This is a genomic window from Mesorhizobium sp. M8A.F.Ca.ET.207.01.1.1, assembly GCF_004794715.1.
GTDB lineage: Bacteria > Pseudomonadota > Alphaproteobacteria > Rhizobiales > Rhizobiaceae > Mesorhizobium.
The window spans coordinates 129,136-176,823 of sequence record NZ_SRUS01000012.1 but is presented as its reverse complement, the minus strand read 5'-3'; the positions used below and the strand labels follow the sequence as shown (position 1 = coordinate 176,823).

The window sequence follows — 47,688 nt, the reverse complement described above, 5'->3', positions numbered from 1 at the left end:
CCATTCCTCGCGGAACCAAGAAACGCGCGCCTGCGCCATCCTCCGCTTTGCTGCGGTCGCAAGCGATGCGGCTGCGGCCGCCTTCGGCCCCGCGATCGCCATCGAGGTCGCATGGTGCGGGCTCGGAAACGAGAAGACGGAGACTGAAAATGGCTACCATCGGCACTTTCAAGAAGACCAATGCGAACGAGTTCACCGGCGAGATCGTCACCCTCAGCGTCCATGCCAAGGGCGTGCGCATCGTTCCCGACACAAGGGCCAGCGGCGAGAACGCTCCAAGCCACCGCGTCGTGGTCGGCAAGGCCGAAATCGGCGCCGCCTGGTCCAAGCGCTCCAACGAGGGTCGCGACTATCTCGGCCTCAAGCTCGACGATCCGAGCTTCACCGCTCCGATCTACGCCAACCTCTTCTCTGACGAAGAAGGCGAGGGCCACAGCCTCATCTGGTCCCGCCCCAACCGCCGCAACGGTGAGTGAACTGGCCAACGCCTCGCCCGGTATCGGGCGAGGCGTCTCCTGCCGGAGTTCGCGGAAGTTTGCCTATGAATAATCGGAACGGCGGGAGAGGCGCACGCCCACACCGCCACCATTCTCTGGGATAAACTGAATACCTGCGGATTCGAATGCGCGTCGTAACGCGTCAATAGTGACTCTGTTTGCTCTTATCGGGCCGGCCTGAGGCTCTAGTCGCTTGATTGTCGCGAGGGAAACCTTCGACTGTTCCGCAAGCGTTTTTTGATCCCATTGAAGCAAAGCGCGTGCGGCTCGCATTTGTCCGCTTGTAAGTTCATCTATACCAAAAGTATCATTTGATGCCATGGGGCTTGATTTTTTGTCCGCGTTCATCTAAATCACCACTGTTACCGACGCATGTGGCCCGGGAGGGGTGACCTCCAAGGTCTGCAATGCTGCGGCGAAACGGTCGAGCAGAGTGCAGGAACACCCGTGCCCGACCTGACCAAAACCAAGCTGTGTAGAGCTCGGATCATGGCTGATTCCGACATTACCACGACTTTGCCTTCCGTCACGCGTGGACGGAAATCGCGCAGTTCGTTGACCGCAGGGCATCCTAAGCCTTTGGCTGGCCATGGAGCCGAAAATCAGCCGTCAGCCGATCCCGCCCTCGTTCTGTCCCTTGCCTGGATTGATGCGCACGTTGCGATGCTGGCTTCTTGTGTCCGGCAGCAGCAGGCGGACGAGGGGCTCTTAAGGCGCGGCGCGATCTTGTCTTCCGACGAAGTCATTGGGCGCGAGGAGGGGGCTGACGCCGACTGTGGCGGTCTCGATGCCCGGACGACGGAGCAGGATGACGCTGAAAAGGCAGACGCCTTGCTGGCTGAGATTGTGGCGACGCCAGCGCAGTCCTTGGCGGGCGTGGTCGCCAAGCTCGCGGTCATCCTTCGGGAGGCGACTGACAACACCGACCTTTGCGAATTTCCGCTGCCGCACATCCGCTCGGCCTTGGCCGATCTGCGGCGCCTCACGCATGAAACGATAAGCGACGAGCCTACCGGCTGGCCCGCAGGCGATCAGTCTATCGGCGTGCTGTTCGAGCAGCCTGCATCATCTTTCGCCGCCTGGCGCGCCTTCAGCGCTTGGAGCCAGGGCGATGATGACGCGTATCGCGCCTGGACGGACACTTTCAAGACACTGCAAGGCGCGAGCCAGTAGGCACCGCAAGTCTAGGCCTGACTGCTCGGCGCCGAGATCGCTCTTTGTTCATTCGTCAATGACGGAATCCAAGGATTTCGCTCAACGCCGCGTCCCCCTATCAAATCCTTGAGAAGGGAAGGATACGGATGAAGCCGGATACATCGCAGTGGCGTGACCCACAGGCATATGCGTTCGTTAAAGGGGCCGCCGCCGATGCGATTGCATGGGAGTTCCTGCGACGCAATCCCCAGTATCAGCAGGACTTCGCGGTCTCCCGCTCGGCCAAGGCGATGCGCGCATTGCGCAAGCGCTGGGGTTTGCAGTTTCGCCGCCAGGCCTGACCAATCCGCAGTCGAGCAGCCCGTATATTGGGCGCCTCAGATCGATCCTGGGGTCGTGAACCTAGTCGAAGTTCCGCCGGATCTGCGAGCGCGGGAGGTCCTCGACGTTCCGCTGGCCACGGGTCAGCGTGATGAAATCGGCCTTCACGTGCGCTCTACGTCAGGCGCTACGCAACTGGCGCTTCTCGGCGATGCGCAGGCAGGCGAACCGTTGGCCGCCATAATTCCACTCGATGACATGGCGCACGAAAGGCTTCAGGCGATCGAGCGGTTCATCCGCTCGATCCATAGGCAGCACCTTCCCGATGCCCGCTTGACCGGGGCACAGCGCCGGCGTCTTGGCCTGATGCTGCGATGCCTTGACGGCCGTGAGGAGCAGGCATCTCATTTCGACGTCGCAACCGCCTTGTTTGGCCGTCGGCTAGTCAGCGTCGCCGACTGGCACGACTCGGCCTTTCGCTATCAGACGCAACGCCTTGTGCGGGACGGCCTGAAAATGGTCGAGCGCGGCTATCGCCAGTTGCTGCGCGTTCGACGGCGCCTTTCCTGAAGAGGCTCCGTCCGGCGCCTGGTCCACTTATTGCGCTATCGGCAGGCGTACGATCCTGGAGTGAACGGCTGCTCAGCGCCAATCTCGGTCACTCCTTCCGATTTGACCACCCGCCGAATGCAGACGGGTGGTTAGCGATGCTGGCGCTGGGATCGCCGTTTGTGTTGGCCGTGAGATCAGTCTCGCGGTTTACTAAAGCCAGCATTGTCGGAATTTGGTGGGTGGGTCTTTCCGCCGAAGAATGAGGGGGCGCCAGTGCGGGGTAGTGCCGCTGTCTGTAAATACGAATCATTTCGGTGAAATTAATCCGCTGTAATGCGCAAGGCGTTCAGTGTCTCCGGCGTAATGGTGCCTGTTACCTTGAGATTGTAATCCGACTGCATTTTCAGGAGCCCAGATCGCATCGCAGGGCTCATCTTTCCATCCAACTCGCCATTGTAATAGCCGAACGATAGCATCGCGAACTGAACCTGGAGGACGATCTCCTTGAATTTGGCAGCGGTCCCTGGAAGCACGACCAGCGGCGACGCCGCAGCCGGCGGAGCGGCGGTCGGCGCCTGGTAGGTCGGCGCGGGCGCCTGATAGACTGGCGCCGGAGCTTGATAGACAGGCGCTGGAGATTGATAGACCGGGGCACGCGGCAAATAGGTGCCGCCCGTCGATGATCGATGGCTGCTGTGAGAGCTGTGACTGCTGTGGCTGGAGTGAGATCTGTGACCGGCCAAGGTGAATTTGTGGTCAAGCTTGAAAATGTCGAACAATGATTTCGACTTGCCTCCGTCAATGAACGGAGCAATCGGCATTGCGATACTTTCAATCGGCATGAAGCCGGCAGCGAGCAACGACGGGATCGTAAAGAGCCGTTTTTTCACGCGAGACCGAACCTTTCGTACCCATGCGTTTTCGGGTGCCATTCGAAGAAACCGCCGCAGTCGTCACGCAGTACGCAGCCAGCGCATTCCGAGAGGTAAGTTCGCTTCCAATCTGAAATCGTCGACGGGGCCAGCGTCCGATAGTTGGGCGGAAGCGTGCACAGCGGAAAATTGTACAGTATGGCGTCAATTCCGCGGCTGATGGCGAGATCGAGGGCCTTGCCAACCACCTCGAAACCTGTGGAGCTGTCGAAGAACAACGAGTGCCAGTTCTGCCTGCCGTAGCCGATGTTCTCGAGCTGCATGATCGCCCATTTGTCGATGAAGGGCAGCGATGTCGTCACAAACTTGGCCAAATCCGCCAGACCGAGGGCGTTCGGCTTCATAAGCACCGTACGCAATTCGATTTTTGCGCCGGCCTGGCAAAGGATTGACAGGCCTTCTCTAACTTTATCGAACGCACCTGGCTTTGCCACGATCCGGTCATGAACCTCGGGGTCGCTCGAGTAGACGGGAACACCCCAAAGGACACGATTTAAATTCAGCTCGCCGAGCTTAGCCAGATCAACGCGGTCAAAGTGTTGCGCATTGGTCAGAACGTGGAAATCAATGTCGGGCCGCGCTGCCAGCATTCGCCCCAGGAACTCGAGCAGTTCCGATTTGAAGAGCGTCGGCTCTCCGCCAGATAGACCGATCGTTGCGTTTTCTGGCGAGAGAAGGACTGCCGTCTCAAAAAACGGAAACATGTCTACGTGGTGCGCTTTCGGCGGCTGCGAACACATCAGACAAAGCTGGTCGCATCGTTCGGTAACCAGCAGCGTGTTGTGACGGGAATTTGCCCGGATAAGACGGTGTGCAGTCCCCCGTCGAGGCACAACAAACAGCACGTCGCCATTCACGTCACTGGGGTCGATTCCGTAGACACGGAGCGTTCCCTCTCCGCCCGAAAAGTCTGCACTTTCGCCGGATGCGTTACCCAGCACCGCATCGAACGAGCTGAGCGTTGGCATGTCGTGGGCAACGCCCTCGAAGGACCGGAGTCGAACCACATATGGATCGATCGCGTTAGTCTCAATTTTGAGGCGAAGCGGGATCATGCGTGGACCGGGACCATGTGATCTCCCCAGGAGGGAACTCCGGCCCATTTGGCGACGGATTGCCGAGCTGCGTCGTCGCAACGCGTCATCACCTCTACGACTTTGTCGAATAGAGAAATATGCCGTCTGCAGAACCACGTCTCACTGCGAATGAGATCGATATGGCCGTCGCGAGACAGATCGTCGACGACGTCCGTGCCGCAAAAAGGCTGATAAACACAGTGGATGCAATCGGCATCGAAGTTGTTCATCGATGCTTGATCGAGTAGCTGCACCTTTTGCTGATTGATGCCGTCGGCCACTGTTCCAATCGAGAGATCGACACGTCCGATCCGCGACAGCATCCTGGCTTCGTCCGTCGGGTATAACTGCCCATCGTGATCGACAACGATGTAGTCGGACGCGAAGAAATTCGGATTGCGAAGATCGACATGATCATCGGTGCCTGATCTCAAGAATCGCCGCAGGCACTGGCTGAAATAGTACTCTTCAACGTATCGGCCGGTGCGGTGATTACGTTCGATGAGATAATCGATGAAACCTGAATGGAGCGCATTCCATCGAGCGATCGCATTGGCATCGCTCTTGCGCCGGCGCGCAAAGCCTTGGTGGTTTATCGGACGGAGATATATCGACTGTATGCCATGCCGCTCGAAGTTACCGATGAGATCCTCAAAATTCGGCGGACGCTCAACGGCGATGGTTGGCAGGGCGGAAACCTTGCCGGGGCCGAGACGCCTGACAGCTTCAGCCAAATTTCCGAGGAATGTATCGGTCGCCAGACTGTCGCCAGTCCGCTGCCGGGTGTGTGTCTCGTGGTTCCCATCCAGTGACGTGCTGACGAACGTGTCCGGCTGATCAAGAAAAGCCCACTCCACCTCACCCATGCGCTGGAGGTTGGTGCAAACGACAAACTGGCTGCGCGGAAATCTTGTGCGGGTGAAAGCTCTGATCTGCTCGAGCAGATCAACGCGAAGCAAAGGCTCCCCGCCCTGAAACTCGATCTTGATATCAGGACCATTCAAATTGCCGATGAAGTCGAGCGCCGCGTTCAATGTTTCGTTGGACCAGTCGAAGCCCCGTGCGGCCTCAGGGGCCCGGGAAACCTGGCAATAGCTGCAAGTCAGATTGCAACGCAAAGTCGGAACGAGAATGAGATACGACAGCTCTTGCTGCTTCGACTGCCTGCCCGCCCAACGATAGGCAAACGATGTCCAATCAGGATCGCCTTCGCGTTCAAACGTATGTCCATTGCCACGAAGAAATCTCTGGTCGTCGGCCGAGAGCGCATCGCGTGCGTATCTCCCTAGAAACTCGTCGCTACCGAGAAAGAACCCACCGGCATCGTCGCTAAACAGAAGCTTTCCGTCCGGGCGATCTCTGAATTTGAGCGGCCATACGGTCATGTGGCGGTGACCGCCCCGATCAACGCTTGTCGCAGCGAAAGCGTTTCCGAGTAGATCTTCTCACGATAGATGGCGTGAAGGACATTCTTTCGCAAATCGTCCAGCCTCTCCGGCGGAATCTCTTCTACAGCTACGCCGTGACCCGAGGCCGAAAACCGCAGCGACGGATACTGGACTTGTAGTCGAATTAATGCGCCTTCCACAAAACACTGAAAGTTCTGCGGAATCTCGATTGTAGCCTGTCCTAGAAAGCGCGACGCCCCCACGTACCAAGTCCTCCCTCCCAACAAAATATACCCAAAACTGGAATATGGGAATTAGTGCAGTTCAACTTCGATTTTCAGTGACCACCGAAATCACTGATGGTTGGGCTTGTTGCTGAACGGACGGCAGTTTTGCGCCTATTTTCGGTCATTCAGGTTCGCTTGACGATTACCTAAACCTGTCATTCGGGGCCGATGTCCGCTCAGGTCCCTAAAGCTGGTTCCGCCATGGTCCGGGATCGGGCCACCTATTGTAGGCGGGTACAGTCCTTCTACCTGATCAGATGCAGGTGTGAATCTCGACTTCAATAAGCTTGGTGGCCGCCCACGTCGCGAAGCTTGCTCCTCCGACACCGATGAGACCAACTACCACGAAAACCACGCGGTGCCAGAAGGCACGATTCGTCAGCTGCTCGAACGCCGTGTTGAAGTCACCCCTTACCTCGGCAAAATCCTTGACCAGCCGATCTTGTTGGCGCCCGAACTCAAACGCTATGGCCTTGAGAGTCAGCCATTGGTTCACGATGCTCGCGAGAAGGAACAGGACGAATATCCAGGCGCCGGCTATCACCGCGATGTTCGTCCATACCTCAACTCCACAAGCCTTTGCGACCTTGAGTTGCGAAGCGACGACGATCGTGGCGATAGGGATGCCGAGTATCTGACCTTGAAGGTCCACGAAAGTCTTGTGGATGCGGGTGATGAATTCGGCCTGCGCGGTTTCGACCTCTCGCCGGATCTTGGAATAGGTGAAGCTGGAGGCGAATAGCCGGTAGCCTGCGGCCACCTTTTCGACGATCTCCCCGACCCCACGCATGACATGGCGGAACCTCTGTCCGGTCGGCAGACCTGCGACTAGGTCTATGACGGCCTCCGACAGGATCGTGAGCTTCTGCTCGAGATGCACTGGATCCGCGAACAGTCCGACGAGTTTTGCGACTTGGTCAGCCTTGAGGCTGGTCAGGTCCTTCTCATCGTAGTCTACCGGGATTGCTATGCGGCCATCGCGAAAGAAGACGAGTTCCTGCTGAACTCCATCGAGGAAGGCGGCAGCCCGCGCCAGCAATGCCACCAGCGAAAGAACTGATCGGTATCTCAGTTGTAGGTCCGACGGTGGTTGAGAGTGCCGGGTCAACCTGCCGTCCACGACGAAGTAATTGGCCGGCTCTTCCACACGGGCTTTCGGTCCAGCAATCAGGTTGGCGAAGGACAATGCGAACCTGCCGAGCGACGTCCGCGGCGCATTGAACTGGACATGCGCTTGCTTGCCCAGCTCGAGCTGATCTCTTTCGGTGAGCAACGCCATGCCGGCATCGGCGGCTGCGTCCTCGTCCTGGTCAATCAGCAGAAGGGCGTTCAGTATGGGCTGCGTAGTGATGGTCAGCGTGCCGGTGCCATCATCGGCGAAGGCCGTGACGGCATAGATGGGCTCGATGTCTTGCCAACCGAGCCTAGGCATCTTCGAATTCACCGCTCAACCTGTCCTTCAATTCAGCAGGCAGATTGCGCAAGGTGAGCGTCTGATTCTCTGGATCGTAGGTCACCTCGCCTTCCTGGATCGCCTTGCGGTCGAACTCAAGTGACCAGTGGTCCGTGCGCCCTTTGAAACGGACTAGGGTGTTCAGCACTGCCCTGTTGGGTATGAACCAGTCATTGAGCTTCAGGTCCGGGTTGGCGAGGTAATCGCGGAGGCTCCCTGGATCCTCGGGCAGCAACTCGTTGGTGAGTGCGTCGAATGAGAGTTCCTCCCGCTTGAACGCAGCGCGGTCGCAAATTTCCTTGGCTTTGGTCAGGAAGGCCGTCTTCGCCTCGGGCTTCAGGCTCTTATCGTCGGCGAAGGACATCAAGGCCTCCACCAGGTTCTTGGTGTCGGCCTTCTCCTGCACGGAGTCGATGCAGCCGAGGAAAGCCTGAAAATATTCGGCGACGTTCCCTTTGCCCTTGAGGAACCCTATGTAGCGATCCTCCTTGTTCGCCCATCCGGTGATGTTGATGCGCCCGGCGAACCTGAATCCTTCGATGTCGAGATGAGCCACATCGTGTACGTCGTTCTGCTGGGTAAGCGCAGCGCTGAGCGTATCGGTGACGATAGCGACCATGAGATAGTGCCGCTCGTCCCGGGTGAAGTGCGCGAAGAAAACGTGACCACCAGTGGCAGCCGCTTTGGTCTGGGCGTTTACCGCCAACGTCTTCATCAGCGATTCCGTAAGGGTAGCGAAATCCTTCTCCTCGGCCTCCACGTATTCTCGAAGATGCCGTTGAGTGGGGTAGTTGTCCTCATCATCGGAGAATTTACCATGGGACTTGGACGTGCGGCGGCCATAGAGCTTGTCCAGTACGTCCACGAGTCGCTGGACCGGTTCGGTGACCTTCAAATTCGATTTGCCCAACGCGATGTCGAACTTGTCGGCGTCCTTCTTCAGGTCATGCACGGCAACGCTGATGATGCTGTTTTCTGCCAATGGTCTCTCCCCCGTAGGCGACCAGATTACTTACACCGCCGACAACATGATAGTGGTAGACGGCGGCGTCCACTACGGGCGCCAGATAAAACTCCAGGAGGCGACCCAGTCCTACCAACTCGCCAACGTGGCTTTTCGGCGGCGCATCATAGACGGGCTCTTCCGCCTTCTCCGCAGCCCGTGCTGTAGTAGACTTGAAATAGAATGGGCCTTACGTAAGCGTTACTGTAAATGGAGTTTGTGGTGCGCAAGATTGGAGAAATTGCGATCGAAGGCAACGAGACGCTATGGAAGTATTTTCGTTTCGAGCGCTTCCTTTCAACGCTCGCTGAAAGCAGACTCTATTTTGCATCGGCCAATCAGTTTATCGATCCTTTCGAAGGCGCCGTCGCTGTCCAATTGAACGTGCCGCCGCCTGATCCGCGCTACGCCGAAGTGGAGGGCGTGGAGCGCGCCTTCTTCCAACTTAAACGGTTGACCAAGATAAGCTGCTGGCACCGTGCCGTCTATGAGAGTGACGCGATGTGGAAGCTCTACTCCGGTGAGCACAAGGGCATCGCGATCTGCACGACGCCCGATCGCATGCGCGCCGCCTTCAAACCCTTTCGGCTCAAACCGGAATATGGCGTCGAAGATCTGTGGGGCGGTCCGGTCCAATATGTAGACTTGACTCAGGTTCGGATGCGCGGCATCGGCATGCTCGACCGGTTCTTTTTCAAGCACCGAGCTTTTGAATGGGAGCGGGAATATCGGCTCGCCATTTCCGTTAGAATGGCTGAGGAATTTGGCGTCCGAGTTCCCGAACACGGCATCCTCGTCGACGTCGATCTTCCCACTCTGATTGAACGCATCGTGCTCGGCTCAACCACAACCGAAGCCGAGCGCGCCACCGTGTCTCAACATGTGGCTGCCGCCGGGCTAAGCGATCGCCTTGAGCTTTCCACCCTTCTCGGTCGACCTCGCTATGTCTAAGGCCCAGCAAGCAGGCGCCAGCGCAAGGCGAGGCTCGGCAGAATGATATCGTACTCGGACACCGCACTCACGATCTCGGAACCGCTGCAGACCAACGCGGTCGTCTGGATTCACTCGCTACCGGAACAGGAGATGGGCCCCAGCCGGCGTATCCTCGAAGACCTTGAGGGCCTCTCCACCGCCGGTGGTTTCCCCGTGTTCGAATATGCGGTTCGAGATCGTAGCGAACTGAGCGAGCTGTTCAGCCAGTTGACGACGAAGGCCGAGCAGGGATTGAGGCCGGTGCTCCATGTCGATGCTCACGGAACAATTGACGAGGGGCTCCTGCTAGCGCCGAGCGGCGAACGCGTCGGCTGGGCTGAGATCATCGAAGATCTCCGTGCCCTCAACGTTGCGGCGGCCAACAATCTCACCTGCATCTTCGCTCTTTGCTTCGGGTTGCATCTCTACAAACAAGTGAGCCTGAGGCGTCCCGTGCCGTCCTATCTCTTCTTCGCACCGCCCGCTGAAATCAGCGTCGGCTTCCTCGAGGCGCAAACGTTGGACTTCTATCGAGAGATGAACCGCACCTCGAATGTGACAGCCGCATTCGAGCAGACCCTGGGCGGCGTCATGCAGTCATTTCACTGCCAGGGTTTGTTCCTGCAGTCGCTGTTGCGATACATTCGAACCTACTGCATCGGGCGCATGCGGCAGGATCGCCTGGAGCGCATGGTCACGGCCGTTCTGCAACGCGACGGCATCGCAAATCCTTCCGGCGCACAACTGAAACAAGTCAGGCGCAAGATACGTGAATCTCTGAAACCCGGTCAGAAGGTGATCGATCTGTTCGCGCCGTCCTTCCTGATCGGCCGCGCCCCCGCCTTCACCTACGCCGATCTCGACCGGATCCTGAAGCGCTCTGTCCGCTCCGAGCGATCTCAACGGCGCTCGGCATCGAGCTGAAGGCCGAGCGATCTCAAGCTCGCGTCGCGATGGACAACCCGAAACCAGCCGGACGCCGGTTCGCCAAAACGCTCCACCATCACTTGGCCCATTCCACGCCTCACCCGCCGATCGACATACAGCTCGACCCGCAACATCGCCTTGTCGGCGGCGACCTGGGCGAGCAGATCGATCTGCCTGGTTCGTGCCGTCAAGCCTTCGCCGCTCTTGTCGATCTCTTCAATTGCCAGCGTGCAGTGATCGAGGGGACCAAAGATGACGAGGTGCGTCCCTGCGGGCATGCCCGGTCGCGGTGGAGGCGCATGCCCCATCTCGCCGAGCTCGACATGGGTCTCGACGTTCCGCAGGTCCTCGTCCTCCCCTAGAATCTCGCGTGCGAAGTCGAACGCATCGGTATCGGCATAAAGATAGCCAGCGCTTTGCGAGACCTGGAGACCATTGAGGTAGCGCACCATGTTGCCATCGATAGCGATCGGCTCACCGGACCGCAGGCCGTCCCGATAGCGGATCATTCTTGTCTTGCGTTCGGGCTCGATATCTGCGCTCGCCGCCAGTTCGTAACGTTGGACGATCGCCTGGCAATGCAGGGCAAGCGTCAGGCCAGGTGAAACCGGCAGCATCACCACTAGGCCCGGCGAAGTGAGCCCGACATCCCCATAGGGGAATGCGTTGATCCGGCTGACCGGATGGTCCGAGATGATGAAGCGATGCTCGCCGTCGCTCGCATAGATGGCGGGATGAAGATCAAGTAGCGCAACGGTGTGACCTTCCCGTTCAAGGAACGCCTTGACGGCGCCAAGTCTCACTGACGCATCAGATGGCATAGCCATGTGCGGATCGGCATCCCGGTCATAGCCGGCCTGGCGCATCATCTCCCGCAATTGGCCCGCCAGATGCTTTGGTCCCGTTCGGCTAAAATGCGTCCGCAGCATCTGGGTCGCGAAGAAATCGGCCAGTGCAATACGGTCATCCGCCGTCATCCACGCGAGCGAACGTCGCGAGACGATTTCGACGACGAGGCGCGCGGAGCGCGCATCGACCTCCTGGAACAGATCCTCGAAGTTCCATTTGGTATCGCCCAGGCTCACCACATTGAAGTCATTCTCGGAGCCAGCATTGGCAATCGACGTCAGAAAAGATCGGTCGGACCGCTTGGCGAAAACGTAGATGGAGCGTCGTTCTGGATCGGCCGCAAAGTGCCGAAGCTGGGCCTGAGGAACAAAGTGATGCTTTCTGGATGGCCGGTTCATCGTTCCCTGCAGTGATGCGGTGCTTCGGCGCCGTTGAAAGTGCGGAGGTATTTCGTCGGGCACCACATGGCGGCAAGCCCGTCAGATTTTGTCCACTTGTGATATCCGACCGCAACTAACTCCTACGTGCACGGAATGTTAGCTTCTGTAAACGACTCAGCCAAAGTCAGAGTCGCCGTCAATTTGGGTCAACGGATGGCAAGTTTCGTGTATTCGCAAATTCGCTCCGAATGACTACGATGGAGTCGTAGACGGACGGCAAATTTTGCCTACTGGGTCCGAACGACCGCTATCCGCGGTACGCTCACCACATTCGGACCGTCCGGAGACGGCCCAAAATGAGACATTCGCGGTACTTCACCGTGTGCTGCTGGCAGCGGATGGCTCAAGCATTCATTCAGGTCATGCCAAGCTGTTGTCGGCTGACATCTCGGCCACCAATTCGCTTCATCTATTTTGAAAACCAGTGGTGCCCTTGCCTCCACGTCGGCCATTTCGCGGAGCGCACCAACGACCTCTCGAACGGGCTGATCTGGCCGAAGGACGGCTGAAGCCTCGACCGCCTCTGCCACAATGGCGCGTCGCGCGTTTCGTCCCCTGGGCGAAGCCCATTCCTCGCGGAACCAAGAAACGCGCGCCTGCGCCATCCTCCGCTTTGCTGCGGTCGCAAGCGATGCGGCTGCGGCCGCCTTCGGCCCCGCGATCGCCATCGAGGTCGCATGGTGCGGGCTCGGAAACGAGAAGACGGAGACTGAAAATGGCTACCATCGGCACTTTCAAGAAGACCAATGCGAACGAGTTCACCGGCGAGATCGTCACCCTCAGCGTCCATGCCAAGGGCGTGCGCATCGTTCCCGACACAAGGGCCAGCGGCGAGAACGCTCCAAGCCACCGCGTCGTGGTCGGCAAGGCCGAAATCGGCGCCGCCTGGTCCAAGCGCTCCAACGAGGGTCGCGACTATCTGGGGCTCAAGCTCGACGATCCGAGCTTCACCGCTCCGATCTACGCCAACCTCTTCGCCGACGAAGAAGGCGAGGGCCACAGCCTCATCTGGTCCCGCCCCAACCGCCGCAACGGCGAGTAAATCGGCAGACGCCTCGCCCGGTACCGGGCGAGGCGTCTTCTGCCGGTGACCGCGGAAGCTCTCCGCACCGCCGGCCGCCATAGCCCGGCCTCTTGTCATCGGATGCGTTCCTCGATGCGCGATGGCGTGAAGATGGCGGAGCGCGGCCACCACCAATTGCTGCGCGCGCCGGCGCACATCCTGAAGACCATCGGCGGTGCGAAATAGCGCCCCTCAATTGCGCACCTGATTACTGTCCCCACGCTCCTCCATCCTGGCCGTCGATCGCCGTTCAACCGCAACGGCCGGAAGGAGACACCTCATGAACGCCGACGCCGCGCCATTGCCGCCGCGCTACCTGCGCACTTCGGAAGCCGCGCATTTCCTCAGCCTTTCTGCGCGCACGCTGGAAAAGCACCGCACCTATGGCACCGGGCCTGCCTATCGCAAACTTGGCGGCCGCGTCGTCTACGCCGTCGACGACCTCCAGGCCTGGGTGCAGCGCGGCGCGATGACGTCGACATCCGATCCGAATGGCTCGGTGCTGCCCGCCAAGCCCCAGGCGGCGCGCCTGATCGCTTATGCCGGGCGCGAGAGGCGCTGAGCCCGCTGATCTCCCCCATGTCTGGACGCACACGCCAACCGTCGGAACGCGGACAGCTTGATCTGTTCCACGCGCTGCCCGGTGTCGTCGCGCCACGCGATGCGCAGGACCTCATGGCCTATCCCTTCTTCTCCCTCGCCAAATCCAGGCGCATCGCGCCGATCGATTTTCGCGCCGGCGATGTGGCGATCCGTGTCGAAGCGATGCCCGACCACGGCATGGCGACGATCTGGGATGCCGATATCCTGATCTGGGCCGCGAGCCAGATCGTCAGCGCGCGGGATGCCGGATTGCGCACGTCGCGCCTGATGGCCGCGACGCCATACGAGATGCTTACCTTCATCGGCCGCGGCGTCTCGAAGCGAGACTACCTGCGCCTCAAGGCGGCGCTCGACCGCCTGCAGTCGACAAGCGTCGTCACCTCCATTCGCCAACCCGCGGAAGGCCGTCGCCATCGCTTCTCGTGGATCAATGAATGGCAGGAGCGCTCCGGCCGAAGCGGTCGCCCGCTTGGCGTCGAACTGGTCCTGCCTGACTGGTTCTATCGCGCCGTCATGGACGACGCGCTGATCCTGACCATCGACCGCGCGTATTTCGGGCTGACGGGCGGCCTGGAGCGCTGGCTCTACCGGCTGGTGCGCAAGCATGGCGGACGCCAGCGCGCCGGCTGGCGTTTTGACATCGGCCACCTGCACCGGAAGTCCGGCAGCCTCTCGCCGCTCAAGCGCTTCGCCTTCGAGCTGCGTGACATCGTGCGCCGCCAACCTTTGCCGGGATATCTGCTGTTCACGGAGGTCGAAGCCAGCGGTCGCGTGCTGTTGGCTTTCGAAGCGGCGCCCGCGCCTGTTGACAGGATCGTGCCATCGGGAACCCGAACTATCGTGCCATCGGGAACCGCATCCTCGTGCTTTCGGGAACCGCGATCGGCCTTAAGTGACGGTCCCAGAACGGAAAATCGCGCTCCTAACTTAGAGTCTAACTCACAATCTAACAGTCTTGCGCGCGAGCCGCGGTCTGGCGGTGACGCGCAGGAGCGGCGGTGGGTTGGCCGGGGCGAGGGAGACGACACATGACGTCGCCTACCCAATCGACGCCGCGCGGCAACCTCACGACGGTCGAACTGATCTGGATCGAGAAGCGGATAGAGTACCGCATCCGCTTCGGACGCCCAGCCCATGAGACTATAATCGACGGGCAGCGCCGCGTCGTCGGATTTGCGCCGGGTAGTGTTTTTGCGTTCGTGCGCTGGGCGGCGAATGACTTCGGCACCATTGTTTCGCGCGTCGACATCGTGCGCGCCGTCTTGCCCGCTGAACCATATCAGACGCTGCCCTACATTCGGCCAGGCGGCGAGATCCTGCTCAAGCTCGCAGGCTGGGACAAGGTCGAGCGGGTCCTGCAACTGATCGATGCGATCGAGGCGATCGGCCTCGATCCGGTCGAGGCAGCACCGGACTATTGGCGTCAGGCCCACAACCGTATCATTGCCGGCGCAACGCCGCGTGCCTATTCGCTCGAGCAGCACCGGGCATTTCTGTTGCGCAGCAGAGTGACATCATGAGCCGCGCCGCTTGCCTAGCCGCAGCACTTGCGTCGGTCATCGCGACGGTCGCTCCGGCTGTCATGGAGATGCCGCCGCTGCTGCTATGGAACGCATCGGCCAGCACGCCGATCGGGCTCTATGCGATCAGGGAAATAGGCGCTCCGACGGCTGGCGTGCTCACTGTCATCGAACCGCCAGAGGCGGTCGCCCGGTTCACCGCCGAGCGTGGCTACCTTCCGCTCGGTGTGCCGATGCTGAAGCACGTCGAGGGACTTCCTGGAGAAGAAGTCTGCCGCGTCGGTCGCGTCATCACGGTGAACGGGCTTGCGGTGGGTGCCGCACTCGAGCGCGACCGCATTGGCCGCGCGCTGCCCGACTGGCAGGGCTGCCGCATCATCGCGGCCGACGAAATCTTCGTCATGAATCCAAAGGTCCAGGACAGTCTCGACGGCCGCTATTTCGGCCCGTTCCCGGCGAGTTCGATCGTCGGACGCGCGCTGCCGCTTTGGACCGACGAGAGCGGCGATGGCCACTACGCCTGGCTCGCGCCAGTGAACTGAAATTCCACCCAGCCAACAAGAGAAGGAGATAGTCCATGGCCGAGATCGGTGTCTTCCATGAAACAGAATCCGGTTACTCCGGACGCATTCGAACACTGCTCGTGGATGCCGAGCTGGTGTTCGTCACGACCAGGATGTCCGACGGCAAGGCGCCGGATTTTCGCATCCACATCGGTGACGGCAGCGGCCCCGAGGTCGGCGCGGCCTGGAAGGAAATCGGGCAGACGGCTGGCGACTATCTGTCTTGCCGATTGGAGGATCCGCTGTTTGGCCGGCGCTTCCGCGCCAGCCTGTTCCGATCCGATGACGGCTCCTGGTCGCTGCGCTGGATGCGGCCGAAAGCGCGGCCGGAGCGTGTGCGATGAGTGGGCCGTCGGCGCCGAAATGTGCGCACGAATGCCGCCCCGTCCGCTGGTTGCCTGCGCGGCGCGAAGCACTTTTCCTTATGTGTGGCATGCTGATCTTCTGTCACGCAATGACAGGAGCGCTCGCACAATCCGCGCCGGTCTCGCGCAAATCCGCGGACGATCCTTATGCCGCGCATATCGCCGAGGCATCGCATCGCTTCCGCGTTCCAGAGCGCTGGATACGGGCAATCATGCACCTCGAAAGCGCCCGCGACCCGCGCGCGATTTCGCGAAAAGGGGCGGCGGGTTTGATGCAGATCATGCCCGGAACCTTTGCCGAGCTGCGCCTTCGTCACCAACTCGGCCGCGATCCCTACGATCCGCGCGACAACATCCTTGCCGGCACGGCCTATCTTCGGGAGCTCTACGATCGATACGGTTCACCGGGCTTCCTGGCCGCCTACAATGCGGGGCCAGGGCGTTACGAAGCCTCATTGAAGGGCCGATCGCTGCCGGCCGAGACCGGGGCTTATGTTGCGAAGCTTCGCCCTTTCTGGGCCGGCGGTGATGCGCCCGGCCCGCTCACCACCGGCCAAGCCAAGGCCGTCACTTGGAAGGTCGCGCCGCTATTCATAGTGCGGTCCGGATCCATCGCTGCTTCCGGTCTTTTGTCCGGCGAAGACGCTGCCGTCGAGGTCTCGCCGTCACCATTGGTGCGCAAGCTTTTCGCGGCCGGTTCGCAGCCGCGCCAACTGTTCACGGGGTCCGACGTCGCGACATCGCAGCGGTGATGAAGTCTCCGTCAACTCGCGCCTTGGGTCTGTTTGGACGTCGCTGCCAATGAGGCGCGGAGAGCACAGGGCAACAACCGAGGGATGGCAAGATAAAAGGGCGCACATTGTGCTGATGTCGGTTGGTTGTTTTTGCTGGGTTTTTCGCCGCTTCCCGCACATTGTAGCGCCTCGGCGCAATGTGCTGGGACCACGCAAATCATTGTATTTGTTTCGCTTTTGGCAGTGTGTGGGGCGCTGCCATGGCCGATGAGGGCGAATTCCGCGTCCGTCCGGGGCGCATTCGCTCGACGCGATCCCAATCGTCGCGGCCCTTCATCGCCCAGGCGCTCGCGGCCGCCCAGAAGGCTGGCGGCAGCGTGTCGCGGGCCGGCAGGATCACGCCAGGCAAGCGCTCGCAATTCGGGCGCGGCAGGGCAGCGAGCGTTCAGGCCAACCGTTTGCTTACAGGCCGCTCCCGCGTCGCCACGATCAAGACCCGTGTGGTGCGCCATTCGAAGCGTGGCGCGCCGCTGGCGACCCACCTCAACTATCTGCGGCGAGAGGGCGTCACGCGGGACGACGCGAAAGCCCGCATGTTCGGACCGGAGGTCGACGATGCGTCGACTGCGGATTTCGTCGCGCGCTGCAAGGATGACCGGCATCACTTCCGCTTCATCGTCTCGCCGGAGGACGCCGTCGAGATGTCAGACCTGAAATCCTTCACCCGTGATCTCATGGATCGCATGCAGAAGGATCTCGGCACATCGCTCGACTGGATTGCGGTCGATCACTGGAACACCGACAATCCGCATGTCCACGTCATCCTGCGCGGCCGGGCCGACGACGGCCAGGACCTAGTGATCTCACGCGACTACATTAGCCGCGGCATGCGCGATCGCGCCAGCGATCTCGTCACGCAGGAGCTCGGCCCGCGGTCCGATCTTGAAATCCGCCGGCATGTCGAGCGGCAGGTCGAGGCAGAGCGGTGGACCGGGCTCGACCGCCAGTTGCTCCGCGACACGCGCGACAACGGTGTCATCGATCTCGCGCCGCATGCCGATGGCCAGCCTGACGAATTTGTCGCGCTCAAGGTGGGGCGGCTGCGCAGATTGGAAACGCTCGGCCTCGCCGAGCAACTCGGTCCTGGCCAATGGGTCGTCAGCGACAGGGCCGAGGCCACGCTGCGCGAGATGGGCGAGCGCGGCGATATCATCAGACGTATGCATCGCGCCCTCTCGGCCCGCGACATTGAACGCGCGAGCGCCAGCTATGTGCTGGCCGCCGGGACCGTCGGCGAGACGATCATCGGCCGCCTGGTCGAGCGCGGCCTGGATGACGAACTCAAGGGCACCGCCTATGCGGTCGTCGATGGCGTCGACGGCCGCTGTCATCACGTCCGGCTCGCCGATCTTGAGGCGTCGGGCGACGGTGCGCCGGGCTCGATCGTCGAACTGCGCAAATTTGACGACGCGCAGGGACGCCCGCGGGTGGCGCTAGCCGTGCGCTCCGATCTCGACATCGAACGTCAGGTCGTCGCGGAAGGGGCGACCTGGCTCGACCGGCAGGCTCTCGCCCGTCCTGCGGTGGCACTATCGGATGGCGGCTTCGGCGCCGAGGTGCGCCAGGCGCTTGATCGGCGCGCCGAGCACCTGGTCGGATTGGGGCTGGCAGAGCGGCAGCCGCGCGGAACTGTCTTTGCCGGCAACTTGATCGACACGCTGCGCCGAAGGGAACTCGACGCGCTGGGCAGCCGGCTCGCGGACCAAACCGGCCAGTCGTTCAACCGTGCCGGCAAAGGCGAATTCGTGGCCGGCACCTACAGCCAGCGCTTTGCGCTCGCGACCGGCCGTTTCGCGATGATCGATGACGGGCTCGGCTTCAAGCTCGTGCCCTGGACGCCCTCGTTGGAGCGCCATCTCGGCAGTCACGTCTCCGGCGTCGTTCGCGGTGATGGCGGTGCCGATTGGAGTTTCGGTCGCAAGCCCGGTCTCGGCTTGTGAGGGCGCTCTCACATGGATCTGGAATCTTGGATTGCCGATCGCTTGTTTTCCTTGCCGACAGCGCGAGGCGACACGATCAGCGTCAGCCGGCTGTTGAACCTCGCCTCAACCTTGCCGACCTCTCCGCACAAGGAGAAACCAATGTCGGGAACGAAAGTCCTTTGGGGGCAGATTGTTGCTGTCTTCCTGATCGTGCTCTTCACCATCTGGGGATCGACGCAATGGTCGGCGTGGCAGCTGGGTTATCAGGCGGGGCTGGGGGCGCCTTGGTTCGTCATCGGCGGCCTTCCAGTCTATTATCCGCCGGCCATCTTCTGGTGGTGGTATTTCTACGACGCCTATGCGCCTGGCATCTTCATGCGCGGCGGTCTGATTGCCGCCTCGGGCGGCTTCATCGCGATCGCCGTGGCGATCGGCATGTCGCTGTGGCGTGCGCGCGAGGCGACGAAGGTCGCGACCTATGGCTCTGCGCGCTGGGCCGACAGGAGCGAGGTGCAGGCGGCAGGCCTGCTTGCCCCCGACGGCGTGGTGCTGGGTCGGTACGGACCACACTATCTGCGCCACGATGGGCCCGAGCATGTGCTTTGCTTTGCGCCGACGCGTTCGGGAAAGGGTGTCGGCTTGGTCGTGCCGTCGTTGCTCACCTGGCCTGGCTCGGCGATCGTCCATGACATCAAGGGCGAGAACTGGGGCCTCACCGCCGGGTTTCGCGCCCGCCACGGCCGGGTGCTGCTGTTTGATCCGACCAATGCGAGATCGGACGCTTACAACCCTTTGCTTGAGGTTCGCCGCGGGGAATGGGAGGTCCGCGACGTGCAGAACATCGCCGACATCCTTGTCGATCCGGAAGGCTCCCTTGAAAGGCGCAATCATTGGGAAAAGACGAGCCACGCGCTTCTGGTTGGCGCGATCTTGCATGTGCTTTATGCCGGACCGGACAAGACCCTGGCCGGCGTCGCCGCATTCCTGTCCGATCCGAAGCGACCGATCGAATCGACCTTGGCAGCCATGATGACGACGCCGCATCTGGGCGAGGGCGGTCCGCACCCGGTCATTGCAAGTGCTGCCCGTGAGTTGTTGAACAAGTCCGACAACGAACGTTCCGGCGTGCTCTCGACGGCGATGTCCTTCCTTGGGCTCTATCGCGATCCGGTGGTGGCGCAGGTGACCCGCGCCTGCGGCTGGCGCATCGCCGACCTGGTCGGGGATACCCGTCCGGCGACGCTCTATCTGGTCGTTCCGCCCTCCGACATCAGTCGCACCAAACCGCTAATCCGTCTCATTCTCAACCAGATCGGCCGCCGTCTGACCGAGGATCTGCAGGCGAGGGCGGAACGCCATCGCCTGCTTCTGATGCTGGACGAGTTCCCGGCGCTCGGGCGGCTCGACTTCTTCGAATCCGCGCTCGCTTTCATGGCCGGCTATGGGTTGAAGGCTTTCCTGATCGCGCAGTCTCTCAATCAGATCGAGAAGGCCTATGGGCCGAACAATTCAATTCTGGACAACTGCCATGTGCGCGTCAGCTTCGCGACCAATGACGAACGCACCGCAAAGCGCGTGTCGGATGCCCTTGGCACGGCAACCGAGCTGAAGGCGATGAAGAACTATGCCGGCCACCGGCTCTCGCCATGGCTCGGTCATCTCATGGTTTCGCGCTCCGAAACGGCTCGGCCATTGCTGACGCCAGGCGAGATCATGCAATTGCCGGCTGGTGACGAGATCGTCATGCTGGCGGGCACGCCGCCGATCCGGGCGAAGAAGGCGCGTTACTTCGAAGACCCGCGATTGTTTAAGCGCATTCTGCCGCCGCCGGCTCTTGCCGATCGAACCGAGCCGGAGCCTGACGATTGGACGGCGCTTCCGTCAGGGAGTGCGGCTGCCGCGACGGTGGTGGCACAAACCCGGCAGGAATCGACCGAGACCGAGTTGCGGCGTCAGCCCGAACTCGATCCCTTTCTTCCTGCTGCGGCGGCGCCGCCGCTTGTCAACGAGTTCGAGCCCGACGTGCCTGACGACGCTGATGATCTGGCTGCGAGCAGCAGCCGGATGGCGCGCCTTGCGCGCGGCGTGGCGCGGCAGATCGCGCTCGATCCGGATGACGGTATGGGGTTGTGAAGGTGGTGACGGCAGGAAAGAAAAAGGTTCAGATCTCCGTCTATCTCGATCCAGCTGTCCTGGCGATGCTGGTCGACTACGCTGCCAGGCGCGACCGTTCGCAGTCGCTTATCGCTGAAGCGGCGATCGCGTCTTTCCTCTCGCCCGATGCCGACACCCAACGCGAGGCGGCTGTCTCAACGCGCCTCGACCGAAGCGACCGCCGGCTTGCGCGGCTTGAGCGCGATGTCGGCATCTCGATAGAAACGCTGGCCGTGTTCATTCGCTTCTGGCTGGCGACCACGCCAGCGCTGCCTGAGCCGATGGCCCAGGCAACGCGCGCCAAGGCAAGCGAGCGTTATGAGGCTTTCGTCTCCGCGCTTGGCAGGCGCCTGGCCAAGGGGCCGAACTTGCGGCAGGAAATCCCCGAAGACGTCGAGGCTTCCCGCGATTCGGAACAGACGTGAACTCGACACGCCTGTTCGCGGACCGTGGGCTCCGCCCGATTTCGCGCGACGCCTTCAATCCTGTTGACGCCAGCGCCTTCGGCCGGCGAGTGCGGGTCAGTTGGTGGCGCCGCACAGTTGCGACGTCGTCAATCCCGGCGGCACGTCTTCGGTGGGGCCAAATCCATACTTTGCCATGATGGTGGCGATGGTGCCGCTCGACATGACTTTCGCCAGACCCTGATTGTAGAGATCGCGGAGATCGCCATCGTCCTTCCTGAACGCGATCGCGATATAGCTGATCGACTTCTCACTCGTCGTGAAAGGGCTGGCGCGCTCGAGATCGGGGCTCTTGTTGCCGGCCAGCAGCCCGATCACCGTCGGGGAAGAGAACACGGCGGCATCGATGCGGCCGGCGCGCAGTGCGGCGATGTTGGTCTCGATGTCGGGGAACTGCAGGATGCGGTCCTGCGGCACGCCCTCGGCGATGGCATTCGTGATGACATTGCTGCCGCGGCCGCCGCCCATGATCACCTCGGATTTCTTGGCAAGGTCCGAATAGCTGTGGATCGCCTTGGGGTTGCCGGTGAGCACGATCGCCGCGTCGTCGGACCTCAGGTCGGGAGCGCCGAAGGCGACTTGCTGGCATCGCGGTGGCGTTATCGACAGACCGGACGCGACGGCATCGAAACGCCCGGCCATCAGGCCCGGGATCAAGGCGCCGAACTCTGTGACCTCGAAGTCGACCTGCTTGACGCCGAGATCGGCGAACGCAGCTCTCAGCAGGTCCGGGTGCCAGCCGAGCAATTCGCCGGTTCCCTCCTTCTTGTAGCCCCATGGCGCACGGTTATGGATGCCGATGACGATCCTGCCTTCCTTCAACACGCGTTCTTTTGTCGTCTCCGCCATTGCCGGCAACACGGATCCGACAATCGCGGCATAGGCGATGCAGGCCAGGCCAATGGCGGCCGATCGGGCTCGAAATTTCATCGGTGCAGTCCTCCCGTGAGATTGAGTTGTTGCGTGCAGGCGTTCCGCCTCAGCCGCGCGACGCTACGTTTGAAGATGGCAGTCCGTCAATATAGATGTATAAAATATGTACGAAATATTGCGAATTCGGCAATGAGAGGCTCTCGCTCGTGGAGGGAATCCATTTGTTCGTGAGTTGCGATTGGGTTGATGGTGGAATTCGCGGCCTTGATCTACGCGGCCTGTTGCGTATTTCCTCCAGGGTGGCCGTTGCCAACCCTGGAGGCGACGAAACTCCCTCCAAAGGGCTCCCGCGCAATCGTGACAAGGCAGCCTCGCCCTTCGGCACTTTTCAACAAGGTGCTCACCAACATGGAACTGCTGCCGACATCGGAGCATAAACTCTACAGCCTGCGGCACACTTTCGAGGATCGGCTGACGGCAGTTGAGGCGCCTGAGGAAGCAATCGCTCCCTTGATGGGCCGCAAATGCATGCGGCCGAAATACGCGCCGCACCATCCCTGGCGCAGAAGCGCCTATGTGGCTTCAAAGAATCGCCTCGATTCGACCCGCGAGTATCAGACTGATGGGAATGTAGGGTTTATCGTCTTCTTGTTTGTCATCTGCCAGCTTCCTCTGAGGACCATTTGACCCGTTTCGCCAGGAATTCGGCGAAAGGCTTTACATTCATCCCAACGCTAGCCTGTTCAAGCCCAGCGAGGTATGCCTTCCGGTCCTCCACTCTCACCACTGTCCAGGGATAGCCGCCTGATGCCAGCATGGCATTCATCAGAAAGCGGGCCACGCGTCCGTTTCCGTCAGGATAAGGGTGAACATAGCCGAGAAGCCAATGCCCCAGAACAGCGCGAACGGCCGGGTCTGCTTCGGCTTCCAGTAGATCGAATAGCGCATCCATGCCGTCGAGTACCGCCTCCACACGCGGCGGTACGTGAGATGACCCCTTGAGATACACATGGTGGTTTCGATAACCGGCGAGCGCGCTCGCTTTCAATATGCCTGCACTCACTGAGGGCGCGAAGAGCTCCCTATACCATTCCCTATGCGCATCCCTTGTCAGGTTACCTGCGGGTGCGCCGTCGATAATCGCGGCAACCGCATCCTTGACCTTTTGGAACGCCTGATAGTAGCCGCGGGCGGCCAGCGCATCGCGGTTCTTTCGATCTGCTTCATCGATCTCTGGATTCCAGCCGCCATCGCGCACGCGGTCGATCAGTTCTGGCGTAACGCTGTAGCCTTCGATCGACAACGAATGATAGGCATCGCTCTCATAAATATCTTCCACGAATTTCATGTAGCTATCCTTGTCGGACGGCGGCCCGGGTGCTTTCGGGAAAATTTCGGCCACCGCATCGCGCTGTGATTCCCAGATGGCGTGGAGCCTTGTCACGATCGGCGGCGCGCCTGACGTGATGGCAGTAACGCCGACCTGCCCGTCGAAAGGATCGGACTCTCGAATGTCATAGCTTGCAGCCTTGAACGCGCCGACGATCTCGTCAGAGAAGGCATCGCGCCCTATGCGCCGAAACGCGCCGGCAAGCCGCCCGGCGATAGACGAATGGCCTCCATCGAGCAAAAGCCCTAGCACGCCTGAAACACTGCGTAATGAAGCCATAGCAACCTGGGCTTCGATTGGGTAACGCTGGAAAAATGCCTCGGGCACACGGACGAGGGCGGCGTTGACCGGAAACAGGCGCAATCCGTTCTTCTCCGTCAGGTTTTCAGGCATATCCTTGATTTTGAGGTCGTATAGCGATGTGCCAAACAGCAGGCCGATTTTATTGTTGCCTCCGTAAGGGCTGCTGATCACCACCTGCGGTGGGATCGCAGTAGCCTCTGCGTGCAGGAGCAATGATTGCTCGGGAGAAAGGTACCACGCCTTCCCGAAACGCTCGTTGCAATACATCGCGCAAAACTCCCAGAAGCTGGCATACCAAGGCGTCGTGTCTTGCTCCTGCGCTTGTGGTCCGGTGGACATCAACCACCCTTTGATCACCTCACGGAGGAATCCGTTTTGGAGTATGCGCTCACGATGGACCCGGGTGATCTCTTGAGATTTGAAAATGCGGCGCCCTCCTGCCTGCAGGCCTTGAAGGGTGGCGAGGGATTCCGCGAGTTTTTCGTGAGGCTTAGCCATGGCTGTGCCCTTGCAAGTTTCTTGTGCCGTTCAAACGCAAGTATATAGAGCTGTGTTATTGCAAGTCAATTGTGCTGTGCAAAGGCAAGTTTTTGATGGGGTTTTATTGCAAGTTTTTGACACGAAATAGCCGAAAAAATCTTAAATATCAATGAGATATATGGATATATCGCTGCCGGCGTCACCATGAAAAACCGGGTTTGCGGGAGGCGGCTACAAAGCTTACGTTCATGATGGCAACAGGGATTCGCGACATCGAGCTTACCGGCATCGGTTCACATTTGCCTTTCGGAACAAATATCATATCGACCCGAACAGGCCGCCCCATCCCATCACAGTGAGGTCGCGATGGCCCTAAGGGACTTTCTGTCAAAGAATATGAGCTTGCTTTCGTCGAGCACAATGTGAGTGCCGTACCGACAACCTGACCGTCGCAGACTACCCGATCGGTTAGATAGGCAGCACTTCCGAGCGCTTGACCTGGCCAAGCGCGAAGCTGCTTTCGATCGAAGCGATGTTGTCCAGCCGCGTCAGCTTGTCCTTGATGAACCGCTCATAGGCCTCAAGGTCGCGCACCACGATGCGCATCAGGTAATCCCGCTGGCCGGTCATCAGATAGCAGTCGACCACCTCCGGCCAGCGCAGCACCGCCTGGGAGAAGCGGTCGAGATCGTCCTCGCGTTGCCGTTCAAGCTTGATCGACGCGAAAGCGCTGATCGGCAGGCCGAGCTTCTTCTGGTCGAGGATCACGGTATAACCTTTGATGACGCCGGCGCTCTCCAGGAGCCTCACGCGCCGGGCGCAAGGTGAAGGCGAAAGACCGACGGCTTCAGCGAGGTCGTTCGTTGTCGCCTTTGCGTTCTTCTGCAGCGCGGCGATGATTTTAAGGTCGATTGCATCGAGCGTCGGATTTGGCACGTTTCCCTCGTCTGGGCGTCATTGTTGGCTGGATCAGCCAATATCATCGATAGGATTACATAAGAATAGCCACTTTTGAGAGTCGTTGGCTGCTATCGTTGAGCCGATTTCACGGGAGCCGACGATGACGATCCTTTCCGAACTTGAACGCAAGGTTCTGTGGCTGGCTGTTTGGATGATCCATCATGCCAATCATGTTCGCGGGTCGGAGGACGGCCTCAAGGTCGGCGGACATCAGGCGTCCTCGGCGTCCGCCTCGACCTTGATGACGGCGCTCTACTTCCAGATCCTCAGGCCTGAAGACCGCGTTGCCGTTAAGCCGCATGCCAGCCCGGTTTTCCATGCCATCCAGTATCTGTTCGGCAGGCAGACGCTCGAGCAGCTGCAGAATTTTCGCGGCTATCGCGGCGCGCAGTCCTACCCGTCACGAACCAAGGATATCGACGATGTCGATTTCTCGACCGGGTCGGTCGGACTGGGCGTGGCGCAGACCCTGTTCTCCTCCCTGGTCCAGGATTATGTCAGCGCAAAAGGCTGGAATGCGGACCAGCCGGAAGGCCGGATGATCGCCCTTCTCGGCGACGCCGAAATGGATGAAGGCAATATCTTCGAGGCTCTTCTCGAAGGCTGGAAGCACGGCCTGCGCAACACTTGGTGGGTCGTCGACTACAACAGGCAAAGCCTTGATGCGGTGGTGCGCGAAGGCCTGTGGCAGCGCTTCGAGTCCATCTTTCGCAACTTCGGCTGGGATGTGGTGATCCTGAAACATGGGACATTGCAACAGGCGGCCTTCGAGGAAGAGGGCGGCGAAAAGCTGCGGTCCTGGATCGATGCATGCCCCAATCAGCTCTATTCCGCGCTGACCTTCCAGGGCTGCGGCGCATGGCGCCGGCGCCTTCTGGACGACCTTGGTGATCAGGGACCGGTCACCCGCCTGATCGAGAAGCGCAGCGACGAAGACCTTGCCGCCTTGATGGCAAATCTCGGCGGCCATGATCTGGCAAGCATCGTCGATGCCTTTGAGGCAGCGCGCGGGCATGATCGTCCGACGTGCTTCATCGCCTACACGATCAAGGGCTTCGGCCTGCCGCTCGCCGGCCACAAGGACAATCACGCCGGATTGATGACACCGGCGCAAGTCGACGCGCTGCGGCAAGGCATGGGTGTCGGCCAGGGGCGTGAATGGGAGATGTTCGAGGGCCTTGCATACGATGAGGCCGCGATCCGGTCCTATCTGGCGTCGTCGCCTTTCGCCCAGGCAGCCACCCGTCGCCATAAAGCCCCAGCCGTACCCGTGCCGGCACAGATACCTTGGAGCGCACAGGTCTCGATGTCGACACAACAAGGTTTCGGCCTTTTGATGCACGAGATCGCAAAATCAAACAGCGATTTTGCCAAGCGTGTCGTCACCACGTCTCCCGACGTCACGGTCTCGACCAATCTTGGCGCCTGGGTGAACAAGCGCGGTCTGTTCGCGCGCGCTGGTCGGGCAGACATTTTCCGAGAGGAGCGCATACCCTCCACCTTCAACTGGACATTCTCGCCGTCGGGACAGCACATCGAACTTGGCATCTCCGAGATGAACCTTTTCACGATGCTTTCGGCGCTGGGTCTGTCGCACTCGCTCAACGGCCAACGTCTGCTTCCAGTCGGAACCCTCTACGATCCGTTCATCGAGCGTGGCCTCGATGCGCTCAACTATGCCTGCTATCAGGATGCACGCTTTATCCTGGCGGCGACGCCTTCCGGTGTGACGCTGGCGCCCGAGGGAGGCGCGCATCAGTCGATCGCCACGCCGCTGATCGGCATGGCGCAGGATGGGCTGGCGACGTTCGAGCCGGCCTATGTCGATGAGCTGGCCGTCATCCTGCGTTGGGCATTCGACTATATGCAGCGTTCCGGCGAGGCCGAGCCCGACGACCATAGCTGGCTGCGCGATCAGACTGGAGGTTCGGTCTACCTCAGGCTCTCGACGCGGTCGATCGAGCAACCGACGCGCCAGGCCAAGGGACCGCCCGCGCGCGACATCGTGGATGGCGCCTACTGGCTGCGCAAACCAGGGCCGAACGCCGACGTGGTCATCGCCTTTTCGGGGGCGGTCGCGCCGGAGGCGGTGCAGGCACTGGGGCTGATGGCCGGCGACCGGCGCGATGTCGGGCTTCTGGCCGTGACCTCGGCAGATCGATTGAACGCTGGCTGGTCAGCCGCGAGCCGGGCGCGCCAGTATGGCAATCCGGGTGCCACCAGTCATGTTGAGCGCCTGCTGGCCGGTCTTCCGGCCTCCTGCGCCATCGTGACGGTGTTGGACGGGCATCCCGCGACGCTGGCCTGGCTGGGGTCGGTTTATGGCCACCGCACGCGCGCCCTCGGCGTCGAGCATTTTGGCCAGACCGGCACGATCGCGGATCTCTACCGGCACTACGGGATCGATGCGCAAGGGATCATGGCAGCAGTGCAATCGGTTTCGGCAGGCCGGCCGCTTCGGCACCTGGGCTCCGCCGCCTGACGAACCCATCACGCATCGCATCCCGGCTCGCTCGATAGGACGCTGTCAATACCGGAATTCCTTGAGGGCAGGTACCAGCTGTCGGCGCCATCCTCCCGCGCTTCGAGAACGCGTGGGGGAGGAGAAATGGCTGGGACCGGCGATCTTACGAGGCATGAAACTTTGCGGTCGACGGTGGGTACGGCAGCGGCGATTGCGCATCACGGCGAACTCATCCAGGGCGTCTTCAAGGATGATGGCGGGCGCCTGCATCGCGGGCTCGTCACGCTGCCGCTTGCCGGGTTGAGATCGGAGGCGAGCTTTGCCAGGAGCGACGGCGATGCGATCGTTGTCCACCCCGATCACAAGGTCAAGGCGGCGACCGCCGCGCGGCTCACGCTCGAATTCCTGAAGGTCGACGGCGGTGGCGTGCTGACGCTCCAAAGCTCGATCCCTGTGGGGCACGGCTACGGCTCATCGACTGCGGACGTCGTCGCTTCCATTCGCGCAGTCGCCGCAGCGCTCAATATCCACCTGCGGCCGTCGAGCATCGGTCGTCTCGCTGTTGCCGCTGAGCGCGCCAGCGACGCCATCGCCTTCGACGACCACGCGGTGCTGTTCGCGCAACGAGAAGGCACGGTGATCGAGAATTTCGGCGGCTCCCTGCCGCCGCTGCTTCTGGTCGGCTTCAAGGCAAATGACGGGGTCCCGGTCGACACATTGCAGCTGCCACCGGCGCGCTACGACAGTGCCGAAATCCAGGAATTCGGCGTGCTTCGGGCGATGGTGGCACGGGCGGTTCGTCTTCAGGATCCCAATCTTCTCGGACGCGCCGCATCGGCAAGCGCCGTGATCAGTCAACGGCACCTGCCGAAACAGGGGTTAGACGAGATCGCCGAAATTGCCAGGAGAACCGGGGCCTGCGGCGTGCAAGTCGCCCATAGCGGCTCGCTGTTTGGTCTGATTTTCGATCTGTTCACACCCAATCTCAAGCGTCGGGCGGCCTTGGTCGCGCAGCAGATAAGGCGTGCCGGCTTTAAGGACGTTGAAGTCCATCACGTCAATGCGGAGGGTTGGACATGGTAAGCCTCGACGTGGACTATTTCAGGGACCTTGAGACCCCGCGCCTTGCGCGCCTGGCACCAAATCTCGTCGCCGCTGCGTTCCCGCTGATGAAACTGATGCCGGCCCGCTACATTCTGGATCGGGCAGCGTCTAATAGGGAACTGAAGGCAGGCTCCCACATTGTCGAGACCACGTCGGGCACATTTGGCATGGCGGTGGCGCTGCTGGCGGCGGCGCGTGACTATCGCCTTACGCTCGTCACCGCTTCAACGCTGATCGATGCCAAATACAAAGCCCGCCTGGAACGCATCGGCGCCACGGTTATCGCCCTTGACGATCCGCGCGGCGACGGCAATCAGCCAGGCCGGCTGGAGCGCCTCCAGGAAATCCTGGCCAACGAGCCGGACGGCTTCTGGACACGCCAATACGACAGTCCGGGCAACTGGCTTGCCTATGCGCGGCTGGCCGAACTCTTCATCCGGGCGATGGGCAAGGTCGACTGCCTGGTCGGCTGCGTCGGTACGGGCGGCTCGCTCTGCGGCACCGCGTCCTTTTTGCGAACGGTCTTTCCGCATCTGACGGTGTTTGCCGTCGATACCCATCGCAGCATCCTGTTTGGACAGCCCGTCGGCAAACGCATGCTGCGGGGCCTGGGCAACAGCGTTTTGCCGAAGAATGTCAGGCATGAACTTGTCGACGAGATCCATTGGGTTGGCGCCTATCCGGCGTACAGGACCGCGCATCGTTTGCTGCGCGAGCACGGCCTCTTCATGGGGCCGACCAGCGGCGCCGCCGCGTTGGTGGCGCAATGGGTTGCAACGACACTTTCGGATGCGCAAGTGGCGGTCATCATGCCTGACGAAGGCCATCGCCATGCCGAGACCGTCTACAATGACGACTGGCTTGCGGTTCTGCCTGGCTGGCCCTGCAAGGAACTGGCCCAGCCAAGGACGCTGACGACCATCGCGCCGGCTGCGGAATCGCAATGGACGCGCTTTCTCTGGCTTCGTCGCAGCCTCGACGACGTGCTGAAAACGCAGGCGCCAAGCGAGGTGCCATCGGCGATTGGCGCCCCGGAAAATCTATGAAACGAAATCCGGCCCGTTTTTGTCGAGCCAGCGCCAGGCATCGTCCGTCGTCTGGAACACGTGATCGTGTTCGTTCGATCCGGTGGACCGATCGAGGTCCTTGAGGCCGCTGGCTGTCACGACGGCCACGACGCGGTCTGTGGCTGCGATGACACCTTGGTCCTTTAACGTCGATATCGCCATCAGCGGCGTGACCGACGCCAGTTCGGCAAAGATACCTTCGTCCCGCGCAAGGCGCTCCTGCATCGCAATCAGGCCGTGATTGCTGACGGGGACGGCGTGTCCGCCGGATTCTCGCAGCGCCTTCAGCGCCTGAAAGGTGCTGCGCGGCGTGCCGATCGATACGGCAAGGCTGTCGAAAAGCATCTTGCGTTCACTCAACGCATCGGCGCCGCTGGCCAGAGCGTCCGCCAGCGACCCATGCACCTCCGCCGCGACGAGACGAGGCAGGCGCGTGATCGACCCTTGCGCGAACAGCTCGCAAAAGCCAGCCCACACACCGGACAAGGCATCGCCGTAGCAGACGGGCAGGACGCACCAGTCTGGCGCCGTGCCGTCCGATTGCTCGACGATCTCATAGGCGATCGTCTTATAGCCCTCGATGCCGAGTGGATGGCTGCCGACGACCGGACCGTGATAGGGCGATGCGATGAACCAGTCGTAACGGGCCGCTGCCTGTTCAAGCAGCGACCATCGGTCCATTTTGCTGACCAAGGGCAGGACCGTCGCACCATATTTGCGGATCTGCGCCAACATCGCGCCGGCCGATCCCGCGAAAGTGGTGACGACGCATTTGAGCCCGGCTCGGGCAGCGTAGGCCGCCAGCGAAGCGCCGGCGTTCCCCGACGAGGCGGTGGCGACGACTTTAGAACCACGTGCGCGCGCCACGCTGACCGCGATGGTCGAGAAGCGGTCCTTGTGCGACCAGGTCGGATTTCTGCCTTCATCCTTGATTGCAAGATCCGGCACGCCGAGAAACGCGCCGATGCGCGGCGTGGCAAGCAAAGGTGTCAGACCCTCGCCGAGGCTCACCGCCTCGGCTTCTGTGCAAGGCAGCATATGCGCAAAACGCCACAGCGAGCGCGAGCTGGTGGCGCCGGTTAAAGGGTGAGGCTGCGGAGTGGCATAGACGGGCGCAAGATTTGCCGGCGCGGTGTCTTGGCAGCGCGCGCATCCCCTGGAGTCGATGGTGACTTCGGCGGGGTAGGAAGCGCCGCATCGGATGCAAACGAGTTCCAGGACCCGGCTCTTGTCCATCCCGGGACGGCTAATCTCGCCTGAGGACTGCGCGGACATGTCGTGCGCGAGGTCGCGAAACGGCCGGCTCGTCATGGCTATTCCTTGTCAAGGAAACGATGAATTCGCTGGTTGTTTCAAACAGCCAAGAGCACGGCTGTCAATGCGGAATGTGCACTATAGTGTGTCGCACCATAGTGCGCGCCGTAGCATCCGTTGTTTGATGAAACTTCGCGCCGTTTTTGGTCTGAACGTGCAGCGGCTTCGGAGAGAAAGAAAACTCTCTCAGGAGCAGTTGTCTTTTGTTTCGGGCCGCACGCGCGCCTATATCAGCAGCGTCGAGGCCGGGCGGCGCAACGCCACGCTGGATACAGTCGAAATTCTGGCCAAGGCGTTGAATGTCGAGCCACAAGAGTTGGTTTCAGCGAGCCCGGCAAACAAGCGAGCCATTCGGGTGACGAAGCAGGCGACTTCAAAGTTGAATGGATGAAGCCGCACGTCCTCGATGCAGTACTGGTAAGATTTTCACTTATCTCGTCTTTGTGATACGCGATTGACTCCTTTAGTGTACATTCGATGCTTGTCCCATTGAAGGTGGTGTCTAGACAGCCATAGGTTGTTCCGCGGGGTAGGGCCTGACTGTGGTTGAGGTCTACCGATGGAGAACGAGACTGTTATCGACCTTTTTGCGGCGATCACGAAGATCGACACCGCGCGGTCGGCTGATGCAATCCTTCAGGCGTTCCGCTTAGCCATGGAGCGCTACGGATTGCGCAATTTTCTGATCACCGGACTGCCTGTGCCGCACGGTACGGACTGGCAGCGTGAGATCCTTGCTGATGGCTGGTCTCCTGAATGGCATCGTCGCTATGTCACCGAGGAATATTTCTTGCACGATCCTTGTGTCGCCCAGTGCCGGCACTCGCCAGAGCCTTTCCGATGGGGCGAGCTGCCGTCCGCAAGGCTGGTTGCACGCGCGAAGCTGGTGATGGACGAGGCGGCCGAGTTCGGGATGAAAGAAGGTATCTGCGTCCCGATTCATGTCCCATTGGCCGGGCCCGGCGTCGTCACGATGGCGAGTGACCGGATGGACGTTCCGCCAAGCGCCATGCCCCTTATCGAAACGCTTTGCGTGCACACCTTTCGCAGCCTCTCAGGGCTGGGAACGCCCGGCGATGGCGATGAGCCCACGCCCTTGACGGCGCGCGAGCGCGAACTCCTGGAGTGGAGCGCACAAGGCAAATCCACAGAGGATATCGCTTGTATCCTCGGTGTTACCAGGAACACGGTTGAAAGCCATCAGCGCAACATTCGAGCAAAGCTCGACGCGATCAATGTCGCGCACGCCATCGTCAAGGCGCTGCGACGGCAGGAAATCCAGATTTAGCAATACCTGAATACCGTCATACGTACCGCAAGTTCATTTTCCTACGACCCTCCGCCTGGAGGCGTCATGGTTCGTATGCATCTGGTCACTTGGGATAACAGGAAGCGCTACCGGAAAGTTCTGGAACGCTACTTTCGGATACGGTACGAGATTTACGTCAAGCAGAGGCGTTGGCGCGACGTCGCACGGCCCATCAACATCGAGATCGACGCCTTCGACAACGAGCATACGCTATATGTTCTCGCGCTTGACACCAACGGCAAGATCGTAGGCGGCTCCCGTCTCTTGCCGACGCTGGAGCCGCATCTCATGAGCGAGGTCTTCCCGGGTCTCGCCGGCGGCAGGCCTCCGAGAGCAGCTGGAATCTTCGAATGGACGCGTTTCTTCGTCGTTCCATCGCTTCGCACACAAGGCGCCCCGTCGCCGATCGCCGGCATTGTTCTTTGCGGCCTGCTCGAGACCGCGCAAAGCCTTGGGATTCGACAGATCAGCGTGGTTTGCGAGACATTCTGGCCAAAACGGCTGCGCGCGCTTGGCTGGACGCTGATCGAGCTCGGCGAAGCTCTTGAACATCCCGACGGCGATATCATCGCGCTGCTGATCGATGTCACGCCCGAGGCTGTTGAACAGACGCGCCGCGCTTACGGCATCAGCGGCGTCATACTTGCCGACAACATCTAGGCTCATAACCAGGCACTTGCGGAAAGCCCGCGAGGCGTCGATCGTCAGGGTATATTGTCATCGCGCCCATTTGCGCGGTAGTCAGCCTTATGATGTATCGAACTCGGTTGATGGACTCATGAAGCCGCTGGTCCTGATCTCCTCGAAGGACCCGGATTTTTTCCTGGTTTTCGGCCACATACTGTCGGTAGCTGGCTTCGAGATTCAACTGATTACGGGAGACCGGGAAATCGCACGCGCCATCGAGGCGGCATCCCCGCTTGCCGTGATCATGGACTGCCATCCAGGCGACCGTGCAGTGGTCAAACAGTGCGCCTGGCTGAAGTCTGGCGCTGCGACCAAAGGGACTCCGGTCGTGAGCCTGGTTGCCCCGCGTTCTGGCAAGCTGCATCTCGACTTGATCAAGGCTGGCGTCGACGAGATATTTTCGCGGCCGTTCGCCCCCGAACAGCTTCTGGCCTGGCTGCATGGCAGAGCAGGCCTTGCGAAGCTATCGCGCGAAACAGACTCGGGTGAGCTGGTGCAGGGCGATTTTCGGCTGGATCGGCAGACTCACCGGACATTCTTCAGGCAAAAAGAAATCGTGATGCCACCGATCGAGTTCAAGCTTTTGCGCAGCCTTTTGGCGCAGCCTGGCAAGGTCTTCAGCCGCGAGGAACTGGTCGCGACCGCGTGGCCTGAACATGCCGCCGCAACCGACGTGCGGGGCGTCGACGTTCATATAGCCAGGCTACGCAAAAGGCTTCGGGCGTCCGTGGGAAGCGACGTGATCCGGACGGTCCGCTCGGCTGGCTACGCGTTCGCACCGGAGTGGTGACCTGGTCGGGACTTCCGACATGTGGCGCGGTTGCGCGCCGATTGCCGGCACGCGGGGTCCACACGCGTCGGCTCTCAATGGCTCAAGATGGTATCCAGGAACAGCCGGGCGCGTGGGTGAGCGGCCGCTGAGAAAAAGTCTTTGGACGAGGCATGCTCGAGGATGCGGCCGTCGTCCATGAAAACGATCTCATCGGCGACTTCGCGTGCAAAACCCATCTCATGGGTCACGCAGACCATGGTCATGCCGCTTCCCGCCAGCGCGATCATGACGTCGAGGACTTCCTTGATCATTTCCGGGTCGAGCGCCGAGGTGGGTTCGTCGAACAGCATGATGCGGGGATTGAGGCAAAGCGCGCGCGCGATCGCCACCCGTTGTTGTTGACCGCCCGAGAGCTGGGCCGGGTAGGCCTGCGCCTTTTCGGGGATGTGCACCGCTGTCAGATGCTGCATGGCGATCTCTTCGGCCTCCCGTGCCGGTTTCAGGAGAACCCGGCGCAGCGCCAGCGTGCAGTTGGCGAGCACGGTGAGGTGCGGAAACAGGTTGAAGCTCTGAAATACCATGCCTGTCTGCCGGCGCGCCTTCCTGGCATCGCGGCCATCCTTGTCCAGAATTGCTGCTTCGAACTGAATCGTTCCCTTCTGGAAAGGCTCGAGACCGTTGATGCAGCGGATCAAGGTCGACTTGCCGGAACCGGACGGTCCGCAAACGACGATCCGTGCGCCCGCTCCAACCGTCAGATCGATGTCTTTCAAAACCTGCAGGGCGCCGAACCATTTGTTGAGGCCGTCGATCCGGACATGAGGGATGGATTGAACGGGCTGGGCTGGATGTGGGGCTTGAGCCAGCATCAGCGGCGTCCAGCAGCAAGCAGGCGCTGCTCGATGCGCTTTACGCCATACGCAATGAGCAGCGCCAAGGCGAGAAACAGTATGCCGGCAATCGTCAGCGGCTCCGCGTATCGATAGGTCTCGGACGCGATATCGAAGGCGCGCCCGAGCATTTCGGGCACGGCCAGGATCGCGAGATAAGGCGTCGCCTTGAGGATCGAAACAAGATAGTTGCCCAACGGTGCGGCGACGTTGCGCAACATCTGCGGCGCGATGACGAAAACGACCGTGTCGCGGCGTGTTAGCGACAAGGCTCTGGCCGCTTCCTGCTGGCCTTTCGGGATCGCGTCGATGCCCGCTTTGAACACCTCCGCCAGATAGCCGCTGTAGTACAGGCTCAGCCCCAGTATGCCGACCGTCATGGCGCCAAGCCGGATCCCGTAGAAGGGCAGGACGAAATACAGGAAATAGAGCCAGGCCAGAACCGGCGTCGAGCGGATGAAGTCGATCAGGAAGCGGACGACGAGGCCAGTCGCACCGCCCCCGCGGCGGATCATCTCGAAAGTGAAGCCAAGCACTGATGCGCCGAGGCAACTCAAGACCGTTGCGAGCAGGGTCGTTCCGATCGCCCCGATGATCGTCGGGACGGTCGATAGTGCGAAATCGAAGTTAAATCCCACGCGGCGTTCCTCTTTCAGGATTGACCCGCGCCTCGAGCCAGCGGCCGGCAAGTGCGATCGGATAACAGACGACGAAGAAGGCCAGCAGCAGCGCCGAATAGATCGCGACGGGGTCGTAGTCGGTCTGCGCGATTTCCTTGGCGCGGAAGGTCATGTCCGTCAGCGTGACCAGCGAGACGAGGGAAGTCGCCTTGACGAGCTGGATAAGGTTGTTGACGAAGGTTGGGCTCATCGCGACCAAGGCCTGCGGCAGCTCGATCAGGAGCAGGATCGCCGGGCGCGGGAGGCCGAGCGCCATGCCGGCCTCGCGTTGGCCGGCAGGCACAGACTGCAGCCCGGCGCGAACCGCCTGGCTGGCATAGCCGCCGGTGTTGAGACCGAGCACCAATGCACTGACGGTCAGCGCCGACAGAGTGACCCCCATCACCGGCAGCACGTAATAAAAGAAGAAGAGCAGGACGACGACCGCTGAGCTGCGCCAGAATTCGATCACGGCGGTAACCAGAAAGCGCGTCATGCCGGTGGTCAAAAACTGCGCGACGCCGAAGACGAGCGCGAAGGGGATCGCAAAGACCAGGCCATAGGCGGTGACCTCTGCGGTGATGCCCAGCCCTTGCAGAATGCCCAGCCAGATCTCGAGCATGCTCACGGGGTGCCACCATTCTTTGTTGAGGCGGGCGGCGACGATGTCAGTATAGTGTCGGCGTACCTGAGGAGGGCGGTTTTGCGCCGAGAAATCGCGCCCTCCGGACCGGACCTCATGACACCCTCCGCGCCGTGGAAAGAACGATGCCTGTAGGAGCAGACCATCGGTGGTTCCCTCATAAACCCGGCAGGAGTCGCGTGTCAATAAAGATGTACTTATTATTGACAAAGTTCATATTATACCGCCGCGGCCAGCGGCGCCGCCGTTGGCCGGTAATTGCACGCTACGCTACGATGACGGCTGAAACCCGTTGAATCGGACCGCTTCAGGGCTGTTTTGATCGTCCCCGACCGGGGACTGCTTGACATGTCCCCGGCGCAACGGGGACAGGATGGCCATCTCGCACAACGATACCGAAGGACGCGCGCGCAGCTCGCGTATGCTGCGCACCGCGCTCGGACCCGCCATCGCCCGGTTTCTCGACGATCCCGCGATCGTCGAGGTCATGCTGAACCCGGATGGCCGGATCTGGGTGGATCGGCTTTCCGACGGTTTGGCCGATACCGGGGAAACGCTGGCCCCTGCCGCTGGCGAGCGCATTGTGCGCCTGGTCGCCCATCATGTCGGCGCCGAGGTTCATTCCCGTTCCCCGCGCGTGTCGGCTGAGTTGCCGCAAACCGGCGAACGTTTCGAAGGTCTGTTGCCGCCCGTCGTCGCAGCACCCGCCTTCGCGATCCGCAAGCCCGCCGTGGCCGTGTTCACGCTCGATGACTATGTCGCGGCAGGCATCATGTCCGACGGTCAGGCCGCGATATTGCGCGCCGCGGTTGCCGCGCGCTTGAACATCCTCGTCGCCGGCGGCACATCGACCGGCAAGACGACCCTGACCAACGCGCTGCTCGCCGAAGTGGCAAAAGGGACGGATCGGGTCGTCATCATCGAGGACACCCGCGAACTGCAATGCGCCGCCCCCAACCTTGTCGCCATGCGCACCAAGGATGGCGTCGCCACACTCTCCGACCTGGTGCGCTCCTCGTTGCGCTTGCGGCCCGACCGCATCCCCATCGGCGAGGTGCGCGGCGCCGAGGCCCTCGACCTCTTGAAGGCATGGGGGACCGGGCACCCCGGGGGTATCGGCACCCTTCATGCGGGCTCCGGCATCGGCGCCCTGCGCCGCCTTGAGCAGCTTATCCAGGAAGCCGTCGTCACCGTGCCGCGCGCATTGATCGCCGACACGATCGGCCTCGTTGCCGTCCTGTCGGGACGTGGCGTCGCGCGACGGCTGAGCGAGCTCGTCCGGGTCGAGGGTCTTGGCCCCGACGGCGATTATCGCATTGCTGAAGCCACACCGATCAACCCAGGAGAAACCTCATGATCCGCCTCCTTGCACGCTGCCACGGCCACCTGGCCGCAGGAGCCACCGCCCTTGCCGTCAATCTCCTGGTCGCGTCGAGCGCCCATGCGTCAGGCTCCTCGATGCCGTGGGAACAGCCACTCGAAAAGATCCTGCAGTCGGTCGAAGGACCGGTCTCCAAGATCATGGCCGTCATCATCATCATCGTCACCGGCCTGACGCTGGCCTTCGGCGACAGTTCAGGCGGTTTCAGGCGGCTCATCCAGATCGTTTTTGGCCTCTCGATCGCCTTTGCGGCGTCGAGTTTCTTCCTGTCGTTCTTCTCGTTCGGCGGCGGAGCGTTGATCTGATGACAACCGCTCTTGAACAACTCGACGCGGTGCCGGGGTGGACGGTGCCCGTCCACCGGGCGCTGACGGAGCAGATCCTGCTCGGCGGCGCGCCGCGCGCAATCGCGATCCTGAATGGCACGCTGGCGGGCGCTGTCGGCCTTGGGCTGCGGCTGTGGCTGGTCGGTCTCCTCATCTGGGCAATCGGACATCTCACGGCGGTATGGGCCGCCAGGCGCGATCCGCTGTTTTTCGAGGTTGGGCGCAGGCACCTGCGGCTGCCTGGACATCTTTTGGTTTGAGGGCGCCGCCATGATGAGCCTTGCCGAATACCGCCGGACCGCTGCTCGCCTTGCCGACTATCTGCCTTGGGCAGCACTCGTCGCGCCGGGCGTCGTGCTTAACAAGGATGGCAGCTTTCAGCGCACAGCGCGATTTCGCGGCCCTGATCTCGACTCCGCCGTCGCGGCGGAGCTGGTTGCGGTGGCGTCGCGCATCAACAATGCCCTTCGTCGCCTCGGCTCGGGCTGGAGCGTCTTTGTCGAAGCGCAGCGGCACGAAGCCGCCTCCTATCCCGAGAGCCAGTTTCACAATGCGGCCTCCAGCCTGCTCGATGCCGAGCGCAAAGCCGATTTTGACGAGGAGGGGGTTCATTTCGTATCGAGCTACTTTCTCACATTCCTGTTTTTGCCACCGCCCGAAGACGCCACACGTGCCGAGGGGTGGCTTTATGAGGGTCGCGACCAGTCGGACGCGGATCCGGGCGAGATCGTGCGCGCCTTTGTCGACCGGACGGAGCGCGTACTGTCCCTGCTCGACGGGTTCATGCCGGAATGCCACTGGCTCGATGACGGCGAAACGCTCACCTACCTGCATTCGACGATCTCGACCAAACGCCATAAGGTTCGTGTTCCCGAGACGCCGATCTATCTCGATACACTGCTGGCCGATGAACCGCTCGCCGGCGGGCTCGAGCCACGACTTGGCGACAAGCATCTTCGCGTGCTTTCGATTGTTGGCTTCCCGACCGCTACGACACCCGGCCTGCTTGATGACCTCAATCGCCTGGCCTTCCCCTACCGCTGGTCGACCCGCGCCATCCTGCTCGACAAGGTCGACGCTGTCCGACTGTTGACCAGGATAAGGCGGCAATGGTTTGCGAAGCGCAAGAGCATCGCCTCGATCCTCAAGGAGGTGATGACCAACGAAGCGTCAGCCCTCCTCGACACCGATGCCGCCAACAAGGCGGCCGACGCCGACACGGCGTTGCAGGAACTCGGCGCCGACATGGCGGGCATGGCCTATGTCACCGCGACAGTCGCCATATGGGATTGCGACCCGCGCGTGGCCGACGAGAAATTGCGGCTTGTCGAGAAGGTCATCCAGGGCCGCGACTTCACGGCGATTGCCGAGACCGTCAACGCCGTCGACGCCTGGCTCGGTTCCTTGCCCGGGCACGCCTACGGCAACGTCCGTCAGCCTCCCATCTCAACGCTCAATCTCGCCCACATGATGCCGCTGTCTGCCGTGTGGGCGGGACCGGAACGGGACGAGCATCTGGTCAGTCCTCCCTTGCTTTACGGCAAGACCGAAGGCTCGACCCCGTTCCGGTTGGTTCTTCATGTCGGCGACGTCGGTCATACGCTGGTCGTCGGCCCCACTGGCGCTGGCAAGTCTGTGCTGCTGGCGCTGATGGCGCTGCAGTTCTGCCGCTACCGCAAAGCTCAGATATTCGCCTTCGATTTCGGCGGCTCTATCCGCGCCGCGGCGCTCGCCATGGGTGGCGACTGGCACGATCTCGGAGGGCACCTCACCGAAGGCGTGGACGCCTCCGTTTCGCTGCAGCCGCTTGCCCGGGTTCATGACACATATGAGCGCGCCTGGGCGGCTGACTGGATCGTTGCGATCCTGATGCGCGAGGGCATCCAGATCACCCCGGACGCAAAGGAGCATATCTGGGCGGCGCTGACGTCGCTTGCCTCGGCTCCCGTCGAGGAGCGCACCATCACCGGGCTCAGTGTCCTCTTGCAAGCCAATGACCTGAAACAGGCTTTGCGCCCCTACTGTGTCGGAGGCGCTCACGGACGATTGCTCGACGCCGAGGCCGAACACCTCGGCCAGGCATCCGTGCAGGCCTTCGAGATCGAAGGACTGGTGGGCACGCAAGCCGCGCCGGCTGTCCTGTCCTATCTGTTCCACCGCATCGGCGATCGGCTCGACGGGCGTCCAACGCTGCTCATCATCGACGAAGGCTGGCTTGCCCTCGATGACGAGGGGTTTGCCGGGCAGTTGCGCGAGTGGCTGAAGACGCTGCGCAAGAAGAACGCCAGCGTCGTCTTCGCCACCCAGTCACTTGCCGATATCGACAATTCGGCCATTGCGCCGGCGATCATCGAAAGCTGTCCAACCCGGCTGCTGTTGCCCAATGAGCGCGCGGTTGAGCCGCAGATTACCGCCATCTATCGCCGCTTCGGCCTGAACGACCGCCAGATCGAAATCCTGGCACGAGCGACACCCAAGCGCGATTACTACTGCCAGTCCCGTCGCGGCAACCGTCTCTTCGAGCTCGGCCTGTCCGAGGTCGGGCTGGCACTTTGCGCCGCGTCCTCGAAGAGCGATCAGGCCCTGATCGGCAGCATCATTGCCGAGCATGGCCGCCACGGCTTCCTGGCGGCCTGGCTGCGTGCCCGTGACGTCGGCTGGGCCGCCGACCTCATTCCCAACCTCACCCTTCCCGAACCTGAAAAGAATCCGCAACCATGAATGTTCATCAAAGCCGCCCTCGCGCCATCTTTCTGGTCGCGGCGATGCTCGCCGCGCCGGTCGCCATCCCGCCGATGATGACTGCGCCAGCGTATGCCTTCATCGTGTTTGATCCATCGAACTATTCCCAGAATGTTCTGACGGCCGCGCGTTCGCTGCAGCAGATCACAAACCAGATCACCTCGCTTCAGAACCAGGCCCAGATGCTGATCAACCAGGCGCGTAACCTGGCGAGCCTGCCTTTGTCCTCGCTGCAGCAACTGCAACAGTCGGTGCAACGCACGCAACAGCTTCTCGGGCAGGCACAGAACATCGCCTTCGACGTCCAGCAGGTCGACAAGGCCTTTCAGCAGCAATACGGCAGCGTCTCACTCTCTGCTTCCGACCAGCAGCTCGTCACGGACGCGCGCTCACGCTGGCAAAACACGGTGGGCGGCCTTCAGGACGCCATGCGCATCCAGGCGGGCGTCGTTGGAAACATCGAGACCGGCCGCGCGCAGATGTCGGCGCTGGTCGGCGCCAGCCAATCGGCGACCGGAGCGCTGCAGGCGACGCAAGCTGGCAATCAGCTGCTTGCGCTCCAGGGCCAGCAGCTCGCGGACCTGACCGCTGTGGTCGCCGCCAACGGCCGCGCCCAGGCTCTGAGCGAGGCCGAACGTGCCGCCGCGGTCGATCAGGGCCGCGAGCAACGCCGCCGCTTCCTGGCGCCAGGCTCCGGCTACGAGGCCGGCTCGGCCCAGATGTTCAACCGCTGAGATCGAAGGCCATGGACGGCAAAACGCTCGCTCGCATTGTGCCTGTCATCTTTGTCGCGGCCGCCGTCACGGCGGCCGCGCTCGGTACGAGCCGGAAGGAGACCAAGCCGGCGGGCGAGCGCGCGCACACAACCGCAGGCTTGATGCCGAACCCGCTTCGCGATGGTCTGCGCCGCTGCCAGGTCCTCGGTGAAGCTGCCCTGCGTGACGATGGATGCGCGCGGCTATGGGCCGAACAGCGCGATCGCTTCCTCGGTCTCAAAGAGCCATCGGGGCGTTCGATAGGCGAGCCGGACGCTTCGCAGTCTCCAGATGCTGCCGTGCGCTGGGATCAATAGACATGGGCAATACAGGTGTCATCGACCAATTCCTGGCCACTTTCACCCGCTACATCGACAGCGGTTTCGGCCTCCTCGGTGGCGAGGTCGCCTTCGTCGCCACCACGCTGATCGTCATCGACGTGACGCTTGCCGCGCTCTTCTGGAGCTGGGGCGCTGATGACGACATTCTTGCGCGGCTCGTCAAGAAAACGCTCTTCGTCGGTGTCTTCGCCTATCTGATATCCAACTGGAACGGTCTCGCTCAGATCGTGTTCGAGAGCTTCTCCGGTCTTGGTCTCAAGGCGAGTGGCACCGGCTTCTCGGCACAGGACCTACTGCACCCTGGCAGGGTGGCGCAAACCGGTCTCGACGCCGGACGACCCTTGCTTGAGGCGATCTCCGGTTTGATGGGCTACGTCTCCTTCTTTGAAAACTTCATCCAGATTGCTTGCCTGCTCTTTGCCTGGGCGCTCGTCCTGCTCGCCTTCTTCATCTTGGCGGTACAGCTCTTTGTGACTCTGATCGAGTTCAAGCTGGCGACGCTGGCCGGCTTTGTGCTGATCCCCTTCGGCCTCTTCGGCAAGACTGCCTTCATGGCCGAGCGCGTGCTGGGCAACGTCATCTCGTCCGGCATCAAGGTTCTGGTGCTTGCCGTCGTCATCGGCATCGGATCGACGCTCTTCGGCGAATTCACCCAAGGCTTCGGCGGTGAGAGCCCCACCATCGACCAAGCCATGGCGATCGTATTGGCGGCGCTGTCGCTGCTTGGCCTCGGCATCTTCGGCCCCGGCATCGCCAACGGCCTCGTCTCGGGTGGACCGCAGCTTGGCGCCGGTGCGGCTGTCGGCACCGGCCTTGCCGCGGGCGGCATGGCGGTTGCTGGCCATGGCGCAGCCGGCCTGGCGGCGCGAGGTGGGACAGCCGCATTCGCGGGCGCAATGTCAGCCGCGCGTGGCGGCACGTCACTCGCTGGTGGCGCCTCGGCCGCTTACACGCTTGGCGCAGGCGGCCAAGCTGGCGCGGCAGGCATCGCCTCCGGCTTGGGCGGCATTGCGCGTGCTGGCGCTGCGGCAGCCTCCTCTCCTCTCAAGCGCGCTGCCGCAAACACCGGTCAATCGTTTAAGTCCAGCTTCGCCTCCGGCGCCAGTTCGGCGGCTGAAATCCACGGCGGTTCGTCGACCACCATGGGAACGATCGGCGGCGCCGCGTTGTCAGCCGCGGCGTCTGCGTCCGGCGCGGGCAAGCCATCCGGCACGCACGGACAGCCGGAATGGGCCAGACGCTTGCAGCGCTCTCAACGCCTCTCTCACGGCGCCCAGACCGCGGCCCACGCGGTACGCGCCGGCGACAGCCATGGCGGCGGAGCTTCGATTTCTCTTTCTGAAGGCAAATGACAAGATGAATATCTTTAGGCGACCCGACGTTCACTACGGCAAGACTCCTCGACCGGAAACCCCGTATCAGAAGGCGGAGCAGATCTGGGATGAGCGCATCGGGTCTGCTCGCGTGCAGGCACGCAACTGGCGCGCCATGGCGTTCGGGTCGCTCATCTTGTCGGCAGGCCTTTCCACGTCACTGGTCTGGCAATTGGGCCGCGGCACTGTCGTGCCCTGGGTCGTGCAGGTCGACAAGATGGGCCAGGTTCAAGCGACCGCGCCCGCGATCGCGGATTATAAGCCGACTGATCCTCAGATAGCGTGGCATCTCGCCCGCTTTGTCGAACAGGTGCGCTCCATCCCCGCCGATCCGATCATCCTGCGCCAGGACTGGCTGCGCGCCTATGATTGGACCACCGACCAGGGCGCCGCGGCGCTCAACGATTACGCCCGCGCCAACGACCCTTTCTCCAGGGTCGGCAAGCAGCAGGTCGCGGTGGATATCTCTTCGGTCATCAGGGCCTCACCGGGCTCCTTTCGTGTTGCCTGGATCGAGCACCATTACGAAAACGGCCAGCTTTCCGGCACCGAGCGCTGGACCGCGATCCTGACGATCGTGACACAAATGCCAAACGACGCCGAACGTCTTCGGGCCAATCCGCTCGGCATCTACGTCAACGCCATCAACTGGTCCCGGGAGATGAGCCAATGAACCTGCCATTGTGTGTCATCGCCACTCCGGCTTTGACAAGGTCGGCGTTTGCCGTGGTGTTGTTATCGGGCTCCATACTTGCCGGTTGCGCCACACCTCAGAAACCACCTCAGATCTCCTATGATGCCTACGTGCCGCCTTTGCCCGCCGCTCCGGCAGCCGGGCTCGATGAAAGGCCAAAGCCGCTGCACGTTCCACCAGGGTGGGTCCCGGCCCGCGGCGGTGTCGCCGGCAGCACGCCGATGGCGCGCGTCGAGAACGCCAACGCGGCGGCGCGAGTCCAGCCGCGTCGTGAGGGCTATTACAACGCCATTCAGATTTATCCCTGGAGTGAAGGAGCCCTTTATCAGGTCTATGCCGCTCCAGGACAGATAACGGACATCGCGCTTGAGCCTGGCGAAAGCCTGACCGGCGAAGGTCCGATCGCGGCGGGCGATACCGCGCGCTGGATCATCGGCGACACCGAAAGCGGAGCGGGCGTCACCAGGCGCGTCCACGTGCTGGTCAAGCCTTCACGCTCGGACATCAACACCAATCTCGTCATCACCACCGACCGGCGCAGCTACATGATCGAGCTGCGATCGGGCGAGAAGCCGTACATGCCCGCCGTGTCATGGGCCTATCCGGCGCCGCCGGCCGGACAAGCGCGGGCGATCCCCGCGACACCGGTGATTCCCGCCATCACCGCACGCAACTACCGCTATGGTCTCACCGGCGACGCGCCCCCCTGGAGACCCGTCACCGTCTATGACGACGGCAGGCGGGTCTATGTCGAGTTTCCACGCGGGATCGTGCAAGGCGAGATGCCGCCCATCTTCGTCATCGGCCCGGACGGCGAGGCCGAGATTGCCAACAGCCGCGTCTACCAGAACACCCTGATCGTCGACCGACTCTTTGGCGCCGGGGAATTGCGGCTTGGCAGTGGCAAGCGGCAACAGACCGTCAGGATCGTCCGCACCGATGCCACGAGGAGAGGCCTGTGGATGTCAGGCGCCAACGCCGTGCCGAATGCAAAGAACGCATTTCGTCAAAGGGGAGGGGAGCACTCGTGAACGAGAACGAAATACCGGCTGCGCCGATGCAGCTTCGCGCCGATCCGCCGCGTGTCACCCGCCTGTCGCGCAAAGTGCTCGCCGGCATCAGCTTATGTGCATCGCTTGGCGTCGGCGGCGCGCTGATCTACGCGCTTCAGACGAGCGAAACCGGCAGGCATGGCGACGAGCTCTACTCGACGTCCAACAGGCAGCCCGCCGACGGACTGGCCAGCCTGCCGCGCGACTATACCGGCCCTGTTCTTGGACCGCCACTGCCTGGCGATCTTGGCCGGCCGATGCTTGATGCCCAGAACAAGGGACAGCCCGTCGTGCCGCCAACGATCGCGACACCCATGGTCGATGAGGCGGAACAGCGCCGGCGGGCCGAAGAGGAGGCGGCCCGAACCTCGCGCGTCTTCTTCCAGACAGGGCAGTCAACCGCGATGGCCGAAACCCCGCCCGGGGGAACTTCTCCGGCGAACCTTGGCGGCCCCGAGCTTGCCGGTCAGGTCGGCCAGTCGACCACACAAGACCGCCAGCTTGGCTTTCTGAATGCGGCCGCTGATCGGCGCACCGTGACGCCGGATCGCGTCACGCCGCCGGCATCGCCCTATGTGCTCCAGGCAGGGGCCGTCATCCCGGCGGCCCTCATCACCGGTATCCGTTCCGATCTGCCTGGTCAGATCACCGCGCAGGTGACCGAAAATGTCTATGACAGTCCGACGGGTCGCTCGCTGCTGATCCCGCAAGGCACGCGTGTCATTGGCCAGTACGACAATGGGGTCGGCTTCGGCCAGCGGCGCGTGCTGCTTGTCTGGAGCAGGCTGGTCTTTCCCAACGGACGTTCCATTGTCCTTGAACGCCAGCCCGGCACTGACGCCCAAGGCTATGCCGGCCTTGAGGACGGCGTCGACTACCATTGGGCCGAGCTGTTCAAGGCGGCCGCACTCACCACCATCCTCAGCGTTGGCGCGGAGGCCGGCTCGTCCGGCCAGGAAAGTGACATCGTGCGCGCCTTGCGCGGCGGCGCCTCCGACAGCCTCAGCCAGGTGGGCCAGCAAATCGTCCAGCGCCAACTCAACATCGCACCGACGCTGACGATACGGCCGGGCGTTAATGTGCGTGTCGTCGTTACGCGCGATCTCGTGCTCGAACCCTACGGAGGCTGAAAATGGCCAAGCTGAAACTCGGTCCGATTGCAGACGACAAGCCGGTCAAGGTCACAGTGGAACTGCCGGCGCCGCTGCACCGCGATCTGTCCAGATATGCTGAGATCCTTGGCCGCGACGCGGGTCAGCCTTCCGCCGATCCCCTTCGCCTGATTGTGCCCATGCTTGAGCGATTTATCGCGACGGATCGGGGCTTTGCCAGAGCCAAGCAGGAGCGAAAAGGTTGAGGGTCACCTCGCCGCAAGGCGAAACGAGCAATGCCAAAGGGCAGCACGGTTCACTGCTCTGACCGGTTCCTCCCGTAGGCAGCCAACTTTGCCCGTAGCTCAAGACCCTCAAGGGTCTGACACCCTACGAGTTCATCTGCAACGCGTGGACTTTCGCAACCTGACCACGGCCGTTCTCGCGAGCTTTGAGAAACCAAGAACTTACGCTAGTATCTGGTTCTGGCTCATTTATGGGAAGTTTTGGCACAAGGGATGGTATTGAAACAGAAATGACCACAAATGCCGGCCATGGTTTGCATTCTCGGATGATATCTTACTTCCGCCGGCCCGCTGGCGGTTTGCTCATCGGGCTCTTCGTAATTATTGTCATTATTTATATCGCGATCAATATATCATTGACGCTCTAACCACGGCATAAGGCCGGAACTGCCGCCCGGCGGCTATCGCCTGGCGCGCCCCGACTTAACGAGCACCCATCTCTTAGGCCAAGCCCATCACGTCGGTGCGAGCACCAGCGAGGGAAAGGTGCTTTCGGGCCGCTTCTTGACGAAGAAGATCGCGCCTTCGCTGTTTGAAACCACCTTCGCGAAGAAGTTGCGGACCGAGTCGATTTCCGATCGTGTGACACCTGCAAAGAGCAAATCGTTAGCTGTGCGAATGAAGGGGGTGAGTCGGGCCACCGCATCGCGACCGCTGTCGGAGAGACTGACCTGCACGGACCGTCGGTCGTTCGAGCTTGGCTTCTTTTTAAGAAGGCCAATGCGAACGAGGCGACCGACCTCGGTCGTCACGTGCATCTGGGCTAGATGAACGTGTTCTGAAAGCTTCCTTATGGTCACGCCGTCGCAGCCCTCACAATATGCGGTGCCGAGAAGAACAGCGAACTGCGACCCCGTAAGGTTGGCCCGTCTTCCAAACGCATCGCGACAGATCAGAAGGCGACCAATCGCGAGTGTCATCAGATGGATCGTATCTCGAAACTCATAATCGCTACCATCGCGCAGGAGGTCGGGGTGCGAAACGGTCGCAGCTGGAACGAAACGCTCGGATCGGCGGTCACTGGGTCCGGCGCTGCCCTGCTGGAGTGCATGTGTATGCCTTGAATTGGTCATGAGCGCTGCGCTCCTCGCCTCGAAATTTGCGTTTGCCAAACGCGTTAGAAAGGTACACAGTGTAGGTATATATTGTACCTAAGATGCTCCGCAACGGAGCTTCGATCAGGGAGAGCAGTCGATGAACGCCAGCGCCGCCTCTTCAGCTTCCGTGTCGACGCCAGGTGCCGCTTTTTGCCACTGCTGTACAGGAAAACATGCGAGGTCGACTTCCATGCCCTGGTTGTCGAGCGCCTCGATGAACCCTCTCAGGTCTGCGTAACTCACGAGAAACGTCTCCTCTGTGCGCAGTTCCCCGCGGCTCGCGCTCATCGATGCGCTTCGCCCGGGAGCAATCATT

General features: G+C 61.6%; 52 protein-coding genes. 35 read left to right on the top strand and 17 right to left on the bottom strand.

The genetic code is table 11. The features are described from left to right. Positions 1-149: 149 nt before the first annotated feature. Complete coding sequence (locus EN850_RS28810) at positions 150-476, top strand: DUF736 domain-containing protein (RefSeq protein ID WP_136092743.1); 327 nt, start codon at positions 150-152, stop codon at positions 474-476. A gap of 63 nt (positions 477-539) precedes the next feature. On the opposite strand, the gene EN850_RS28805 is transcribed toward EN850_RS28810, so the two are convergent. Next, positions 540-845: a transcriptional regulator gene (locus tag EN850_RS28805; RefSeq protein ID WP_245511644.1), complete on the bottom strand. Its 306-nt coding sequence runs from the start codon at positions 843-845 to the stop codon at positions 540-542. A gap of 99 nt (positions 846-944) precedes the next feature. On the opposite strand from EN850_RS28805, the gene EN850_RS28800 reads away from it, so the two are divergent. From EN850_RS28800 to EN850_RS28790, 3 genes are all read left to right on the top strand, one after another. Further along, entirely contained in the window at positions 945-1,670 is a 726-nt protein-coding gene (locus EN850_RS28800) for a hypothetical protein (protein WP_245521035.1), read from the top strand. A gap of 128 nt (positions 1,671-1,798) precedes the next feature. After that, positions 1,799-1,993 carry a DUF6499 domain-containing protein gene (locus EN850_RS28795; RefSeq protein ID WP_135906814.1) on the top strand — a complete coding sequence of 65 codons (195 nt, stop codon included), beginning with the start codon at positions 1,799-1,801 and terminating at the stop codon, positions 1,991-1,993. Positions 1,994-2,048: 55 nt separating this feature from the next. Continuing rightward, complete coding sequence (locus tag EN850_RS28790) at positions 2,049-2,543, top strand: DUF2285 domain-containing protein (RefSeq protein WP_135906815.1); 495 nt, start codon at positions 2,049-2,051, stop codon at positions 2,541-2,543. Between the two features lie 302 nt (positions 2,544-2,845). Here the strand turns inward: EN850_RS28790 and hxsA are convergent, their stop codons facing one another. The 6 genes from hxsA to EN850_RS28760 all read right to left on the bottom strand — a co-directional run bounded on the left by hxsA (position 2,846) and on the right by EN850_RS28760 (position 8,643). Continuing rightward, on the bottom strand, positions 2,846-3,415 hold the full coding sequence (hxsA, locus tag EN850_RS28785; RefSeq protein ID WP_135917365.1) for a His-Xaa-Ser repeat protein HxsA: 570 nt from the start codon (positions 3,413-3,415) through the stop codon (positions 2,846-2,848). Next, positions 3,412-4,512 carry a His-Xaa-Ser system radical SAM maturase HxsC gene (gene hxsC, locus EN850_RS28780; protein ID WP_135917366.1) on the bottom strand — a complete coding sequence of 367 codons (1,101 nt, stop codon included), beginning with the start codon at positions 4,510-4,512 and terminating at the stop codon, positions 3,412-3,414. The genes hxsA and hxsC overlap by 4 nt, the downstream gene beginning before the upstream one ends. Further along, positions 4,509-5,918 (bottom strand): His-Xaa-Ser system radical SAM maturase HxsB, encoded by a 1,410-nt coding sequence (hxsB, locus tag EN850_RS28775; RefSeq protein WP_135917367.1) that lies wholly within the window; start codon positions 5,916-5,918, stop codon positions 4,509-4,511. The genes hxsC and hxsB overlap by 4 nt, the downstream gene beginning before the upstream one ends. After that, positions 5,915-6,184: a hypothetical protein gene (locus EN850_RS28770; protein ID WP_135917368.1), complete on the bottom strand. Its 270-nt coding sequence runs from the start codon at positions 6,182-6,184 to the stop codon at positions 5,915-5,917. Before EN850_RS28770 ends, hxsB begins: the two co-directional genes overlap by 4 nt. Positions 6,185-6,461: 277 nt before the next feature. Next, entirely contained in the window at positions 6,462-7,652 is a 1,191-nt protein-coding gene (locus tag EN850_RS28765; RefSeq protein WP_135917370.1) for a hypothetical protein, read from the bottom strand. Further along, the gene (locus EN850_RS28760; protein ID WP_189522242.1) at positions 7,633-8,643 is read right to left on the bottom strand and encodes a nucleoid-associated protein; all 1,011 of its coding nucleotides are present in this window, start codon (positions 8,641-8,643) and stop codon (positions 7,633-7,635) included. Before EN850_RS28760 ends, EN850_RS28765 begins: the two co-directional genes overlap by 20 nt. Before the next feature lie 243 nt (positions 8,644-8,886). Between EN850_RS28760 and EN850_RS28755 the strand changes: the two genes are divergently transcribed. Beyond that, positions 8,887-9,615: a DUF2971 domain-containing protein gene (locus EN850_RS28755; protein ID WP_210234929.1), complete on the top strand. Its 729-nt coding sequence runs from the start codon at positions 8,887-8,889 to the stop codon at positions 9,613-9,615. 42 nt (positions 9,616-9,657) lie between these two features. After that, positions 9,658-10,560 carry a hypothetical protein gene (locus tag EN850_RS28750; protein ID WP_135917373.1) on the top strand — a complete coding sequence of 301 codons (903 nt, stop codon included), beginning with the start codon at positions 9,658-9,660 and terminating at the stop codon, positions 10,558-10,560. Here EN850_RS28750 and EN850_RS28745 read toward each other — a convergent pair. Next, complete coding sequence (locus tag EN850_RS28745; protein WP_136092742.1) at positions 10,536-11,810, bottom strand: DUF4238 domain-containing protein; 1,275 nt, start codon at positions 11,808-11,810, stop codon at positions 10,536-10,538. The two genes, EN850_RS28750 and EN850_RS28745, sit on opposite strands and share 25 nt — an antisense overlap. 757 nt (positions 11,811-12,567) lie before the next feature. Between EN850_RS28745 and EN850_RS28740 the strand changes: the two genes are divergently transcribed. The 10 genes from EN850_RS28740 to EN850_RS28695 all read left to right on the top strand — a co-directional run bounded on the left by EN850_RS28740 (position 12,568) and on the right by EN850_RS28695 (position 21,261). Continuing rightward, entirely contained in the window at positions 12,568-12,894 is a 327-nt protein-coding gene (locus tag EN850_RS28740) for a DUF736 domain-containing protein (RefSeq protein WP_027042653.1), read from the top strand. Positions 12,895-13,195: 301 nt separating this feature from the next. Continuing rightward, entirely contained in the window at positions 13,196-13,477 is a 282-nt protein-coding gene (locus tag EN850_RS28735) for a helix-turn-helix domain-containing protein (protein ID WP_135917375.1), read from the top strand. Between the two features lie 17 nt (positions 13,478-13,494). Then, entirely contained in the window at positions 13,495-14,550 is a 1,056-nt protein-coding gene (locus EN850_RS28730; RefSeq protein ID WP_135932962.1) for a replication initiator protein A, read from the top strand. Further along, positions 14,547-15,038 (top strand): DUF2840 domain-containing protein, encoded by a 492-nt coding sequence (locus tag EN850_RS28725; RefSeq protein WP_135932961.1) that lies wholly within the window; start codon positions 14,547-14,549, stop codon positions 15,036-15,038. Before EN850_RS28730 ends, EN850_RS28725 begins: the two co-directional genes overlap by 4 nt. Next, positions 15,035-15,580, top strand: a complete 546-nt coding sequence (locus EN850_RS28720) for a S26 family signal peptidase (RefSeq protein WP_135932960.1) — start codon at positions 15,035-15,037, stop codon at positions 15,578-15,580. Before EN850_RS28725 ends, EN850_RS28720 begins: the two co-directional genes overlap by 4 nt. A gap of 35 nt (positions 15,581-15,615) precedes the next feature. Then, the gene (locus EN850_RS28715; RefSeq protein ID WP_135932959.1) at positions 15,616-15,945 is read left to right on the top strand and encodes a DUF736 family protein; all 330 of its coding nucleotides are present in this window, start codon (positions 15,616-15,618) and stop codon (positions 15,943-15,945) included. 110 nt (positions 15,946-16,055) lie between these two features. After that, a complete protein-coding gene (locus EN850_RS28710; RefSeq protein ID WP_272483029.1) occupies positions 16,056-16,718 on the top strand; it encodes a lytic transglycosylase domain-containing protein in 663 nt (220 codons plus the stop codon). A gap of 242 nt (positions 16,719-16,960) precedes the next feature. Further along, positions 16,961-18,700 (top strand): VirD2 family relaxase/mobilization nuclease, encoded by a 1,740-nt coding sequence (locus EN850_RS28705; RefSeq protein WP_135932957.1) that lies wholly within the window; start codon positions 16,961-16,963, stop codon positions 18,698-18,700. A gap of 141 nt (positions 18,701-18,841) precedes the next feature. Next, positions 18,842-20,815 (top strand): conjugal transfer protein TraG, encoded by a 1,974-nt coding sequence (locus tag EN850_RS28700; RefSeq protein WP_135932956.1) that lies wholly within the window; start codon positions 18,842-18,844, stop codon positions 20,813-20,815. 5 nt (positions 20,816-20,820) lie between these two features. Further along, entirely contained in the window at positions 20,821-21,261 is a 441-nt protein-coding gene (locus tag EN850_RS28695) for a CopG family transcriptional regulator (protein ID WP_135932967.1), read from the top strand. Positions 21,262-21,357: 96 nt separating this feature from the next. Here the strand turns inward: EN850_RS28695 and ehuB are convergent, their stop codons facing one another. Beyond that, a complete protein-coding gene (ehuB, locus tag EN850_RS28690) occupies positions 21,358-22,230 on the bottom strand; it encodes an ectoine/hydroxyectoine ABC transporter substrate-binding protein EhuB (protein WP_135932955.1) in 873 nt (290 codons plus the stop codon). A gap of 189 nt (positions 22,231-22,419) precedes the next feature. On the opposite strand from ehuB, the gene EN850_RS36855 reads away from it, so the two are divergent. Beyond that, positions 22,420-22,860, top strand: coding sequence for a hypothetical protein (locus tag EN850_RS36855; protein WP_135932954.1), 441 nt, complete (start codon positions 22,420-22,422; stop codon positions 22,858-22,860). Here the strand turns inward: EN850_RS36855 and EN850_RS28680 are convergent. Both EN850_RS28680 and EN850_RS28675 read right to left on the bottom strand, forming a co-directional pair. Next, positions 22,829-24,364, bottom strand: a complete 1,536-nt coding sequence (locus EN850_RS28680) for a Fic family protein (protein WP_135932953.1) — start codon at positions 24,362-24,364, stop codon at positions 22,829-22,831. The genes EN850_RS36855 and EN850_RS28680 overlap by 32 nt on opposite strands. A 450-nt stretch (positions 24,365-24,814) precedes the next feature. Next, a complete protein-coding gene (locus EN850_RS28675) occupies positions 24,815-25,282 on the bottom strand; it encodes an Lrp/AsnC family transcriptional regulator (RefSeq protein ID WP_135880891.1) in 468 nt (155 codons plus the stop codon). A gap of 124 nt (positions 25,283-25,406) precedes the next feature. Between EN850_RS28675 and EN850_RS28670 the strand changes: the two genes are divergently transcribed. The 3 genes from EN850_RS28670 (at position 25,407) to EN850_RS28660 (ending at position 29,920) form a co-directional block, all read left to right on the top strand. Then, positions 25,407-27,788: a transketolase gene (locus tag EN850_RS28670; RefSeq protein ID WP_135932952.1), complete on the top strand. Its 2,382-nt coding sequence runs from the start codon at positions 25,407-25,409 to the stop codon at positions 27,786-27,788. Between the two features lie 174 nt (positions 27,789-27,962). Beyond that, positions 27,963-28,853 carry a kinase gene (locus EN850_RS28665; RefSeq protein ID WP_246689292.1) on the top strand — a complete coding sequence of 297 codons (891 nt, stop codon included), beginning with the start codon at positions 27,963-27,965 and terminating at the stop codon, positions 28,851-28,853. Continuing rightward, a complete protein-coding gene (locus EN850_RS28660; protein ID WP_135932951.1) occupies positions 28,847-29,920 on the top strand; it encodes a PLP-dependent cysteine synthase family protein in 1,074 nt (357 codons plus the stop codon). Before EN850_RS28665 ends, EN850_RS28660 begins: the two co-directional genes overlap by 7 nt. Here EN850_RS28660 and EN850_RS28655 read toward each other — a convergent pair. Continuing rightward, positions 29,915-31,177: a threonine synthase gene (locus EN850_RS28655; RefSeq protein WP_135932966.1), complete on the bottom strand. Its 1,263-nt coding sequence runs from the start codon at positions 31,175-31,177 to the stop codon at positions 29,915-29,917. The genes EN850_RS28660 and EN850_RS28655 overlap by 6 nt on opposite strands. Before the next feature lie 202 nt (positions 31,178-31,379). On the opposite strand from EN850_RS28655, the gene EN850_RS28650 reads away from it, so the two are divergent. From EN850_RS28650 to EN850_RS28635, 4 genes are all read left to right on the top strand, one after another. Beyond that, positions 31,380-31,646, top strand: a complete 267-nt coding sequence (locus EN850_RS28650) for a helix-turn-helix transcriptional regulator (protein ID WP_135932950.1) — start codon at positions 31,380-31,382, stop codon at positions 31,644-31,646. A 168-nt stretch (positions 31,647-31,814) separates the two neighbouring features. Beyond that, entirely contained in the window at positions 31,815-32,543 is a 729-nt protein-coding gene (locus tag EN850_RS28645) for a LuxR family transcriptional regulator (protein ID WP_136092740.1), read from the top strand. Positions 32,544-32,609: 66 nt separating this feature from the next. After that, positions 32,610-33,224 (top strand): acyl-homoserine-lactone synthase, encoded by a 615-nt coding sequence (locus tag EN850_RS28640; RefSeq protein ID WP_135880885.1) that lies wholly within the window; start codon positions 32,610-32,612, stop codon positions 33,222-33,224. 118 nt (positions 33,225-33,342) lie between these two features. Continuing rightward, positions 33,343-34,041 carry a response regulator transcription factor gene (locus EN850_RS28635; RefSeq protein ID WP_135932949.1) on the top strand — a complete coding sequence of 233 codons (699 nt, stop codon included), beginning with the start codon at positions 33,343-33,345 and terminating at the stop codon, positions 34,039-34,041. Positions 34,042-34,115: 74 nt separating this feature from the next. Here the strand turns inward: EN850_RS28635 and EN850_RS28630 are convergent, their stop codons facing one another. The 3 genes from EN850_RS28630 to EN850_RS28620 are packed head-to-tail and all read right to left on the bottom strand — an operon-like array spanning position 34,116 to position 36,401. After that, complete coding sequence (locus EN850_RS28630; protein ID WP_135932948.1) at positions 34,116-34,892, bottom strand: amino acid ABC transporter ATP-binding protein; 777 nt, start codon at positions 34,890-34,892, stop codon at positions 34,116-34,118. Next, on the bottom strand, positions 34,892-35,551 hold the full coding sequence (gene ehuD / locus EN850_RS28625) for an ectoine/hydroxyectoine ABC transporter permease subunit EhuD (RefSeq protein ID WP_136092744.1): 660 nt from the start codon (positions 35,549-35,551) through the stop codon (positions 34,892-34,894). Before ehuD ends, EN850_RS28630 begins: the two co-directional genes overlap by 1 nt. Beyond that, positions 35,541-36,401 carry an amino acid ABC transporter permease gene (locus tag EN850_RS28620; RefSeq protein WP_245521033.1) on the bottom strand — a complete coding sequence of 287 codons (861 nt, stop codon included), beginning with the start codon at positions 36,399-36,401 and terminating at the stop codon, positions 35,541-35,543. The genes ehuD and EN850_RS28620 overlap by 11 nt, the downstream gene beginning before the upstream one ends. 187 nt (positions 36,402-36,588) lie before the next feature. On the opposite strand from EN850_RS28620, the gene trbB reads away from it, so the two are divergent. The 11 genes from trbB to EN850_RS28565 are packed head-to-tail and all read left to right on the top strand — an operon-like array spanning position 36,589 to position 46,236. After that, positions 36,589-37,572, top strand: coding sequence for a P-type conjugative transfer ATPase TrbB (gene trbB, locus EN850_RS28615; protein ID WP_135932946.1), 984 nt, complete (start codon positions 36,589-36,591; stop codon positions 37,570-37,572). Further along, complete coding sequence (locus EN850_RS28610) at positions 37,569-37,901, top strand: TrbC/VirB2 family protein (RefSeq protein WP_135932945.1); 333 nt, start codon at positions 37,569-37,571, stop codon at positions 37,899-37,901. The genes trbB and EN850_RS28610 overlap by 4 nt, the downstream gene beginning before the upstream one ends. After that, positions 37,901-38,182, top strand: a complete 282-nt coding sequence (locus EN850_RS28605; protein ID WP_135880879.1) for a VirB3 family type IV secretion system protein — start codon at positions 37,901-37,903, stop codon at positions 38,180-38,182. Before EN850_RS28610 ends, EN850_RS28605 begins: the two co-directional genes overlap by 1 nt. 10 nt (positions 38,183-38,192) lie before the next feature. Next, positions 38,193-40,643: a conjugal transfer protein TrbE gene (trbE, locus tag EN850_RS28600; protein ID WP_135932944.1), complete on the top strand. Its 2,451-nt coding sequence runs from the start codon at positions 38,193-38,195 to the stop codon at positions 40,641-40,643. Continuing rightward, positions 40,640-41,398: a P-type conjugative transfer protein TrbJ gene (gene trbJ / locus EN850_RS28595; RefSeq protein WP_135932943.1), complete on the top strand. Its 759-nt coding sequence runs from the start codon at positions 40,640-40,642 to the stop codon at positions 41,396-41,398. Before trbE ends, trbJ begins: the two co-directional genes overlap by 4 nt. An 11-nt stretch (positions 41,399-41,409) precedes the next feature. Then, positions 41,410-41,736, top strand: a complete 327-nt coding sequence (trbK-alt, locus tag EN850_RS28590; RefSeq protein ID WP_135932942.1) for a putative entry exclusion protein TrbK-alt — start codon at positions 41,410-41,412, stop codon at positions 41,734-41,736. A gap of 2 nt (positions 41,737-41,738) precedes the next feature. Continuing rightward, positions 41,739-43,112, top strand: a complete 1,374-nt coding sequence (gene trbL / locus EN850_RS28585) for a P-type conjugative transfer protein TrbL (protein WP_135932941.1) — start codon at positions 41,739-41,741, stop codon at positions 43,110-43,112. Positions 43,113-43,116: 4 nt separating this feature from the next. Next, positions 43,117-43,806, top strand: a complete 690-nt coding sequence (trbF, locus tag EN850_RS28580; RefSeq protein WP_135881149.1) for a conjugal transfer protein TrbF — start codon at positions 43,117-43,119, stop codon at positions 43,804-43,806. Continuing rightward, the gene (gene trbG / locus EN850_RS28575) at positions 43,803-44,858 is read left to right on the top strand and encodes a P-type conjugative transfer protein TrbG (protein WP_135932940.1); all 1,056 of its coding nucleotides are present in this window, start codon (positions 43,803-43,805) and stop codon (positions 44,856-44,858) included. Before trbF ends, trbG begins: the two co-directional genes overlap by 4 nt. A 26-nt stretch (positions 44,859-44,884) precedes the next feature. Next, positions 44,885-46,009 (top strand): TrbI/VirB10 family protein, encoded by a 1,125-nt coding sequence (locus tag EN850_RS28570; RefSeq protein WP_135917500.1) that lies wholly within the window; start codon positions 44,885-44,887, stop codon positions 46,007-46,009. A gap of 2 nt (positions 46,010-46,011) precedes the next feature. Continuing rightward, positions 46,012-46,236 (top strand): DUF2274 domain-containing protein, encoded by a 225-nt coding sequence (locus EN850_RS28565; protein WP_135880872.1) that lies wholly within the window; start codon positions 46,012-46,014, stop codon positions 46,234-46,236. A gap of 494 nt (positions 46,237-46,730) precedes the next feature. Here EN850_RS28565 and EN850_RS28560 read toward each other — a convergent pair whose 3' ends face one another. Then, complete coding sequence (locus EN850_RS28560) at positions 46,731-47,348, bottom strand: MarR family transcriptional regulator (protein WP_135932939.1); 618 nt, start codon at positions 47,346-47,348, stop codon at positions 46,731-46,733. A 105-nt stretch (positions 47,349-47,453) separates the two neighbouring features. Further along, positions 47,454-47,688, bottom strand: a 235-nt coding sequence (locus tag EN850_RS36510) for a hypothetical protein (protein ID WP_210235462.1), incomplete at its 5' end; no start/stop codon positions are given.

What these genes read in the sequence shown, in the direction of transcription:
- EN850_RS28810 (WP_136092743.1), top strand. Translation starts at nt 150, where the DNA reads ATGGCTACCATCGGCACTTTCAAGAAGACCAATGCGAACGAGTTCACC.
- EN850_RS28805 (WP_245511644.1), bottom strand. Translation starts at nt 845, where the DNA reads ATGAACGCGGACAAAAAATCAAGCCCCATGGCATCAAATGATACTTTT.
- EN850_RS28795 (WP_135906814.1), top strand. Translation starts at nt 1,799, where the DNA reads ATGAAGCCGGATACATCGCAGTGGCGTGACCCACAGGCATATGCGTTC.
- hxsC (WP_135917366.1), bottom strand. Translation starts at nt 4,512, where the DNA reads ATGATCCCGCTTCGCCTCAAAATTGAGACTAACGCGATCGATCCATAT.
- hxsB (WP_135917367.1), bottom strand. Translation starts at nt 5,918, where the DNA reads ATGACCGTATGGCCGCTCAAATTCAGAGATCGCCCGGACGGAAAGCTT.
- EN850_RS28750 (WP_135917373.1), top strand. Translation starts at nt 9,658, where the DNA reads ATGATATCGTACTCGGACACCGCACTCACGATCTCGGAACCGCTGCAG.
- EN850_RS28745 (WP_136092742.1), bottom strand. Translation starts at nt 11,810, where the DNA reads ATGAACCGGCCATCCAGAAAGCATCACTTTGTTCCTCAGGCCCAGCTT.
- EN850_RS28740 (WP_027042653.1), top strand. Translation starts at nt 12,568, where the DNA reads ATGGCTACCATCGGCACTTTCAAGAAGACCAATGCGAACGAGTTCACC.
- EN850_RS28735 (WP_135917375.1), top strand. Translation starts at nt 13,196, where the DNA reads ATGAACGCCGACGCCGCGCCATTGCCGCCGCGCTACCTGCGCACTTCG.
- EN850_RS28730 (WP_135932962.1), top strand. Translation starts at nt 13,495, where the DNA reads ATGTCTGGACGCACACGCCAACCGTCGGAACGCGGACAGCTTGATCTG.
- EN850_RS28725 (WP_135932961.1), top strand. Translation starts at nt 14,547, where the DNA reads ATGACGTCGCCTACCCAATCGACGCCGCGCGGCAACCTCACGACGGTC.
- EN850_RS28720 (WP_135932960.1), top strand. Translation starts at nt 15,035, where the DNA reads ATGAGCCGCGCCGCTTGCCTAGCCGCAGCACTTGCGTCGGTCATCGCG.
- EN850_RS28715 (WP_135932959.1), top strand. Translation starts at nt 15,616, where the DNA reads ATGGCCGAGATCGGTGTCTTCCATGAAACAGAATCCGGTTACTCCGGA.
- EN850_RS28710 (WP_272483029.1), top strand. Translation starts at nt 16,056, where the DNA reads ATGACAGGAGCGCTCGCACAATCCGCGCCGGTCTCGCGCAAATCCGCG.
- EN850_RS28705 (WP_135932957.1), top strand. Translation starts at nt 16,961, where the DNA reads ATGGCCGATGAGGGCGAATTCCGCGTCCGTCCGGGGCGCATTCGCTCG.
- EN850_RS28700 (WP_135932956.1), top strand. Translation starts at nt 18,842, where the DNA reads ATGTCGGGAACGAAAGTCCTTTGGGGGCAGATTGTTGCTGTCTTCCTG.
- ehuB (WP_135932955.1), bottom strand. Translation starts at nt 22,230, where the DNA reads ATGAAATTTCGAGCCCGATCGGCCGCCATTGGCCTGGCCTGCATCGCC.
- EN850_RS36855 (WP_135932954.1), top strand. Translation starts at nt 22,420, where the DNA reads ATGGTGGAATTCGCGGCCTTGATCTACGCGGCCTGTTGCGTATTTCCT.
- EN850_RS28680 (WP_135932953.1), bottom strand. Translation starts at nt 24,364, where the DNA reads ATGGCTAAGCCTCACGAAAAACTCGCGGAATCCCTCGCCACCCTTCAA.
- EN850_RS28670 (WP_135932952.1), top strand. Translation starts at nt 25,407, where the DNA reads ATGACGATCCTTTCCGAACTTGAACGCAAGGTTCTGTGGCTGGCTGTT.
- EN850_RS28660 (WP_135932951.1), top strand. Translation starts at nt 28,847, where the DNA reads ATGGTAAGCCTCGACGTGGACTATTTCAGGGACCTTGAGACCCCGCGC.
- EN850_RS28655 (WP_135932966.1), bottom strand. Translation starts at nt 31,177, where the DNA reads ATGGACAAGAGCCGGGTCCTGGAACTCGTTTGCATCCGATGCGGCGCT.
- EN850_RS28650 (WP_135932950.1), top strand. Translation starts at nt 31,380, where the DNA reads ATGAAACTTCGCGCCGTTTTTGGTCTGAACGTGCAGCGGCTTCGGAGA.
- EN850_RS28645 (WP_136092740.1), top strand. Translation starts at nt 31,815, where the DNA reads ATGGAGAACGAGACTGTTATCGACCTTTTTGCGGCGATCACGAAGATC.
- EN850_RS28640 (WP_135880885.1), top strand. Translation starts at nt 32,610, where the DNA reads ATGGTTCGTATGCATCTGGTCACTTGGGATAACAGGAAGCGCTACCGG.
- EN850_RS28635 (WP_135932949.1), top strand. Translation starts at nt 33,343, where the DNA reads ATGAAGCCGCTGGTCCTGATCTCCTCGAAGGACCCGGATTTTTTCCTG.
- EN850_RS28630 (WP_135932948.1), bottom strand. Translation starts at nt 34,892, where the DNA reads ATGCTGGCTCAAGCCCCACATCCAGCCCAGCCCGTTCAATCCATCCCT.
- trbB (WP_135932946.1), top strand. Translation starts at nt 36,589, where the DNA reads ATGGCCATCTCGCACAACGATACCGAAGGACGCGCGCGCAGCTCGCGT.
- EN850_RS28610 (WP_135932945.1), top strand. Translation starts at nt 37,569, where the DNA reads ATGATCCGCCTCCTTGCACGCTGCCACGGCCACCTGGCCGCAGGAGCC.
- EN850_RS28605 (WP_135880879.1), top strand. Translation starts at nt 37,901, where the DNA reads ATGACAACCGCTCTTGAACAACTCGACGCGGTGCCGGGGTGGACGGTG.
- trbE (WP_135932944.1), top strand. Translation starts at nt 38,193, where the DNA reads ATGATGAGCCTTGCCGAATACCGCCGGACCGCTGCTCGCCTTGCCGAC.
- trbJ (WP_135932943.1), top strand. Translation starts at nt 40,640, where the DNA reads ATGAATGTTCATCAAAGCCGCCCTCGCGCCATCTTTCTGGTCGCGGCG.
- trbK-alt (WP_135932942.1), top strand. Translation starts at nt 41,410, where the DNA reads ATGGACGGCAAAACGCTCGCTCGCATTGTGCCTGTCATCTTTGTCGCG.
- trbL (WP_135932941.1), top strand. Translation starts at nt 41,739, where the DNA reads ATGGGCAATACAGGTGTCATCGACCAATTCCTGGCCACTTTCACCCGC.
- trbF (WP_135881149.1), top strand. Translation starts at nt 43,117, where the DNA reads ATGAATATCTTTAGGCGACCCGACGTTCACTACGGCAAGACTCCTCGA.
- trbG (WP_135932940.1), top strand. Translation starts at nt 43,803, where the DNA reads ATGAACCTGCCATTGTGTGTCATCGCCACTCCGGCTTTGACAAGGTCG.
- EN850_RS28570 (WP_135917500.1), top strand. Translation starts at nt 44,885, where the DNA reads ATGCAGCTTCGCGCCGATCCGCCGCGTGTCACCCGCCTGTCGCGCAAA.
- EN850_RS28565 (WP_135880872.1), top strand. Translation starts at nt 46,012, where the DNA reads ATGGCCAAGCTGAAACTCGGTCCGATTGCAGACGACAAGCCGGTCAAG.
- EN850_RS28560 (WP_135932939.1), bottom strand. Translation starts at nt 47,348, where the DNA reads ATGACCAATTCAAGGCATACACATGCACTCCAGCAGGGCAGCGCCGGA.